Source organism: Waterburya sp. (genome assembly GCF_058530065.1).
Genome location: NZ_JBZNBU010000272.1, coordinates 1 through 48791 on the forward strand (window position 1 = coordinate 1; position 48791 = coordinate 48791).

The 48791-nt window shown below is 38.9% G+C and carries 47 protein-coding genes and 1 pseudogene; 23 read left to right on the top strand and 25 right to left on the bottom strand.

Going from position 1 to position 48791, the window contains the following annotated elements; genetic code table 11:
- Positions 1 to 239: 239 nt before the first annotated feature.
- Positions 240 to 1241, bottom strand: coding sequence for a UDP-glucose 4-epimerase GalE (gene galE, locus AC33VI_RS16195; protein ID WP_491783296.1), 1002 nt, complete (start codon positions 1239 to 1241; stop codon positions 240 to 242).
- A gap of 56 nt (positions 1242 to 1297) precedes the next feature.
- The gene (gene sds, locus AC33VI_RS16200) at positions 1298 to 2272 is read right to left on the bottom strand and encodes a solanesyl diphosphate synthase (RefSeq protein ID WP_491783297.1); all 975 of its coding nucleotides are present in this window, start codon (positions 2270 to 2272) and stop codon (positions 1298 to 1300) included.
- Between the two features lie 868 nt (positions 2273 to 3140).
- Here sds and AC33VI_RS16205 point away from each other — a divergent pair.
- A complete protein-coding gene (locus AC33VI_RS16205; protein ID WP_491783298.1) occupies positions 3141 to 3299 on the top strand; it encodes a hypothetical protein in 159 nt (52 codons plus the stop codon).
- A 39-nt stretch (positions 3300 to 3338) separates the two neighbouring features.
- Here the strand turns inward: AC33VI_RS16205 and murI are convergent, their stop codons facing one another.
- The 4 genes from murI to AC33VI_RS16225 all read right to left on the bottom strand — a co-directional run bounded on the left by murI (position 3339) and on the right by AC33VI_RS16225 (position 7958).
- Entirely contained in the window at positions 3339 to 4172 is an 834-nt protein-coding gene (gene murI, locus AC33VI_RS16210; protein WP_491783299.1) for a glutamate racemase, read from the bottom strand.
- A gap of 92 nt (positions 4173 to 4264) precedes the next feature.
- The gene (locus AC33VI_RS16215) at positions 4265 to 6112 is read right to left on the bottom strand and encodes an N-acetylmuramoyl-L-alanine amidase (protein ID WP_491783300.1); all 1848 of its coding nucleotides are present in this window, start codon (positions 6110 to 6112) and stop codon (positions 4265 to 4267) included.
- A 12-nt stretch (positions 6113 to 6124) separates the two neighbouring features.
- Positions 6125 to 6304 (bottom strand): hypothetical protein, encoded by a 180-nt coding sequence (locus AC33VI_RS16220; RefSeq protein WP_491783301.1) that lies wholly within the window; start codon positions 6302 to 6304, stop codon positions 6125 to 6127.
- Between the two features lie 250 nt (positions 6305 to 6554).
- Positions 6555 to 7958: a cation:proton antiporter gene (locus AC33VI_RS16225; RefSeq protein WP_491783302.1), complete on the bottom strand. Its 1404-nt coding sequence runs from the start codon at positions 7956 to 7958 to the stop codon at positions 6555 to 6557.
- 173 nt (positions 7959 to 8131) lie between these two features.
- Between AC33VI_RS16225 and AC33VI_RS16230 the strand changes: the two genes are divergently transcribed.
- Positions 8132 to 8653, top strand: a complete 522-nt coding sequence (locus tag AC33VI_RS16230) for a DUF937 domain-containing protein (protein ID WP_491783341.1) — start codon at positions 8132 to 8134, stop codon at positions 8651 to 8653.
- A gap of 93 nt (positions 8654 to 8746) precedes the next feature.
- Here AC33VI_RS16230 and AC33VI_RS16235 read toward each other — a convergent pair whose 3' ends face one another.
- Complete coding sequence (locus tag AC33VI_RS16235) at positions 8747 to 10147, bottom strand: cation:proton antiporter (protein ID WP_491783303.1); 1401 nt, start codon at positions 10145 to 10147, stop codon at positions 8747 to 8749.
- Positions 10148 to 11273: 1126 nt separating this feature from the next.
- Between AC33VI_RS16235 and AC33VI_RS16240 the strand changes: the two genes are divergently transcribed.
- From AC33VI_RS16240 to AC33VI_RS16255, 4 genes are all read left to right on the top strand, one after another.
- On the top strand, positions 11274 to 13007 hold the full coding sequence (locus AC33VI_RS16240; protein ID WP_491783304.1) for a diflavin flavoprotein: 1734 nt from the start codon (positions 11274 to 11276) through the stop codon (positions 13005 to 13007).
- 174 nt (positions 13008 to 13181) lie between these two features.
- Positions 13182 to 13691 (top strand): phosphate-starvation-inducible PsiE family protein, encoded by a 510-nt coding sequence (locus AC33VI_RS16245; protein WP_491783305.1) that lies wholly within the window; start codon positions 13182 to 13184, stop codon positions 13689 to 13691.
- 47 nt (positions 13692 to 13738) lie between these two features.
- On the top strand, positions 13739 to 15475 hold the full coding sequence (locus AC33VI_RS16250) for a diflavin flavoprotein (protein WP_491783306.1): 1737 nt from the start codon (positions 13739 to 13741) through the stop codon (positions 15473 to 15475).
- 403 nt (positions 15476 to 15878) lie between these two features.
- Positions 15879 to 16124, top strand: a complete 246-nt coding sequence (locus tag AC33VI_RS16255) for a MoaD/ThiS family protein (RefSeq protein WP_491783307.1) — start codon at positions 15879 to 15881, stop codon at positions 16122 to 16124.
- Positions 16125 to 16176: 52 nt separating this feature from the next.
- Here the strand turns inward: AC33VI_RS16255 and AC33VI_RS16260 are convergent, their stop codons facing one another.
- A complete protein-coding gene (locus AC33VI_RS16260) occupies positions 16177 to 17676 on the bottom strand; it encodes a serine/threonine protein kinase (protein ID WP_491783308.1) in 1500 nt (499 codons plus the stop codon).
- 139 nt (positions 17677 to 17815) lie between these two features.
- Positions 17816 to 17983: a methyltransferase domain-containing protein gene (locus tag AC33VI_RS16265; RefSeq protein WP_491783342.1), complete on the bottom strand. Its 168-nt coding sequence runs from the start codon at positions 17981 to 17983 to the stop codon at positions 17816 to 17818.
- 153 nt (positions 17984 to 18136) lie between these two features.
- Between AC33VI_RS16265 and AC33VI_RS16270 the strand changes: the two genes are divergently transcribed.
- Both AC33VI_RS16270 and AC33VI_RS16275 read left to right on the top strand, forming a co-directional pair.
- Positions 18137 to 18550 (top strand): phasin family protein, encoded by a 414-nt coding sequence (locus AC33VI_RS16270; protein ID WP_491783309.1) that lies wholly within the window; start codon positions 18137 to 18139, stop codon positions 18548 to 18550.
- Positions 18551 to 18600: 50 nt separating this feature from the next.
- Positions 18601 to 19059: a hypothetical protein gene (locus AC33VI_RS16275; RefSeq protein WP_491783310.1), complete on the top strand. Its 459-nt coding sequence runs from the start codon at positions 18601 to 18603 to the stop codon at positions 19057 to 19059.
- A gap of 106 nt (positions 19060 to 19165) precedes the next feature.
- Here the strand turns inward: AC33VI_RS16275 and AC33VI_RS16280 are convergent, their stop codons facing one another.
- A complete protein-coding gene (locus tag AC33VI_RS16280; RefSeq protein ID WP_491783311.1) occupies positions 19166 to 19315 on the bottom strand; it encodes a hypothetical protein in 150 nt (49 codons plus the stop codon).
- Between the two features lie 234 nt (positions 19316 to 19549).
- Between AC33VI_RS16280 and AC33VI_RS16285 the strand changes: the two genes are divergently transcribed.
- Positions 19550 to 20407 carry an alpha/beta fold hydrolase gene (locus AC33VI_RS16285; protein WP_491783312.1) on the top strand — a complete coding sequence of 286 codons (858 nt, stop codon included), beginning with the start codon at positions 19550 to 19552 and terminating at the stop codon, positions 20405 to 20407.
- Positions 20408 to 20412: 5 nt separating this feature from the next.
- On the opposite strand, the gene AC33VI_RS16290 is transcribed toward AC33VI_RS16285, so the two are convergent.
- Both AC33VI_RS16290 and AC33VI_RS16295 read right to left on the bottom strand, forming a co-directional pair.
- Positions 20413 to 20865: a hypothetical protein gene (locus tag AC33VI_RS16290; protein WP_491783313.1), complete on the bottom strand. Its 453-nt coding sequence runs from the start codon at positions 20863 to 20865 to the stop codon at positions 20413 to 20415.
- Positions 20866 to 20963: 98 nt separating this feature from the next.
- Positions 20964 to 21539 carry an alpha/beta hydrolase gene (locus AC33VI_RS16295; protein WP_491783314.1) on the bottom strand — a complete coding sequence of 192 codons (576 nt, stop codon included), beginning with the start codon at positions 21537 to 21539 and terminating at the stop codon, positions 20964 to 20966.
- 212 nt (positions 21540 to 21751) lie between these two features.
- On the opposite strand from AC33VI_RS16295, the gene AC33VI_RS16300 reads away from it, so the two are divergent.
- From AC33VI_RS16300 to AC33VI_RS16315, 4 genes are all read left to right on the top strand, one after another.
- The gene (locus AC33VI_RS16300) at positions 21752 to 22954 is read left to right on the top strand and encodes a class I SAM-dependent methyltransferase (protein WP_491783315.1); all 1203 of its coding nucleotides are present in this window, start codon (positions 21752 to 21754) and stop codon (positions 22952 to 22954) included.
- Positions 22955 to 23119: 165 nt separating this feature from the next.
- Positions 23120 to 24112, top strand: a complete 993-nt coding sequence (gene pheS / locus AC33VI_RS16305) for a phenylalanine--tRNA ligase subunit alpha (RefSeq protein WP_491783316.1) — start codon at positions 23120 to 23122, stop codon at positions 24110 to 24112.
- 89 nt (positions 24113 to 24201) lie between these two features.
- Positions 24202 to 25125, top strand: a complete 924-nt coding sequence (locus AC33VI_RS16310) for a bifunctional riboflavin kinase/FAD synthetase (protein ID WP_491783317.1) — start codon at positions 24202 to 24204, stop codon at positions 25123 to 25125.
- A gap of 42 nt (positions 25126 to 25167) precedes the next feature.
- On the top strand, positions 25168 to 26097 hold the full coding sequence (locus tag AC33VI_RS16315) for an ATP adenylyltransferase family protein (protein ID WP_491783318.1): 930 nt from the start codon (positions 25168 to 25170) through the stop codon (positions 26095 to 26097).
- A gap of 188 nt (positions 26098 to 26285) precedes the next feature.
- On the opposite strand, the gene AC33VI_RS16320 is transcribed toward AC33VI_RS16315, so the two are convergent.
- The 4 genes from AC33VI_RS16320 to surE all read right to left on the bottom strand — a co-directional run bounded on the left by AC33VI_RS16320 (position 26286) and on the right by surE (position 28402).
- Positions 26286 to 26489, bottom strand: coding sequence for a hypothetical protein (locus tag AC33VI_RS16320; protein ID WP_491783319.1), 204 nt, complete (start codon positions 26487 to 26489; stop codon positions 26286 to 26288).
- Between the two features lie 100 nt (positions 26490 to 26589).
- Positions 26590 to 26883, bottom strand: a complete 294-nt coding sequence (gene rbp / locus AC33VI_RS16325) for an RNA-binding regulator (RefSeq protein WP_491783320.1) — start codon at positions 26881 to 26883, stop codon at positions 26590 to 26592.
- A gap of 218 nt (positions 26884 to 27101) precedes the next feature.
- Positions 27102 to 27605 (bottom strand): methylmalonic aciduria and homocystinuria type D protein, encoded by a 504-nt coding sequence (locus AC33VI_RS16330; RefSeq protein ID WP_491783321.1) that lies wholly within the window; start codon positions 27603 to 27605, stop codon positions 27102 to 27104.
- A complete protein-coding gene (surE, locus tag AC33VI_RS16335) occupies positions 27602 to 28402 on the bottom strand; it encodes a 5'/3'-nucleotidase SurE (RefSeq protein WP_491783322.1) in 801 nt (266 codons plus the stop codon). Before surE ends, AC33VI_RS16330 begins: the two co-directional genes overlap by 4 nt.
- A gap of 178 nt (positions 28403 to 28580) precedes the next feature.
- Here surE and AC33VI_RS16340 point away from each other — a divergent pair, with 178 nt between their 5' ends.
- A complete protein-coding gene (locus AC33VI_RS16340) occupies positions 28581 to 30962 on the top strand; it encodes a ribonucleoside-diphosphate reductase subunit alpha (RefSeq protein WP_491783323.1) in 2382 nt (793 codons plus the stop codon).
- An 84-nt stretch (positions 30963 to 31046) separates the two neighbouring features.
- Here AC33VI_RS16340 and AC33VI_RS16345 read toward each other — a convergent pair whose 3' ends face one another.
- The 8 genes from AC33VI_RS16345 to AC33VI_RS16380 form a co-directional block, all read right to left on the bottom strand.
- Positions 31047 to 31889, bottom strand: a complete 843-nt coding sequence (locus AC33VI_RS16345; RefSeq protein ID WP_491783324.1) for a Tab2 family RNA-binding protein — start codon at positions 31887 to 31889, stop codon at positions 31047 to 31049.
- 224 nt (positions 31890 to 32113) lie between these two features.
- A complete protein-coding gene (locus AC33VI_RS16350; protein ID WP_491783325.1) occupies positions 32114 to 34180 on the bottom strand; it encodes a dynamin family protein in 2067 nt (688 codons plus the stop codon).
- Positions 34181 to 34482: 302 nt separating this feature from the next.
- Positions 34483 to 35610, bottom strand: coding sequence for a beta-ketoacyl-ACP synthase (locus AC33VI_RS16355; RefSeq protein ID WP_491783326.1), 1128 nt, complete (start codon positions 35608 to 35610; stop codon positions 34483 to 34485).
- A 28-nt stretch (positions 35611 to 35638) separates the two neighbouring features.
- Positions 35639 to 36400, bottom strand: a complete 762-nt coding sequence (locus AC33VI_RS16360) for a peptidylprolyl isomerase (RefSeq protein WP_491783327.1) — start codon at positions 36398 to 36400, stop codon at positions 35639 to 35641.
- A gap of 129 nt (positions 36401 to 36529) precedes the next feature.
- The gene (locus tag AC33VI_RS16365; protein ID WP_491783328.1) at positions 36530 to 37048 is read right to left on the bottom strand and encodes a hypothetical protein; all 519 of its coding nucleotides are present in this window, start codon (positions 37046 to 37048) and stop codon (positions 36530 to 36532) included.
- 74 nt (positions 37049 to 37122) lie between these two features.
- Positions 37123 to 38892 (bottom strand): ELWxxDGT repeat protein, encoded by a 1770-nt coding sequence (locus tag AC33VI_RS16370; RefSeq protein WP_491783329.1) that lies wholly within the window; start codon positions 38890 to 38892, stop codon positions 37123 to 37125.
- A 162-nt stretch (positions 38893 to 39054) separates the two neighbouring features.
- Positions 39055 to 40110 carry a magnesium-protoporphyrin IX monomethyl ester (oxidative) cyclase gene (gene acsF / locus AC33VI_RS16375; RefSeq protein ID WP_491783330.1) on the bottom strand — a complete coding sequence of 352 codons (1056 nt, stop codon included), beginning with the start codon at positions 40108 to 40110 and terminating at the stop codon, positions 39055 to 39057.
- Between the two features lie 233 nt (positions 40111 to 40343).
- On the bottom strand, positions 40344 to 40979 hold the full coding sequence (locus tag AC33VI_RS16380) for an HD domain-containing protein (RefSeq protein ID WP_491783331.1): 636 nt from the start codon (positions 40977 to 40979) through the stop codon (positions 40344 to 40346).
- A gap of 232 nt (positions 40980 to 41211) precedes the next feature.
- Between AC33VI_RS16380 and AC33VI_RS16385 the strand changes: the two genes are divergently transcribed.
- Positions 41212 to 42267: a serine/threonine protein kinase gene (locus AC33VI_RS16385; RefSeq protein ID WP_491783332.1), complete on the top strand. Its 1056-nt coding sequence runs from the start codon at positions 41212 to 41214 to the stop codon at positions 42265 to 42267.
- Here AC33VI_RS16385 and AC33VI_RS16390 read toward each other — a convergent pair.
- Positions 42245 to 42571: an FHA domain-containing protein gene (locus tag AC33VI_RS16390; protein ID WP_491783333.1), complete on the bottom strand. Its 327-nt coding sequence runs from the start codon at positions 42569 to 42571 to the stop codon at positions 42245 to 42247. The genes AC33VI_RS16385 and AC33VI_RS16390 overlap by 23 nt on opposite strands.
- 289 nt (positions 42572 to 42860) lie before the next feature.
- Here AC33VI_RS16390 and AC33VI_RS16395 point away from each other — a divergent pair, with 289 nt between their 5' ends.
- The 8 genes and pseudogenes from AC33VI_RS16395 to rsmI all read left to right on the top strand — a co-directional run.
- Positions 42861 to 43910: a ferritin-like domain-containing protein gene (locus AC33VI_RS16395; protein WP_491783334.1), complete on the top strand. Its 1050-nt coding sequence runs from the start codon at positions 42861 to 42863 to the stop codon at positions 43908 to 43910.
- Between the two features lie 59 nt (positions 43911 to 43969).
- On the top strand, positions 43970 to 44716 hold the full coding sequence (gene uppS, locus AC33VI_RS16400) for an undecaprenyl pyrophosphate synthase (protein WP_491783335.1): 747 nt from the start codon (positions 43970 to 43972) through the stop codon (positions 44714 to 44716).
- A 120-nt stretch (positions 44717 to 44836) separates the two neighbouring features.
- Entirely contained in the window at positions 44837 to 45877 is a 1041-nt protein-coding gene (gene rlmN, locus AC33VI_RS16405; RefSeq protein ID WP_491783336.1) for a dual-specificity RNA methyltransferase RlmN, read from the top strand.
- Positions 45878 to 45948: 71 nt separating this feature from the next.
- The gene (gene speD, locus AC33VI_RS16410) at positions 45949 to 46329 is read left to right on the top strand and encodes an adenosylmethionine decarboxylase (protein ID WP_491783337.1); all 381 of its coding nucleotides are present in this window, start codon (positions 45949 to 45951) and stop codon (positions 46327 to 46329) included.
- Between the two features lie 106 nt (positions 46330 to 46435).
- Positions 46436 to 46795 (top strand): DUF6464 family protein, encoded by a 360-nt coding sequence (locus AC33VI_RS16415; protein WP_491783338.1) that lies wholly within the window; start codon positions 46436 to 46438, stop codon positions 46793 to 46795.
- Positions 46796 to 46874: 79 nt separating this feature from the next.
- A complete protein-coding gene (locus AC33VI_RS16420; protein WP_491783339.1) occupies positions 46875 to 47729 on the top strand; it encodes a branched-chain amino acid ABC transporter permease in 855 nt (284 codons plus the stop codon).
- A 45-nt stretch (positions 47730 to 47774) separates the two neighbouring features.
- Positions 47775 to 48184 (top strand): annotated as a pseudogene (locus tag AC33VI_RS16425) (ExbD/TolR family protein).
- The coding region (gene rsmI / locus AC33VI_RS16430) for a 16S rRNA (cytidine(1402)-2'-O)-methyltransferase (protein WP_491783340.1) at positions 48177 to 48791 on the top strand (615 nt) is incomplete at its 3' end. The pseudogene AC33VI_RS16425 and the gene rsmI, both read left to right, overlap by 8 nt.

Here is a 48791-nt window from a genome sequence, read left to right on the forward strand (position 1 = left end):
ACGACTATAAGTTGTTTCCGACGAGGCTTTTTGGTGATTTTAGCATCTGTGATTAAGGGAATGCCTTTACCTAAAGGCAGCTTTATTCCCGATTTTTCTCCAGCCCCTGGATGAATCTTAAAAACATACCCTTGAAAGGTCACCTCGTCCCCCAGTCACCCCGTCACCCCGTCACCCTGTCTCCTAGTCTCCTAGTCTCCTAGTCTCCTAGTCACCCAGTCTCCTAATCTTCTAATCTCCTAATCCCCATGTCGCTTCTGATGCCATTGCCAGGCATGAGCAATAATCTGCTTAAGATCGTCATAATTAGGATTCCAGCCCAATTTGTCTTTTACTTTTTTACTACTACCGACTAAAGTTGGCGCATCTCCCGCACGGCGATCGCTTTCAATGGCAGGAATATCTAAACCTGTTACCTCGCGAGCTGTTTCGATGACCTCTCTAACAGAAAAACCATTGCCATTCCCCAAATTAAAAACATCAGATTCTCCACCTGCAAGTAAATACTCCAAGCCTAAAACATGAGCGTCTGCTAAATCATTAACGTGAATATAATCCCGCACGCAAGTACCATCGGGAGTATCATAGTCAGTACCAAAAATATATAACGATTCTCTTTTTTTCAGGGCAGTAAGCAAAGCCAAAGGAATTAAATGAGTTTCTGGTTGGTGATCTTCTCCCAACAAGCCTCCTGGATCTGCACCACAAGCATTAAAATAGCGGAAGGCTACTGATTTAAGACCGAATGCGCGATCGAAGTCCCTCAAAATTTGCTCTACCATATCTTTGCTAGCAGCATAAGGGCTAAGGGGATTATGGGGATGATTTTCTGTCATGGGAACTTCTTTAGGCATTCCATATACAGCACAAGTAGAAGAAAAAACAATTTTATTAACGCCGTGTGCCAACATTGCTTCCAGAAGATTTAAGGTGCTAGCAACATTATTGCGATAATATTTCCCAGGTTCTTTCACTGATTCTCCTACTGCTATATAAGCAGCGAAGTGCATAACCGCATCAATCTGATAAGTTGTCAATAATTCATCTAAGACAGTGCGATCGCTCGTATCTCCGACAATCAACTTTAGCTGCAAGACATTATCGACTATCTCTTGATGCCCGTAAGATAAATTATCTAAAATAATTACTTCATAACCAGCTTTCTTCAAAGCTAATGCGGCGTGAGAGCCAATATAACCAGCACCACCAGTAACCAGAATAGTCTGCTTTTTAGCTGACATCTATCCAAATTCCTCCAAATAACTATTAACTTCGAGCTATCTTGAGCTAACTGAACCTAATATAAACGACTAACTACGTAATTAGTTAATTCTTGAAGGGCATCTTTGGAATCTGAAGGAGGCAGACAATTCAAACTTTCGGCTGCCATTTGCGTATGCTCTGCTGCTAGTTGACGAGCGCGATCGATACCATTGCTATTCTGAACTAGCTCTAATGCTTTACTCAGATCGTCTGATTCGGTAAATTCCCGTTCGATTAAAATCTCTAAGAAAGGTTCTTCTTCTAAAGCATAAAGCACTGGGGCAGTTAAATTACCACTGGCTAAATCCGAACCTGCTGGCTTGCCCAAAACTTCGGTCGAGCCAGTAAAGTCTAAAATGTCATCGACAATTTGAAAAGCCAAACCCAAATTACGACCGTAATCGTAAAGATGCTGGCTAACATCAACACTAGTATCGCTCAAAACTGCTGCTGCTTTAGCACTGTTGGCAATCAAAGAAGCGGTTTTATAGTAGCTTTTATCGAGATAGTTTTCAATGGACGCACTGATATCAAAACGATTCAAGCCCTGTAAAATTTCTCCTTCTGCAAAATCTCTGATTACTTCTGATAGTAATTTGACTACTTGAAGGTTATCAAGATTGGCTAAATACCAAGATGATTGGGCAAATAAAAAATCACCAGCTAATACGGCAATTTTATTATTAAACAGACTGTTTACTGTTTCTACGTTACGGCGTAAATCTGCTTCGTCTACCACATCATCGTGTACCAGACTGGCAGTATGAATCATTTCAGTAATTTCTGCCAAACGACGATGACGGCTGGTTAAATCACGATCTGACATAGTAGCTCTAGAAACCAACAAAACGATTGCTGGTCTAATTCGCTTTCCTCCAGCTTCAAACAAATGTTCGGCAGCAGCCCCCAAAATCGGGTGACGAGCACCAATTAGTTGTTTGAGGTTATCTGTCAGTATTTGCAGATCTTTTTCAACGGGTGCTAATAAAGAAGTAGTAGAAGATGTCATTGTTAAGCCAATTCTGGCAATTATCTTATTTAAGAAACTTTACATATTATTGTACTTATTTTAAGGGAAGCTAACCCGTTCGCAAACTATTAACTCTCAACTATAGAGTTTTAAGTTAAGAAAATGTAATTTTAAAGAGAATAAATACCGAGTAAATAGTCCAAATTAATACTAAGTGTGTTATACTGAAACCTAAGATTTTTAAAATTAGTAGTTGCTTGTGCGACATCAAAAATAGGAAAAAGCCCAGTTGTGTTGGTCTCGATAAATTTATTATTTATTAGAGCAGATATAGCTGACTGAATTTTCTTAATTTGAGATCTAGTTCTTGTTAGAAAAGAATGGTGGCGATCGCTCTACTGTAATACTGCGATTATTATTGCGGTTGACTTAGAGTTCGGTTAAGCTAAGATCGCTCGAATCGATAGAGCTAGATTTTTGGTGTAAATATCAATTAAGGATATTCTACCCACTTAACTGGATAGTTGCTTTGATAACTACCATAATTTTAAAAAATAAATATTGAGTAACGTTCGATAATTTGTTTCGCTGGTTACTTTTGGATATAGATATACTTGATTATTCTGAACATTTAACCTGTTGAAAATTCAGACATAATAAAAGTATGCAAATTGGTGTAAGGAATAGTTAGTCGATGGTCGAGGCCATCGATCAAAACATAGATCGCGTCGGTCGCTTATTAAACTTGCTTTATGAGCGTTAACTGGCGTTGTTAAAACTCTATCTAACTAGACAGATGAGGCAGATTCTCCTGCTTTGAAATAAGTTAAATTTATTTGACAAAATAACCATCTTTGAGTTTTTTACTCAATAAAAAACCGTTTAATTCAGTCTATCCACCAAGAAAATGAATTTCGTCAATCTACCAGTCTTCATTCTATTATTTGCCGCCATTTACCTTGTTAGTATTTACGTACTGTTGGGTTGGGCTCAGATGTTCAAACAAGGAAATAATCCCATAGCCAATAACTCTGAAGAAACCAAAAATCGGGTTAAGATGCCATAAACCTTGGCTTGTGTGAATATTTTAAAGTTATTTTCCAAGTTATTCAACTGGATTTAAAGCCAACATTTCTGATGGTAACTCTTGCATTGGTACTCGTGTTACTTGAGGATAGTAACCAAGCCATTGTTGGGAAAGCTGGGCAAATTGCTGGCAAGAGCCACTAGTATAAAAAAGAGTAGGTAAAGCAAAATTAGTATTGCGCAGTCCTAGCAAAGACAGTTCTTTCTCTGCAGCCACGACAATATGTTCTGCAGGGTCAATCGTTACGACCGAAATCGGCAATAAAGAACAAATAGTCTTTTCTAAATGCCGATAGTGAGTGCAGCCATAAATCAGAGTGTCGATATTTTTCTTGAGTAAAGGCTGAAGATATTCGCGAGCTACTTGTTTGGTATGTTCCGTATAAAGTTGATTCTGCTCGATTAGCTCGACAAATTTGGGACAAGGGACTTCCCAAACTTCTGCTTGGGGGTCAATTTCTTGAATTGCTTGACGATAGGCATGACTGCGAGCAGTGGCAGAGGTAGAAATCACGCCGATTCTTCTACCGACTTTGACTGCTGCTTTCGCTCCTGGAAGAATTACCCCCAAAATAGGAATATCATATTCTTGACGAACTGTTTCTAAAGCTAGAGCAGAACTAGTATTGCAAGCCATAATAATCATCTTGACACCTTGCTCGCACATCCAGTCAAGAATTTCTCGGACAAAAACAAGGATTTCTTCGGGAGATCTCTTACCATAGGGCAGTCTGGCGGAGTCGGCAAAATAGAGTAGAGATTCTGTAGGCATTTGCCGATACATTTCTCTCAAGACTGTTAAACCACCTACACCACTATCAAACAAACCAATTGGTCGAGCGCAATTTTTCATTCTTAAACTTTAAATCTTAAACAGTTATATTTTGGGTAATACAATTACTAATTAGAATCTAACTAAAGATAGTTCGTTATCCGTAAAAATACCTATAATTTATTTTGTTTAATATACTCTATAATTCCTCTGGCGATCGCTTCTGCCATTTGACGACGATGGTTGGGATTTTTCAGACGGGATGAATCCACTGCACCAGTTAAAAAACCGACTTCGACTAATACGGCGGGAGCTATAGAATGTCTGAGAACGTAAAATCGAGCGCGACGAATACCTCGGTTATCAATATTGACTCCATTAAGAATACTCCAATGTATAATTTCTGCCAAACGGCGACCGCTTTTGTAGTAATAAGTTTCCAAACCATTGACATCGGGACGGCTGAGGCTAATCGCGTTGGCGTGAATGCTGACAAACAAGTCGGCATCTAGATCGTTAGAAAGATCTGTTCGACCCTGTAAAGGAATAAAGCGATCGGTTTCTCTGGTCATGATGACTTCGATTCCTTGTTTTCTTAAGATTTCCGCTACATCTAAAGAAATAGGTAACACCACATCTTTCTCGCGAAAACCACCAATACCAACCGTACCTGGGTCTTTGCCTCCATGCCCTGGGTCAATAATTATGCGTGGGCGATCGCTTTTGGGTGGTGGAGTTGGGTTGCTGGGAATTGGTCTAGTTTTAGGTACTTTACCCAAACTGGGAGGCAAAAGGGGGGTATTGCCTTGGGGAAGGGGAGCAACTCCGACTTTGACTGGTAAAGCTACGGCATTATCTTCTGCTTGAATTTGTCCTAAACTATAGCGCAAACGAGTGGTTACTTCTAAGATAACTCGCCGATCTTCTTGACGCACTTTGAGTTGGGAAATAGGACTTCCCGCAACTAATTTCGGCCCTTTAAAATTATCGGCTAATTCTGCATTATCAATAATGATGCTATAAATGCCATTACTACTTCTAGAAGCAACCGCTGCTAGTTCATTATCGGCATGGATTAAAATTCGCTCGTCGTCGTCGGTTAGTTCGATTTCATCAATTAAACCCAACTCATCGCGATCGCTAGTTTTTACTTCTCCCATAGATTCTGCTGGTTCGGAATCGTCAGAAATAGCAATATTACCAGAGTCGGGCAATTTACCTTTGGGTACGAGTAATAAACCTTTGATGCGACTAAAAGTAGCCAACCAATCGGGACTGTTATCGTCCACCTTCATACTCATCAAGGCTTCAGAATCGTTGACCTGTTGGAATTCAATTTCTGCAACTCCATAGCGGTTGACAGCAACAGAGCTATCTAACAAATCTGAAGGAAGACTAATGCCCTCTAAAATAAAGTCAATGCGATCGCCTTTTCTTGACGAATCGATCTTAATTTGACGGTTGCCATCAATATCTACAAAAAAGCCATTTTTTGTAACTCTGATGTGGGGCGAATCGTCAACGGAGACTGTATTTAAGCTGGCTCTATTGGTTTCAGGTAAAGATTCGGTCAGTTCTACTTGAGGCAGATCTAACTCTTGGCTTTCATTATCATCGGCAAAATCGATCCGAGATACTTTTGGTTCGGGAAATTCTACTTCCCACTCTGTAGGAGAAACACCTTTAAATTCAATACGGTCTGGGTCTAAAGTATAACCAGGGGCGAGTTCCACCACAATTCGAGCCACATCAGATTCTGGTTGCCCGATGCGAAAGCCCCGAATAGCACCGCTATAGGTTTCTTTGACAGTTTCTCTACCTAAAGTAGTTCCTGGCAAGTCAATGACCAAACGAGTTGGATTGCTTAATAACTGTGCTTCGGGTTGTACCCCCTCATCGGTCGCGAAAGTTAAATTATTATCTTCAGATTTCAATTCCCAATCAATAATTTTTCCTGCCTCAGCGGGGGAACAAAATAAAAAAACGCCTATAAAACCTGATAATAGCCAGTGAAATCTCACAATGATTGCTCCTTACATACAGTAGGTAACTGAGCCGTTAGATACGGTAAGCCAAGACTCGGCTCCTAGACTAAAACCTGGGGTGTAAAGTTGGTGGTGCAATCGAAATAATGGGGTAGAAAAGTCGTGGGGTAAGAGGGTCATTTTCGAGCCTGATTCAACCTGGACTTGACTTTGATTTTCCATATTCATAATGGTGTAATTCCCCAAACTTGAATACCAACAATAATTTAGCACCCAATGCCATTGTTCTAGAAGGAGCAGGATATAACTCAAAGAGTTCTGAGTCAATTCCATTAGAACTCTATAATACCCATTCTTGAATTTCGATCTATCGAGACGTAAAAAGAAGCAATTAGGTTTCATAAACTATTTTTTTCCGACGATCGCAAAGCTAGTTGAACTTTTGCGCCTTGGTTACGAGCTTCGCCTAATTATGTTGTCATTCTCCAACTTTGTCCACCGATTCTGTTAAGGTTTCCCGTTCCTTAAACACCAAGCGCAGTAAAGGAGGAGCGACAAATGTAGTCGAGATCACCATCACAATGATTGCTGCTTCCGTAGCTTCAGATAGCGCGCCACTAGCAGAACCTACTCCCGCAAAGACTAAACCTACTTCTCCTCTGGGAATCATTCCCACACCAATTGCTAATTTATTGAGTTCGGGATTGCCAAAAACCGTAAAGCCAGTAATAACTTTACCCAGGATAGCAACTAAAATTAAAAATGTGGCAATAATCAATCCTTCCTGATTGCTAGGAACGGCAGGATTGAGGACGCTGAGGTCGGTTTTTGCTCCCACACAGACAAAAAATATGGGAACTAAAATATCGGCGACGGGAATTACTTGTTCTTCTAGTTCTTTACGTTTTTCAGTTTCGGCTAAAATTAAACCCGCAGCAAATGCACCTAAAATTCCTTCGAGATGAATTACAGTAGCAATATAGGAAAGGGAAAAAGCAAAAACTAAACCTGTAATTAGGACTTCTCCTCTAGTTTTCATTTCATTAACTAAGCCGACTAGTAAAGGACTAACCAAGCGACCTAATAAAATCGAGCCAATTAAGAATACTGCTGCACTAATTACTAGATAAACAATGTTACTTATTTGAATTTCACCAGTTTTGACCAAGCTAGCAACCACTGCCAAAACAACGATCCCCAAGATATCGTCTAGTACTGCTGCACCAATAATAATTTGACCTTCTTCGGAACTTAATTCCCCTAATTCTGCTAAGACTTTGGCAGTAATCCCAATACTAGTAGCAGTTAAAGCAGCCCCTGCAAAAATAGCAGGTATCACAGGAGTACCAAAGATATAAACTAGACCCAAAGTACCACTAACAAAAGGAGCAACAACTCCTACAACAGCCACTACCGCAGCAATTGGCCCAACGCGAATCAATTCTTTGAGATCGGATTCTAAACCAATCTCAAATAGCAAGATAATTACTCCTAATTCCGATAGGAGAGAAATTACTTCGCTTTGAGCTTCAAATACCGACGATGCTGCTTCAGGAGGCAATCCTGCGGTACTTTGCAGCATACTGATAATTAAAGAGTCTTCTGGGGAACTGTTTTCGGGGAAAACTAACAAACGAAAAGCAGAAATTCCAATTAAAACACCGCCGACTAATTCTCCTAAAACTGGTGGTAAATTGATTCGAGAACAAATTTCTCCTCCCAGTTTGCTGGCAAAGTAAATAATGACTAAACTCAGCAAAACCCCAGCTAGGACTAGAGTTCCTTCTTCGGCATCGGATTCTGTCGCTGCTTCGGTAGCAGTAGCAATTAAAGACGAACTATCCAGCCAATTCCAAGTAAACGTATGCAAAAAATCGGTCATATTTTCGGTAAAAAAATTTTCTCTAATTTATTAGCTTATCGTCATACCTCCCCCTCTGATGTTCGTAAGGTCTATCTGAGGAAGAATTTGATGAATAAAATCACCATAAAAAGTCTTTAGAGATGATTTCGATCGATAATTTAGATCGATACAAAATTATGAACAAGAGCAAGATGAGTATTGTCAATCAAATTTTAGATGCGATCGATAATCCTGAAATGGAAGCAAGCGGCAGTCAATTGGGATCGATTGTCGATACCATACAACAATTGAGTCAAAATTATAATGCCAATCCCGATGCGATTCAATCGGCGATGTCTATAGTGGGTAACTATACAAAATCAGCCTTGCAAGAAAAACGCAATCATGGTGATATTTCTCAAGTCAATCAATTAGTCAATCAATTTGGCGGTACGAGGGCTAACTCGCAAATTTTATCTGCTTTATTTAATAGTTCTCAAGTGCAGCAGATGGTCGCTCAAATTAGTCGTCGTACGGGTTTGAATTCTCAAACTATCATGGCTTTGTTACCAATTTTAATTCCTTTGGTTTTAAATTTTCTCAAAACTGGCAATCGTAGGGGTAACGTCCAAGCTCAAAATCCAGTAGTCAACGATTTCCTAGATTCTGATGGAGATGGAGATGTAGATCTGAATGATGCTATTAGTTTGGCATATCGCTATCTACTGAGATAGCTAATTAAATGGTAATAAAAAGCGATCGCTTTTTAATAATGCGATCGCTTTTTTGGTTTTTAATTTCTCTATACAACTGCCAATCGTTATAGGTTAATTAGTAGCTGCTAAGTCGGCTGTTTTCTCGACTTCTGTTTCTGCCACTGTTTCTGTATCTTGGAAAGCAAAACGTAACAAAGGAGGAGCAATAAAGGTAGTGAGAATCACCATGATAATAATCGCTGCTTGTAAGGGTTTATCTAAAACACCACTAGCTGCACCAATACCTGCAAATACCAAGCCAACTTCTCCCCGAGGAATCATGCCGATGCCAATTGCCAAGCGATTGACTTTCTCCTTACCAATAGTTGCCCAGCCAGTAATCAATTTACCGATAATAGCAACCACGATTAGAAAAGCGGCAATTACCAATCCTTGACGGTTATCCGCGCTACTGGGGTTGAGAACGCTTAAATCTACTTTTGCACCTACCGATACAAAGAAAATTGGAACTAAAATATCAGCGATGGGAATGATTTGTTGGTCGAGTTCTTTACGTTTATCAGTTTCATCTAAGACCAAACCCGCTGCAAAAGCTCCAAGAATTGCTTCTAAATGAATGGCATGAGCCAAAAATGCCATCGAAAAAGCAAATACTAAAGCAGGAATAACCAACTTGCCTCTAGTCTGTAGTTTTTCAGCAACTGCTACAAAACTTTTGTTAAAGAATTTTCCTAAAAAGATCGAACCCAACAAGAATGTAGTCGCACTGATAATCAAGTAAATTAAATTAGCGACATCTACTTCCCCTGTTTTTGCCAAGCTTGCTACGACTGCCAAAACAATAATGCCCAACACATCATCAATCACCGCAGCCCCAACAATGATTTGACCTTCGGTAGATTTGAGTTGTCCTAGTTCTGATAGCACCTTGGAGGTAATACCGATACTAGTAGCAGTTAATGCTGCCCCAGCAAAGATGGCGGGGATGGTTGGCATATTGAAGATAGCAATCAAACCCACTGTACCAGCTACAAAAGGAGCAACAACACCCACTACGGCAACGATAGCTGCTGTAGCACCGACTTTTTGTAGTTCCCTGATATCTGACTCTAAACCAATTTCAAAGAGGAGAATAATTACCCCTAGTTCGGCTAAAACCGAAATTACTTCACTAGAAGAAGCAAATACTTCGCCAATATTTTCGGGATTTAAACCAGCAACTTTTTGCAAAATAGTAATGACTATCGAGTCGCTAGCTACTGCACCTGTTTCGGGAAAGACTAAAAGATGTAATGCGGAAATGCCTACTACAACCCCTGCCACTAATTCTCCTAATACAGGAGGTAAATCTACTAACTTGGAGAGTTCTCCACCCAATTTACTAGCTAGATAGATGAAAACCAAACTTAATAAAACACCTGCCAACACCATTGGCGCGTTTTCGACCGTGGTTTCGGTGGCTAAAAAAGGTGTTGAAAATAGCAAATCGATTCCTGATGCTAGATTGAACATATATTACTTGTTATGTGATTTTTTTAAAAAGCTTGCTTACCAAACTCAGCTAAGAGGGATTTGCTCCTAGCTGGAAAAATCAATCAATCGCTATTGTCGATCGTTGAACACCATAGTTTTTTTTCTATGTAGTTTATTTTTTGATAGCAAAAAGTCTATGATAAAGATATTACCAGTAACTTCCACAAAATCCAAGAGTTTGGGGATTAATTGTTCAAAAGTTTTACTTAAGAAAAACTAATATATCTTTAGCAACTCGATCTTACGGGTTTATGGGGAGTGGCAAGCAGTTAATTTCGAGACGTTACTTACTTGCACATAAGCTACGGTAGATTTTTATCTAAATTGTGGTGTTGATTGTTAGTTAATTACAACAGGCTATAAGTTAGTCTTATAACTTTATTAGTGTAAATATAGCAGTTTTCATTTTTAATGCAGTACAGTCAAGACCTCGGTTTTTGTTGATGGCTGTCCTCAAGGATACCGCGACCCATAGTGGTTGATTGTGTATACTTTACCAATTTAGAGAAACCCTATAGTTAGGACTTGCTAAATAAGTCAAAACTACAAAAATAGTGATAATTGAATTTAATAAAAAATTGCTATCAGACCAATAAAAGGCTCTTACCTATTTATCAAATAAATCATTCATATAATTCTGAAAAATATTTTAATTATTGGTTGATATGTGCATCTAAAAACAAAACTTATTCTAAAGTTAAAATATTTTTTTTGTTATTTAAAATACTGTTTATGGATAATAGAGTTAAAAATAAATCAAAGTTTTTTTGAGCAAAATAATTTTAATATTGAACTATATCTATAGTTATCTTCTCTTTAAAGGCATATCGGGTAAGTATAAAATCTATCAAAAATAGAAATGGTGCATATCATAAGCCAGACTGATATCTCAAGTAAAAAATAAGTATTTGGCAAAATCTATAGGATTAAGTCACCATAAAAAAAGAGAGCAAAAGCAATTATTGTTTTTTGAAAAGTAGATGAATTAGTTTTCAAATTTTGACGGTATTTAATAATAGAAACTAAAACTGAATCAGTTTCAATCTACTACAGCCTTTTAGCCAAAGAATTTTACTTAAAACTTTAAATTAGGAGTAATTGAACTATGGTTGCAATCATCGAAACCCCTAAAAAAAATATTCAATCCACAGCTAGATTAACCCTACAAACTATAGAAATCGCCGAAGAAACTAAAGCAATTCGCTGTCTTGATTGGGATCGCGATCGCTTTGATATTGAGTTTGGCTTACAAAATGGTACGACCTACAATTCTTTTATTATTCGAGGGGACAAGCTGGCTTTAGTCGATACTACTCACGCCAAGTTTCGCGCCTTATATCTGGATTTATTAACCAAAGAAATCGATCCAACTAAATTAGATTATTTAATTATCAGTCATACCGAACCCGATCATAGTGGATTGGTAAAGGATATTTTGGCACTCGCTCCTCAAGTTACGGTAGTGGGGGCAAAGGTAGCAATTAAATTTCTGGAAAATATGGTGCATCAGCCCTTTGAATCTCTGATTGTCAAGAATGGCGATCGCCTGGATTTGGGACAGGGACACGAATTAGAGTTTGTTTCCGCACCGAATTTACATTGGCCCGACACCATGTTTACCTATGACTATAAAACTCAATTACTCTATACTTGCGATGCCTTTGGTCTGCACTATTGTGACGAATTGACCTATGACGAAGATTTGGAACTCATCGAAGAAGACTTTGAATATTATTACGACTGCTTGATGAAACCCAATGCTCGTTCGGTATTGGGAGCGATTAAGCGGATGGGCAAACTAGAAGTAGCAACTATCGCTACAGGTCACGGACCTCTATTAAAACACCATCATAAAGAATTAGTCGATCGCTATCAAAGATGGAGTAAAGCACAGACTAAAACCGAAACTTTTGTGGCTCTATTTTATGGGGAAGACTACGGCTACAGCGAGGATCTGGCTAGAGCGATCGCTGAAGGGATTATGAAAACGGAAGTGACAGTAGAATTGGTTAACTGGAAAGACACCGAACCCCAAGAAGTTAGAGAACTGGTAGCCCAAGCAGCAGGTATAGTTGTGGGAATGCCATCCCAAGAAGATCGAGAAGCTAGTACTATCCTCAGTACAATTTTGGCAGCGGTCAACAATAAACAGGCAATTGGTTTATTTGAGTCGGGGGGAGGTGAAGACGAACCAATTTATCCCTTACGCAATGGATTTCAGGAGATTGGACTGGTAGAAGCCTTTCCCCCAATCTTAGTCAAACAAGCTGCCGAATCTGCCACCAAGTATCTCTGTGAAGAAGCAGGTACGGATTTGGGACAATGGCTAACCAGAGATCGTACCGTCAAACAAATCAAAGCGATCGATAATACTTTACAAAAAGCTTTGGGTAGAATCAGTAATGGCTTATATATCATTACTGCAACCAAAGAAGAAGTTTCTAGTGCCATGGTGGCATCTTGGGTGATTCAAGCCAGTCTGTCTCCTTTGGGTATTGCTATTGCCGTAGCTAAAGATCGGGCGATCGAATCTTTTTTACAAATCGGCGATCGCTTTGTCTTAAATGTCTTAGAAGAAGGCAAAGAACGTCATCTAGTCAAACACTTTCTCAAACGTTTTGCTCCTGGGGCAAATCGATTTGCAGGTATTAAAACCGTACCTGCTAGTAATGGTTCGCCAATTATTGCCGATTCTCTGGCATATATCGAATGTGAAGTTCAAAGCCGACTGGAATGTAGCGATCATTGGTTGATTTATAGTACCGCACAAATTGGCAGAGTTTCTAAGGTTGGTGCTTTAACTGCCGTTCATCATCGCAAAGTTGGGAATCATTATTAGTTTTTAGTTTTTAGTTTTTAGTGATCAGTTTTTAAGGTGGGGAAATTAGCAAAACTCATAACATTCGAGCAATCAAAAGCTATTTTTGCCCACCTTAAGATTTAGCCCTTAGTTCCCAAGGACAAAAACACTAAATCCTCACTTCTTCTCTACTCCTCTACACTGTTATTAATCATGCAAAAACTTGTCGATTCGTCACCGATTCCCTGGCACAAATTACTCAACAGTGGTGGAGTCATTAATGTTTTGGAATTTGTTCAAGACTCTATCATTATCTCTCTTTGCATTGGTTTATTTGGTTTTATGACACTTCAGTTACGAGAAATGTTTGTGTCTTTATTGCCACCGTTAAATTTTACGCGAGTTACGGCTGACATTTTGTTTGTGCTGATTTTGGTGGAATTATTCCGCTTACTAATCATTTATCTACAAGAACGCCGAGTATCTATTGGCGTCGCCGTTGAAGTTTCCATAGTATCGGTTTTAAGAGAAATTATCGTCAAAGGGATTTTAGATATCCCCTGGAGTCAAGTATTAGCCACCTGTTCTTTTTTATTAGTTCTAGCAGTTTTATTAATTGTCAGAGTTTGGCTACCTCCCACTTTTGAAGGTGTCGATCCAGAACAAAAAATATCCCTCCGACACAGACAAAGGGTAACCAATGAAAAAGTCACTAGTAATTAATCACGAAAGACAAAACACAATCAACCATTAACCATTAATCATTAATCATGTCACAAACCAAAAATCAATTAAAACCCATCAAAAATAGAGACGTTCAAATAGCTGAGATTGCTACCGATACTCAAATATTGCGATCGCGTACTTGGGATCGATTAAAGTTTGAAGTAGAATATTCTCGCCAAAAAGGTACGACTTCTAATTCTTATTTAATTCAGGGGGATAAAACCGCATTAATCGATCCTCCAGGAAAATCTTTTACCAAGGTTTATTTAGAAACTCTGGCTCACAACCAGTTACAGGGATTGGACTACATAATTCTCCAGCACGTTAACCCCAACCGTCTGGCAACGGTACAAACTTTGGCAGGATATGCTCCCCATGCCCAAATCATTTGTACTAAATTAGCAGCAAGATCTCTTAAGGGGGCATTAATATTTCCTCAATGGAAGTCGCGAGTGCGTATTGTTCGGGATGGAGATATTTTAGACTTGGGCAAAGGGCATCAACTACAGTTTATTGGTGCGACTACTCCCCGTTGGGTTGATGGTTTGTGTACCTACGATCCTCAAACCAAAATTCTTTATACCGATAAGTTGTTTGGCTCTCATTTATGTAATGATGATGTCTTCGATCGCAACAGTCAAAAGTTAGATGTCGAACGTCGTTTTTATTTTGATTGTCTCCACGCAGCCCAAACTAAACAAGTCAAAGATATTTTAGATAAGTTTGATTCTTTATCGAGCAAAATTTATGCACCAGCCCACGGTTCTTTAGTTAAATACAGTCTCAGTCGCTTTAGCTACGATTATCGTCAGTGGTGCGAACAACAAAACCGCCAAGAATTTAAAGTTGCTTTGCTTTATGCTTCGGCATACGGTAACACGGCAATTTTAGCTAATGCGATCGCTCAAGGGCTAATTCAAACTGAAGTAGAAGTAGAATTAATTAACTGCGAATTAGCCTCAACCGAAGAAATCACCCAATCGATTCAAACTTGTGATGGCTTCATTATTGGTTCGCCCACATTAGGCGGTCATGCCCCTACCCAAATCCAAACTGCTTTGGGAATTATTTTAGCCAATGCAGCTAAAACCAAGTTAGCTGGAGTATTTGGTTCTTATGGCTGGAGTGGAGAAGCAGTCGCTATGTTGGAAAATAAATTAACAGAAGCCCATTATGACTTCGGTTTTGAGCCGATTCGCGTCCGCTTTAGTCCCAACATCAATACTTTAAAAGAATGTATCCAAGCAGGAAAAAAATTCACTTCCAAACTAAAAAAAGCCAAGAGGTTGCGTATTCCTCGTCAAGCAATAACTGAAACTCAAATCAATCGTACCGAACAAGCAGTCGGTAGAGTTGTGGGTTCGCTATGCGTTCTAACTACCCATAAAAACAACGTTCATCGTGGGGTACTAACTTCTTGGGTATCTCAAGCTACTTTTAATCCCCCTGGGGTGATGATTGCTTTGGCTGAAGAAGATAATCTCAATTTAATTGGCGAACTAGGGGATAAATTTGTACTTAATATCTTGAAAGAAGGCAGAAGCGTAAGAAGAAATTTTAGCAATCGCAGTACCGATTCCTTTGGTAATTTGATTACTAAGCCTGCCGACAATGGTTGCCTAATTATTGAAGAAGCTTTAGCTTATATCGAATGTCGGGTTCAAGGACATTTACCTTCGGGCGATCGCACTTTAATTTATGCGATCGTCGAAAAAGGTGAAGTATTACAAGATCGAGGAGTTACCGCCATACAACATCGCAAGTCTGGGAGATATTATTAGTTCCTCCTTGTAGTTGGTAATGGGCATTATGGCGATATCGCTTTAAGTATTTCTACTTAAGCAAAAAGTAGGATGCTCCCTGTTCTATGTGCAAGTATTGTAATTATTGTCATTACAATAATGTGCTTAATTCCTGTTTGCATCTTTGTTCAAAACACGACTTGGAAGGTTTCTAAATTAGAGAATATTTAACTAAGAACAAAAATACTTATGAAGGCTCGCTCGCCTCCAGAATTTGTGCGGTAGATTTTCCCTGAAGAATTAAGCTTTGAGTTAATTCAAGTAAGTTATGTAAAGTTCCAAGTCGTGTTCTATACTAAATATTTTCCCATTTTGATGAAATATTTTATTTTTTCCCAGGGGATTTTCTTCAGTTCCAGAGTTACACAGGGTGTAAAAGGTTATGAAAGTAAAGATTAAATTATTTGCAATCTATCAAGAGGTTTTCGATCGCTCGGAATTGGATTTAACTTTGAATCAAAATACTACTGTAGGAGATGTATTGAGGTCTTTAATCGAACAAAAACCAGAGTTAAAAAAATGGCAGGAAGTTACTCGATTTGGAGTTAATTTACAGTTTGTCGAATCCAATACCCTACTTCAGGATGGTGATGAATTGGTTTTGATTCCTCCTGTTAGTGGGGGCTGATTTTTCTACTCAAGATTCCACAAGAGAAGTTATTCTAAATTGTAAATACTCATTACTTTTGGTGAAAACCAGTTTTCCAAACGGCTAAATAGATTTGATTTTGAGGGTTGCGTTGAATGACTCCTTCTAAATTGTTAGCGCGAAATTTTTGTTTGTCGCTTTGTTGATTGATTACTTTTTCTACTTGACGATCTATTTCCGTTGAATAGTCAGTCATTAATAATTGTTTTAAAGTATGTTCTATTTCTATGGCTTTTACTGATTCATCAAAAGAAACTTCCGTCTGATAGATCGTTCCTGTCTCAACATCGGATAAGTAACCAAGATCGACTTTGGGAATAAAATCCTGATATAAAAATGCTTTACTATTAGCCCAATAACCTTTACTGGTATGGGTAGGTTTGCCTAAAGAACTTTTGATTTTTGCTATAGGAACGCCAACTCTAAATGCAGGTATATTTAATTGAGGTTGGGGTTCGGAGTTGGAGGTTGCTTCTAGATTCTTAGTAAGATGTTCGAGATCGAGACTGGTTAAAGATTGACTATCGCCTTGGTTTTCAGTGAGGAAAGAGAAATCGAAATTAAGAGTAGCAAAAGCTGCGCCCAATACACCCAATCCTAAAGAGAAGAGAATTGAGACTATTTTCATTTCTGCTGTTAGCCAAAACTTCTTTTTAAAAGGAGAAAATGCTGTTGCAGAAATATCGATCGATTGAGGGAACAAGGCTTGTAACATGGCTTCTGCCTCTATAAAACGATCGCCTGGATGGGGAGAAATGGCTCGATTTATGATTCTAGTCAGATTAGTCGATATGGGAGAAGATTCTTTTTCCCATAAAATTTTGTTGTTATAAGGATTGGTATCTAATTCTGCTGGAGTTTTAGCGGTTAATAAATATACCGCGATTAATCCCAAACTATAAAGATCGTCGGCGCAAGAAGATATTTCTAATTCTGACTCTGGAGGAATGTATCGCTCGCGATTTGCCACAGCTAAATTATAGCCATTTGACCTTTTAGTTTTTGTTGCTAATTTTTGGACTTTGCCAAAATAAATAGGTACGGGTAAATATTTTGATTTTGCCGAGGGATCGAGCTTAGTTTGCTGGCGTAAAACAACACTACTAGGGCTTAATTCTCGATAGACAATACCATATTGATGAATATATTGAAGCACCGACAAAATGCTGCTTAAAATCTCTTTGACTTCCGATTCTGGCAATTTGCCTTCTTGTTGGACTTTTTGTTTGAGGGTTATTCCTTCAATCCACTCCCGAACTAAATAAAATTCTTCTCCATCCTTAAAATATTCATAGAGTTGGGGGATCTGCCGATTATTACCGCTCAAAAGCTTCAAGATACTAGCTTCTCTCTCGAAAATAGTTCTCCAGGTTCTGGCTTGAGGATCGCCTAAAATCGGTCTAAATTTTTTGATAATATAACGACAAAAAAAAGACGAACCTTTACCTCTAGCTAAATATGTTTCGCTAAAAAGATTCTTACCGAGAATCTTGAGAATTGTGTATTTATTATTGATTGTTTCGCCCTTCATCCAAGTAATTGAAGTAATTAAAAATATAACTGATGCTAGCTAGCACGAGCGGGCGGGAAAACCGCTTTATTTCGTGTTCGACTCCACTCTAATATTAACCTCAGTTCGGGATAAGAGTATTAACTAGTTAGGGTAGCTATTAGTTTTTAGTCTTTAGTTCCTCACCAGCAGTAATCCAGCTAACGTTACTATGGAATCGAGCTTGCGATCGCATTATGGTTGAAGGTTCGATCGCCATTACTTTATATCCTCGTTCGGCGATCGCATTACTATAATTTCCCTTACCCGCACCAACATCGGCAATGATTTTTCCTGGGCTAAGATCTAAGAATTATATAAAGTCATAAATATTTACTGCAAGATTATCGTAAATTCCGAACTTTTACTGTAATTTATTCAATTTGCGATTGATATAAACTAAAAATAAATTGTAAAGCGATCGAAAGGAAGGTGAAAGAATATGTCTGGTTTTGAAGATCTTGCCAAAAAAGCTTTTTATATGGGTGTTGGCTTTGCATCCTACGCTCAAGAAAAAGCCAACGACAATTTTAAAGAATTGAGAACTCAAGCACAAAGTCTCGCCGATGAAATGGTGGAAAGGGGTAAAATTAATACTGAAGAAGCTCGTAAGTTTGTTGACGAACTGGTAGAACAAGCTCAAAAACAAGTAGTTACAGGTACTGATAATAATAATTCAGAATCGAGAGAACCTCGTCGGATTGAAATTATTGATGAAGAAGAACCTCAACCCAAAGCTAAATCCACAGCAACACCTCAGCCAGAAACATCTACTAACAGCCCAGAAAATGACGATTTGCGCCAACAAGTAGAATCTTTGAAGGAAGAATTACGTCGTTTGAAATCAGAAATGTGATAATAGGTAAGGCATGGATAATGAAATAAAATCTACTATTAGAATTAATCATGGATGATTGGCAGGAACAATTGTGGAAGCAAGTAGAAAAAGCTGCAACCGACATGGAAGAATTATTTGTCGATGTAGAAAAAGCTACAGAAACAGTTGTGGAAGAGGTAGGTGAAAGTATTGGTTCGTTTTTAGAACAATTTGGGTTTAATTTAGTTGAAGAAGTAGATAGTTTTATTGAAAATATTGTTGAGATAATTGTCACTACTAGCGATGAAATAGATGCTGCATTTGGTGAAGATTTCGATCGCTCTGTAGACGATTTTGTAGACGATTTCTATACCAATAATGACTATAGTAATGTTGGCTTTCACTCTCCTTCTGCCGAAAATAATCCCGCTTGCATTAACTGTATCAATTATCACGGACAAAGTTATAACGGTATTTTATTAGTGTGTGGTATGCACCCCCAAGGATGGGATGACGATAGTTGTCCCGATTGGGAAGCCGAGAATTAGAGCTTGTTACTAACTGAAAAGTTTTTTAAGATTTATTTAAGTAAAAATACCTTGACCTATTAATAGATCGAGGTATTTTTATTTACTGGTTTATTTATCGATCTGCCTATTCATCGTAAGCATTATGAGGATTAATTGTTCCCTCGTAGGGTTGGACTCCAGTTGCTGGATAATTGTCTTTAGCTGGACTAAAAATCGCCATAAAACCTTCGGTAACATATCGAACAATGTTCTTTACTGTTTTCGATCCAATCATCTCTCAATCTCCTAGGTAATCTATGTTATCGGCAACAATGGTCTAGAGCAGCGTTCCTTAATATATTCATGATTGTCCTCTAAAAACTGAGATGGAGCTTAGAAAAAGTAATAATTTTTGAGCAAAAGTTAAATTAAACAATTTTTGTTTGTCAATCTTTAAAGAAACAGTTCTGGTAAATTCAAAATTGTAATTTATTATTCTGATTCTAAAATAATATTATTTGCATCAGAAATGACAGTAAATTTACCAGAATTACACCACGGTTTCATCAAAAGTAATGGTATTAACCTCCATTACGCGAGTCAGGGAGAAGGAAAACTGATGTTAATGTTGCATGGTTTTCCTGAATTTTGGTATTCTTGGCGATATCAAATTGCTGAATTTGCCAGAGACTATCATGTTGTAGCTGTAGATATGCGGGGCTACAATGATAGCGATAAACCAGAAGCCCTGTCGGCATATAAAATGTCGGAACTAATTGCCGATGTCAAAGGGATAATTAATGGTTTAGGCTATGAAGATTGTATTTTAGTAGCTCATGACTGGGGTGGAGCGATCGCCTGGAATTTCGCCTACGAACATCCAGAAATGGTCGAAAAACTAATCGTGATGAATCTTCCCCATCCAGTTAAATTTAAGGAAGGATTAAAAACTTGGCAGCAATTACAAAAAAGTTGGTATATCTTTTTGTTTCAAATACCTTGGTTGCCCGAACTTATTTTCCAAACAAACAACTATCAAGCGATCGCATCTGCTTTTGTAGATCTGGCGATTGACAAGTCGGCATTTAAGGAATCAGATTTGACAGCCTATCGCCATGCTGCTGCCAAGCCAGGGGCAATGACAGCAATGATTAACTATTATCGAGCTAACTTTACTTTTCTGGCAGATAATCGCGACTACGGTATCTTAGAAATTCCTACCTTAATGATTTGGGGCGAAGAAGATACTGCTCTTGGTAAGGAGTTAACTTATGGTACGGATGCTTATGTCAGAAATCTGCAACTAAAATATATTCCTAATTGCAGTCATTGGGTACAACAAGAGCAACCACAGCTAGTCAATCAATATATGCGAGATTTTTTATAAATTATTTATTCAAAAGATTCTTTGAAGGGAGCAGCTTCAATACTGCTAATTGGTGCTGTTTCAGGGTTCGAGTTGGGAACGGTTTCTAGTTTGCCAGTGACGGCTTCATCTTCGCTAATTGGTACTGGTTCAAAGGATACTTTTCCTTCTAACCAAGCCGTCAACAAGTCGGGAAGATTTTTTTTCAACCAACCTAATGCAACTATTCTCGCCACAGGTTTAATATAACCTACCAAGACTTTCATCATCTTATTTAAAGGTGGGTTAGATAATTTGGCATTGGCATAGTTGATCGAACCAACATCAATTAAGCAATCAATAATCAATTTAAGGGATGTTTCTTCACGTTCGACTATCTGCTGTAATAGAAGAGTGACATCGCGCATCCTTTCTTTTTTTTTAAGCTCCTCAGGGGATATGGTCTCAACCTTTAGGGATTCCTCTTTATAGGTAATCATTAAAATTTTAGATAAAAAATATTACTCCCATTATCTTATGGTTCTTTGAGAGCAAACACTATATGTAATTAGACACGATTGCTTAATTTTACAAACAATTAATTAGATTCGGTTGCTGAATTAAAAGTATCTTGATATATCTTGTTAGTTTCGCTAATAAAATTAGCTAAATTCTGCTGCACTTTAGCTAAAGCTTTGCCATCTATATAAACTTCTTTGGTAGGATACTTCTCCAATAACTCTAAAGACGAAATTAAATTATCATCGCTAGCAGAAGCTACTAATGTTCCTCTCAAGGCTTTGACGTTGGCTCGTTTTGATTTGGCACTAACAACATCCCCTGTTTGACTTAAAGCGTGTTCTCCAGGAGCAGTATTGAGCAGATCGTAAATTAGCTTGGTATTGGCAGGAAATTGCTGTTTGAGTATCCAGCGCACAATAAATGGGTTTTGATTGCCGAATTTGAGTATGGTATTAATTGAGGGAGATGTTTCCCCAGTAGAAGCAAAAGTTTGTAATTCTGCTACAGAAACAGACTGACTCGCACCTCCATGAGTAAAAACAACCGTTTCTGCTGCCTGAGCTTGGCGATCGCATTTTAAGATTGCAGCAGTCAGCACCAATATTACGATGCTAGTTTTCCTTAACCATTGGGACATATTTGTTATTTCCATTTAATTGTTAACCTCATATATAATTTATGCTTCAAGTATAAAGTACGACCCATTTAGATTAATAATGCCTTTGTTAATTATTTACAGAAATGATAAAAGAAAGAAAGCTAAATATCTTTTAGATTTAGAACTTTGCTTTTAGATAAGGTATTGCTGCGAGCGAGGTATGATTTTAAAACTTCAGTAACTCTATTAAAAACTTATTTCCTAAAATGTCCGATTCCCAAGCTATTAATCAAGCCGTCGCCAAGCTATACAACACCTATCCTTTTCCTCCCGATCCTCTTTCCGATCTCGAACCTCCTGGATATAACTGGCGTTGGAGTTGGACTGCGGCTTATAGCTTTTGTACGGGCATGAAACCTGCTACCCAAGATATTCGTATTCTAGATGCGGGTTGCGGTACTGGTTCGGGTACTGATTATTTAATCCATCAAAATCCAGCAGCAGAAATTACGGCGATCGATCTGAGTGAAAAGGCTTTAGAAGTAGCCCAAGAAAGGTGTCGTCGTTCGGGAGTTATTGCTAACCACGATAAACCCGTGAATTTCTATAATCTCAAGTTAGAAGAGGCTACCAGCCTGGAAGGAGAATTCGATTTTATCAATTGTGTGGGGGTTTTGCACCATTTACCCGAACCAGAGAAAGGCATTCAAGCTTTAGCTAAGAAATTAAAACCAGGGGGGATTTTGCATATCTTTGTTTATGCAGAATTAGGGCGTTGGGAAATTAGTCTGATGCAAAAAGCGATCGCTTTACTCCAAGGAGAAAAACGAGGTGACTATCGGGATGGGGTCAAAGTAGGTCGAGATATTTTTGCCAACCTGCCAGAAAACAATCGCATTCTTCAGCAAGAACAAAAGCTTTGGTCTTTAGAAAATTTCCGCGATGAGGCTTTTGCCGATATGTACGTTCATCCCCAAGAAATTGATTATAATGTCGAAACTTTGTTTCAATTGATCGATGCTTCGGGGTTAGATTTTGTCGGTTTTTCTAATCCTAAATATTGGCAACTCGAAAAATCGATTGGTAAGTCGGAAGAACTAATGGCAAGGGCAAAAAAATTAAGCGATCGCGATTATTATCGTCTGATCGAACTCCTCGATCCCAGCTTAACTCATTACGAATTCTTCTTAGCTAAATCTCCCTTACCCAAACAAGATTGGTCGGAAGATGAAATGCTAAATAAAGCCATTCCCGAACTTCATCCCTGTATGCAAGGTTTTCCCAGTAAAAGTTTTTTAAATTTTGAATTCCAAATGGAAAATCTCTCTGATGATGAATACGAATTTATGCAAGCTTGCGATCGCGAAAAAGGTTCTAAAACAGTGGCAGAACTATTATCAGACTGCTCTTTTGATCTTTCAGGAGTGCGATCGCTCTTCTGTCGGCAACTTATTGTCTTGAGCAATTAAGATGAGGTGACTGGGTGACTAAGTTGTTTAGCGACCGAAAAAAAGTATTTAAGAACCTTTACCCTTTTACCTTTACCCTTTACCCAACCTTGATTGAGTCTCTATCGAAACTCACGTCTTAAGAGGATTTCGTTATATGATTATCTAGGCTAAATATTAAGTAAAATGACTTCTATCCAAGAACAACTAAAAGAATTAAATAAAGAAGCTATAGATGCGATCGCAGCTACTGATAACCTAGAAGAACTAGATAAACTTCGAGTTAAATATCTCGGCAAAAAAGGCGCGCTTTCTCAAATTTTACGAGGTATGGGCAAGCTTTCGGCAGAAGAAAGACCTGCAGTTGGTTCTCTTGCTAACGTAGTTAAAGAAGAAGTTCAGCATGGTTTAGAACAACGCAAACAAGCTCTACAACAAGCCCAGATTGCCGCCCAGATCGCCGCAGAAACATTAGATGTAACTATGCCTGGGGTCAATCGTCCTTTGGGTCGAATTCATCCTTTAAATGGTGTCGTAGATCGAGTCTTGGATATTTTTGTAGGCTTGGGTTATACCGTTGCCACGGGACCTCAAATTGAAACTGACTACTATAATTTTGAAGCTTTAAATACTCCCCCCGATCACCCTGCTAGAGATATGCAGGATACCTTCTATTTGCCAGGAGGTAATTTGTTACGTACCCATACTTCTTCGGTGCAAATCCGCTACATGGAAAATAACCAACCTCCCATTAGAATTATTGCTCCTGGTCGGGTATATCGTCGAGATACGGTAGATGCAACTCACTCCGCAGTATTTAATCAGGTAGAGATTCTAGCGATCGATAAAGGTTTAAAATTTACCGATCTCAAGGGAACAATTAAAGAGTTTTTACAAAGAATGTTTGGGAACGAACTACCAGTACAATTCCGCACTAGTTATTTTCCTTTTACCGAACCATCGGCAGAAGTAGACGTACAGTGGAAAGGTAAATGGCTCGAAGTCATGGGATGTGGCATGGTAGACCCTAACGTCCTCAAAGCCGTAGGTTACGATCCCGAAATCTATACTGGATTTGCTGCGGGTTTTGGTGTGGAGAGATTTGCCATGGTTTTACATCAAATTGACGATATTCGTCGTTTATATAATAGCGACTTGCGCTTTTTAAATCAGTTTTAAAATAATCTTTCATTATCGATTTATCGGTAGGGTGTGCAATACCCACTCTATTGATAAATGCTAAATGGATAAATGCTAAATGAAATGACGTGATAATAGTATCTTCTCCCGATCGAGTAAAAACTCCTACGGCGATCGCTTTGGGTAATTTTGATGGCATTCATCGAGGGCATCAAATAGTTTTGCAACCGATTATTGAATCTGCAATTCAAACAGAATTACAACCTTCTGTGGTTAGTTTTACTCCCCATCCTAGAGAATTTTTTTCTGGGGGAAAATTGCAGCTACTAACTCCCATTCCTGAAAAAGCAGAGCAACTATCAAATTTGGGTCTAAAACAATTAGTTCTCTTGGCTTTCGATCGCACTATGGCTTCTTTGAGTCCTCAAGAGTTTGTCGAAGAAATTATTGTCAAGCAATTACAAGCCAAAATAGTTAGCGTTGGTGAAGATTTTCGGTTTGGTTACCAGCGACAAGGAACGGCAAAAGATTTAAACAATCTCGCTCGCCAACATAACATTAAAGTACATCTCAATTCTTTACATAAATATCGAGACAATAGCGATCGCTCGGTAAGAATCAGTAGCTCTCTAATTCGTCAGGCTCTATTAAATGGCGAAATTAAAGCAGCCAACCATATGTTAGGCAGACCCTATCGGCTAAGGGGTAAAGTAGTTAAAGGACGGCAGTTAGGCAGGACAATCGGTTTCCCTACGGCTAATCTGGAACTACCTCCAGAAAAGTTTCTGCCCAGCTATGGAGTCTATGCTGTCGATGTTTTGTTAGATGACTCTACTGTTAAAGGAGTAATGAATATTGGTTGTCGACCTACAGTAGATGGCGAAAATCCTACTATTGAAGTACACTTGCTCGATTGGTCTGGAGATATCTACGGTCGAGAACTAAAAGTGAATTTAAAACAGTTTTTGCGTTCCGAACAAAAGTTTGATTCTCTAGAAGCCTTGAAACAACAAATTGTTAAAGATTGTCAAGCAGCAGCCGAAAACTTCTAATCTAGGATAGATAATCGATCCCTATCGAGCGCATCGTCAATTATGTCAGAAGCAATCACCAACCCCCCAGCTAGCTTTCTTCTCAAACCAGGTACATTATGGTCGAGAACTAAAGAACAAACTAAATTTGCCCGCGAATCTGGTGCGTTAAAGTCAATTGAAACCCAATATCAATTGATCGAACAAGAAGATATTTTATTTGTGGTGCGTACTAAGGGTAATTTGAAAGGCAAAGAACGAGCCAAAAAAAAACAAAAGCAGCTTGAAAAAAAAACAGGCAAAAGATGCGATCCGTTTTTACCTTACGAACCAGATATGTTTGTAGGAGATATTTCTTCCAGTCATCTTTGTTTGCTCAATAAATTTAACGTTGTAGACCATCATCTTTTAATTGTGACTCGTGCTTTTGAAGAACAAACCGACCTTTTGAACCTCAAAGATTTTGCTGCTTTGTGGTCTTGTTTGCAAGAAATAGATGGTTTGGCTTTTTATAATGGTGGAGAAATAGCAGGAGCATCCCAAAGACACAAACATCTCCAGTTAATCCCTTTACCTTTTATGGCAGATGTAGTTCATCTCCCCATTGCTAAGGCAGTCGCTAATATTAATTGGCAAAATTCTTTTGGTACAATTGCCAGTTTCCCTTTTCGTCATGCAATAGCTAAATTAAACATCAACCCTACAGATGCTTTTACAGCAGCCAAACAAATGTGGCAACAATACCAGCGACTGCTAAATAAAGTTGGCTTTGAGTTAGACCCCGACAGCAAAACCCAACCAGGGGCTTATAATCTATTAACTACTAGAAATTGGATGCTAATTGTACCGCGATCGCAAGATTCTTTTGCTAATATTCCCATCAATTCTCTAGGCTTTGCTGGCTCTTTGTTCGTGCGCGATCGCAATTCTTTAGAACTCCTCAAACAAACAACTCCTCTAAAACTTTTAGAAAAAGTAGCTATTAGAAATTAATAATTGTTTACTACCTACTACCCATCTCGATCCCGCTTTATTATCACCCTTTAGGGAAGACGGGACTACCTAAAAACGATAACTCAGAAAACACGAAAATTAATTAGATAACACAAAAAAAAGCCCTTGGATTGAAAGATAAAGAAAATCCCTTTCAATCAAGAGCTAATTACACTAATATTTCTCGTTTAGTTATTACCAGCAACTGTAGAAGTTCCAGACTTAGAAGATTGGTTCTCTTCTGTAGTCTCCTGTTTCTCATTATTGTTACTATTATTGTTGTAGTTGCGTTTGCCACGATTTCCATAACGACTAGTTGTTTTACGGAATTTACGAGCGTTAATTTTATTTCTAGCTGCTTTTTCTTTTTTTGCGTTACGACGTTTAGCCATTTATATAGAATTCCTCATTACACAGTAAAACGCTTCTGAGAGTCCTTAGTATCATAAACTAGTTACTCCCCAGAAGCGCAATTCAATTTATTGTTGAAGCTTAAAAGCGATCGTTACGACGACCACCGCCGCCGCCGAAAGAACTTCTGTTTTCGCGGGGTCTGGCTTTATTAACCTTTAATTCACGACCCATCCATTCTGCGCCATCGAGGGTTTCGATCGCTTTTTCTTCTTGCTCGTCTGTTTCCATTTCGACAAAGCCGAAACCACGTTTCCGACCAGTTTCGCGATCAGTAGGAAGATGAACGCGCTTTACATTTCCATATTCTGCAAATACTTCGTTTAAATCTTCCTGGTTAACCTCGTAGCTAAGGTTACCGATGTAAATTGACATGAATTGTAATGTCTCCTCAATGCTGTTGTGATGTAGAGAGTTAAATCTTCGGAAAAAAGCTAATCAATACTTTACGGGAAAACCTATCAATATCGAATACAAACTGGATTGCCGATTTTTATCTCAATATGAATCCTAACACTTTATGCTATAAATGCTAGAAAAAAAAGTAATATAATTAGAAAAATAATTATTTATGCCCTAGCAATTAGTTACAATTACATACTTACCAAAAACTTTTCTACTAACAATTCTACAACAGGAATAGAAGCAGAAGTAGCAATAGTGGAGGGATAAACCAGATCGCCCCAATCTGGATGTTGGATTAAAGAACAGTTTTGATAGGCAATTGTCGGATAATCTAGCAAAGTAGCAACGGTAGCATTGTCATCGATTCTAGACTTTCCCTGTTGTGACAGTAATGGATAGCCATTGCGAGGATCGAAAATGTCGCTAAGATAGCCGCGATCGCGCAATGCAAAACTCAATTCCCAACCAAAACGAATAAATTTAACTCTCAGGCGGTCTTTTTCTCGAACAACCGACTCATCTGACTTGCGGAGCGAAACGCGAGATTTTTGTAACACTAAAATCAACAAATTGACAGAAACATTCCAATCTGGCAAAAGCTGTCCTTGATTTTTCTTAACAAACAAGTGGGGAGTGACGATCCAGATCTGAACTTCTTGAGTTTTTGTGGCAAATTGCTTCTTTATTTTCATTCGTTAAATAATTTTGCATCATAAAGATGTTTGACGATCGCAGCATCGGTTAAGTTGTATTGCAAGGGAGTAATCGTAATATAGCGATCGCGAATTGCTTGTACGTCAGTCAAGATATGAGGCGGTAAATTAATATCTTCTGGCTGTTCTATATCTTCAATAATTTCTCCTTCCAGCCAATAATAACTTTTACCCCTAGGATCGAATCTTTTGGCAAATTTCTCAATGTAGCGACGCAAACCTTGACGAGTCACTGCCACTCCCACAATCTCTGTAGCGGATATTGGAGGCACGTTAATGCTGAGTAACGGAGGTTTAGGATAATCTGCCCCTGATAGTTGTTGCAATAGCTTTAAAGCGAAATCTGCTGCGGGTTGAAATTCAAAATGAGAAAAACTAGCCAAACTAAAGGCAACGCTAGGAATTCCTTCTAAAACTCCCTCCATTGCTGCCGATACAGTCCCTGAATATAAAACATCAGTACCCAGGTTTGGACCATGATTGATGCCCGAAAACACAAAATCTGGACGTTCTTTTAGAACCGCACTCAGAGCAAATTTAACGCAGTCGGCGGGAGTCCCCGAACAAGACCAAGCTATAACATCTTCATCAAATACCGAGTCTACTTCCTTGGCTCTAATGGGTTGATGTAAAGTTAAACCGTGTCCCGTAGCAGAACGTTCGCGATCTGGACATACAACCGTTACTTTATGTCCTGCTTGAGCTAAGGTATTGGCTAAAGTTCTTACTCCTAAAGCAAAAATTCCATCGTCGTTACTAATTAAAATATTGCTCATCGATCGACAATTGAGGAAATTAGATAAGGTTTAAAATCTAACATGATATTTAGATAGATATAGATTCGGATTTCAAACCACATATAGAGTAATATAAGCTTAATTTTATCAATGAAACGCTATATGCAGTAAAAGTTGAGTTATAGTAGAAGACCAGAATAATTAATTTTGCCTTAGTATGCAGCCAGTTTCATCGCCAACCAGTAGTAGTTCCTACCTTACAGCCAATTCAGTTTCTGAATCTTTAACTACACAAGTCGAACAAACAACGGGAAATGCTACATTTAGCAAGCTAGTAGCCACAGAAAATAAAGCGATCGAGACAGTCGAGTCTCATCCAAATATTCAGGTCGTTAGAAGAGATGGTTCTCTAACGCCTCTAGATATTACCAAAATTCGCGCTGTGGTTGAGTGGGCTTGCGACGGATATAGCGTCAATACGATCGCCCTCGAAGCAGGTTTGACCGCTAGATTGCGTAATGGTGTAACCACTAGAGATATTCAGGACAATTTAATCGATTGTGCTTTAGGAATGTGCAGCCCAGACGAACCAGAATGGCGTTATGTAGCTGGTAGATTGCACGTTTGGAATCTGTGGAAAGATACTCAAGTGGCTCGTGGTTTTGGTTATGGAGACTACGAGAAGGTAGTTAGATTGCAAGTAGATGCCGAACGCTACGATCGCGGGATCTTAAAATATTCCACCGAAGAGTTACAAGAAGCAGGAACTTGGATTAATTCAAACTGGGATAAAGATTATGATTATGCAGGGGCGGTATTGTTGAGCAAACGATATTTGCTCGATCGCGAACTTCCTCAAGAGGCTTTTCTCACTTGCGCTTTGTTGTTAGCTTCCAACGAAGACAAGAGCATCAGATTGACTATAGCTAGAAAATTTTATCAAGCGATCGCCAAACGTAAGATTTCTTTAGCCACACCGATTTTAGCCAATTTAAGAGTTCCCAATGGTTCTTTGAGTAGCTGCTTTATTATCGCCATGGACGATAATTTAGAAAGCATTTTTGAAGAAATTACTAACGCCGCCCGCATCTCGAAAAACGGCGGTGGTGTGGGAGTCAATGTCAGTCGCATTCGCGCCACTGGTAGTTGGGTAATGGGTAAAGAAAATGCTTCTGGAGGTGTAATTCCTTGGATCAAGCTTCTCAACGATACGGCGATCGCTGTCAATCAGGGCGGTAGAAGGGCTGGTGCGGTAACCATTGGTTTGGATATTTGGCATCTAGACGTACCCGAATTTTTGGAAATGCAAGCGGAAAATGGCGATCGCCGTCGCAAGGCTTATGATGTATTTCCTCAATTAGTCATCGTCGATGAATTTATGCGTCGGGTGCAAAACAAGCAACAATGGACGCTAGTAGATCCCTATGAAGTGAAAGAGCAATTGGGTATCGATCTGGCAGCTACTTGGGGGGAAAGTTTTGAAGCGGCTTACCAACAAATTGAAGCAGAATTAGGCAAGAAAATTAATCTTTATAAAACTGTAGACGCTCGCGAATTGTTCAAGCACATGATGCGTAGTCAGGTAGAGACGGGAATGCCCTATATGGCGTTTAAAGACACCATTAACAGGGCAAACCCCAACAAGCACGAAGGCTATATTCCTGGGGTGAATTTGTGTTGTGAAAGCTTCAGTAACGTTAAGGCTGGAGTTGAAGCTCACTGTTGTAACTTAGTTTCTCTCAATCTAGCTAATTTAGAAAAATCCGAAATCGCTGAAATCTCTCAACTAGCAGTGAGAATTCTCGACAACACCATCGATATTACCAAACCTCCCTTTGCCGACAGTAAAACCCATAACGACAAATACCGCACTATTGGTGTAGGTTGTATGGGCTTGGCTGACTGGCTGGCTAAAAATCATTTGACCTACACTCACCTCACCGAAATCAGTAGTCTATTTGAAGAAGTAGCCTATTGGTGTACTTTTGCTTCCATGGAATTAGCTAAAGAGCGGGGTGCTTATGGTGCTTTTCCTGATAGCGAATGGAGTAAAGGTAAATTACTCGGTGCTAAAACTATAGACGAAATTACTGCCATTGCCGAAGATAGCGATCGCTGGATACAACTAGCAGAAGACATTCAAACCTATGGCATTCGCAACTCCCATATAACTGCGATCGCCCCTAATACTTCTTCCTCTTTAGTGCAAGGTTGCACTGCCAGCATTCTTCCCGTATATAGTAAATTCTTCTACGATAAGTGGGCAAAAGGTACAGTACCCATCGCACCACCTTTTATTCAAGAATGTTTCTGGTTTTATCGCGAAAACAAAAGTCTCGATCAAAAAACTGTAGTTAAAGCCGTAGCTACCATGCAGCAATGGATCGATACAGGTATTTCGATGGAATTATTATTTAACCTCAATCAAGGTGTCTATTTCCCTGAAGAACCAGAAAGAGCGGTTAAAGCTAAAGATATTTTTGACACCCTAATGATGGCATGGCGTGAGGGTTGCAAAGCCGTTTACTATATTCGCACCGTACAAAAAGACGACTTTAAAGAAAAAGCAGATGAAGCCTGTGCGGCTTGTGCCAATTAACCACTATTTTCAATGGATGATTTTAAAAAACGTTAAATACACTGTGAAATAGATATTTTGGTTAGTTATTAATTAATTATTAAATTAACTATCTTGTTTTAACAACCAAAAAGCAGTGTAAGTCATCCCCGATTCGTCTGGTTGAATTAAAATAAAATGCAATCCTTTGGCAGCTTGTTTTTTCCGTTCGTAGTTTCTGGCAATTTCCGCTGCCGATTCCGATTCAAAAGTATTAAATACCCAGCGATCGATTAAGCCCGTTTCTAAAACAAAGCCACCCGATTTACCAATTTCAGTGGGAATATAATTTAAAAAAGCAGGATTTTGCTGTTCTATCCAACGAGCAATTTGCATTGACTTTTTACCGCCATAAACTACGATGCCAGGAATGGGAAGCTCGGAAGCAAGGTTTAACTTGACTGGATATAAAGCTTCTGGCAAATGACAAATTGGAATCGGGCGATCGCGAAATAAATCGACAATTTGATTGGCTTTAATATTAGCAATTTGCCATTTATCTCCCCAAAGATTTTCTGGTAAAGCTTGAGGTACTGTTTTTTCTAGTTTAGTTGGATTGTAATTGGGATATTTAGTTTTATATTTTTCAATCAATACTTGTTTTAAAGTGGGAGTGTTTCTTGTAGCTTCAACTTGTATATTTAATTGGGATGCAGCAGCAGTGATTAAACCTAATGCTTGAGGGCGAAATACTTGTATTTTGTCTGGTAATTGACCTACTGCTATTTGCTTAAATTGGTCTGCCAGCCAAGAACCGTTAGCATCGGCAGCAGAACATCGAACGCCATAAACTTTAGAAGTATTTTTTTCAGCAGTAGCATTAACCAGAGTGCAAATTGTTAACTCCCACAATCTTTCTGTTGCCGTTTGTTCGGGAAGATAATAAAAGTCCGCTTGCCAAATAATCATAAGTCATAGGGAGTAATATTTTAAGTCGCTCCATTTTATTAAACATTAAATATTCTCAATCTTCACCAGCAAATTAATAAGTAGCCAAGCAGAATTATTTGTATATTTCTGCTTGGCTACTTAAAATCGATCGCACTAAAGTAATTCCTTCTTTCTGAGATTCGGAGGGATCGTTTTTTGATAACTTGTAACTACCCAGGTAGAAGTAGAGCGGTAGGAACTACTTAGCTTTCAGCAAATTTTTGATATAAATGTTCGATCTTATTAGTTTCTGAGGCAACGTCTTCTTCTAATTTTTCTAGTCTGGCAATTTCGACACCGCGATCGATTTCGACGTTTTGTTTTTGTTCTACGAGGTTATCTAATTCTGCCTTACGAGAAGTAATATCTTCGTTCATGCGATTGCTAATTTCTGCTTCGTAAGCCTTAAAACATTCTGCGATCGCTTCAGCTACTCTAGGAGATTGTTCTTGAGCTACTTGGGGCAAGTATTTAACTAATTCTTTTTGGGCTGCTTTAACGAGTTCTTTTCTGGCTCGATCTGCCTGAAATACTCCAATACCCAAACCCAATAAAGCAAAACCAATTGGTCCTAATACCACTCCCGTGATGGTGGTAATAATAGTTCCCACCCCATATACGGTAATAAAGTTGAGCATGATATTTTTCCAATCAAATCCCGCCCCAGCCATAGCTACTCCCGCTAGATTGCCTCTAGCTAGAGAAAAAATACCCGCTGCCCATTTTGCCCAGCCAGGAGCGTCATCTTCTGAATTTAATTTACTAATTCGAGGAATTTTTTGTCCTGTCAGTTTTTCGGTAATTTTATTAGTTACTTCGGTATAGTCTACGCCGTAACTAGTAGCAATACTCGATAGTTGGACGAATGCCGCTTCCATATCTTTTTCAGCCCCACGACTCCATTCTGCTAGCTTGTCATTAACATAGTTTTCAAAAGCCTTAGTCAGTTCTCTTTCAAATACTTCTCGTTTGCCCGAAGACAAAAAATCGAGAAAATTTAAACTTGGTTGGTAGCGAACAAAATCTGTTTCAAAAGTATCTCCCAAGCCAATGACAAAATTATTAAAAGATTGAGCAATAGTTTGAGACTTTTTATCACCTATGTTTCTGATTTCTTGTTTGAAGTCTTCACAAATTTCATTTAATAATTCAAACTCTGGAGCGACGGAGGCAATTTTTTCTTTTAATTCGTTAATATCTGATTCTAATAAAGGAATTCTTCTCGCTACTGCTTCTTTAACTTTATTATGTGTTTGCTTGCTTAAAATTCTAGCTTGACGTAATTCTGCGATCGCTCTTTCTTGGGTAAGAAAAGTATTTAAAGAACCTAAAAATTCGGGAAATCCCGTACCTGATAGATCGGCATTACTATCTTTAATTCGTTTGCGGAGTGCTATCAAAGAACAAAGAGGAAATACCCTTTCATCATAAAGATCTCGCGATTCTGTTTGACAGTATTCTGCTAGGTTTGCTTTAAAGACTCGCTTGAGTTTGAATTCTGCTTCTTCTAGTTCTTCAGGATCGTCTGGGTCAATTAAACTTTCTTTAACTTGATCCCAAGCATTAATCAAGAAAAATACTGTTAGACCCCGATCTTTAAGATAGTTTTCTAGATAGCGACGTTCTCCTAAAGTGCAGGGTTGAGTTGCTCTTAGAACAAATAAAATTACGTGACAGTTATTAATATATCCAAGAGATAATTCATTCCGAGCTTCCGTATCGTTCAACCCAGGACTATCGACAATTTCTACTCCTTTTTCTAATAAAGCTAAGGGATACTCGACGATCGCATGGGAAACATTAGGAAAAGCCAATTTCTTTTCTTGTTCCAAACGTTTGGCTTCGGCTGGATCGATCGTATATTTATATTTAAATATTTTAAAATCTATCGATTCTGGTTCGCTACCATCATTAAAATAAACTGTAACTTTTTTTTCTTCTCCATAGCGCAATACCGTTAAAATTGCCGTACAGGGATTCACATCGCTAGGTAAAATATTCTCACCAATTAAAGCATTTAAAAAGGTACTTTTTCCCCGTTTCATATCTCCTAAGACTAAAAGACGAAACACCCCTTCCCTAAGATTAGTACCAGATTTTTTAATATCTTCAATATCTCTTTCTAACTCTAGCTTCCCCGATTTGCTTTGACCGATCTTTTCCGCATCTTCTATGGTATGGGCTATGACTGCCATTGAATTGGCAATTTCACTTCGGGCGCGGGCGACTTTTCCCAGATCGTTGAGAAAGCTTTGAGTTTCGATTTTCATTTTTTTGCTTAGTGGTCAGTTGTTCTATTTTATTCAAGGATCTCGATGACCTGCAAAAGATTTCGATCGCTAAATTATATTGTCTATTGTTTAACAAGATTATGGTTGACATTCATTGAAAATAGCGAGAGTTTATTTACTAACTTCTTTGCCTATTTTTGGGTTAATTACTAGGTAAAGCCCATTATTAAGTAAATATAACTAATGCAAAATTATTAAATGTCTTAAAAGATATTAATCCTAATGGTTCGAGTAATCCTCGAATATTTATTACTTTAAATGATACCGTTCTCTTTACTGCGTTAGGATAGAGGATCGCAACTCAGACTAAGTACTGCATTTTGCCCGCCAAAGCCAAAGCTAAAGCACATTGCTTTATTTATATTTACCCTCTCGGTTTTGGTGATTATATTAAGCTCGAAATCCGATTGTTTCAAACCCACACAAGGAGGTAAATAGCCCTGTTTTAATGCCATCAGAGTTAAAGCAGTGCCGATCGCTCCTGAAGCTCCTAGGGTATGTCCTGTTGCACCTTTGGTAGAACTGACGGCTACTTGAGGAGCAAAGATATGTTTGATTAGATCTGCTTCGTGACCATCGTTTAACATCGTACTCGTACCGTGAGCGTGAATATAGTCAATCTCTTGGGGTATAAAGTTACTGCGTTCTAAAGCTTGTTTAATGGCGATCGCAGCACTACCATTGATGGTTTGAGGCGCGCTGATATGATGGGCATCGCAGGTTAAACCAAAGCCCGTTATTTTGCCGTAAATTTTAGCTTGGCGTTGTTTGGCTAATCGATCTGTTTCTAGAACAAAAATTGCTCCTCCTTCCCCTAAAACCAAACCTTCACGACGGCGATCGAAAGGATAGCAACCAGTTTTAGCTAATGCTCCCATGCGATCAAAGGCAGCTAAAGTGAGAGGAGTAATCGGTGTTTCTAACGCCCCTGCAATAACGCGATCGCACCTACCAGTTTGAATCAATTCGTAACCCCTAGCCAATGCCCAAATTCCCGTAGCACAGGCAGCCATGGGTGCTAAAACTGGCGCGCTAGTCTGGATGTATCGAGCGCAAGCGATCGCAGGGCGATCGGGTAAAGTCTGCAACCAGTTAGGAATACTAGGGGGTTTGTGGCTGGCTAATTCTTCCCAATTTGCCTGACAACCACGACTTGAGCCGATTACTACCCCACAGTCGTTTAAAGGTACTTTTAATCCAGCATCTTTTAAAGTATCTAATAACAGTTGCTTAATAATGGCTTCAATCTTACTCGGCTGAGAATTAATTAATCCCAAAGGATAAAGAGGAAGTTCGGGTAAAAGATGCTGCGAACTAATTCCCGACTTCCCTTGTAAAATATTCGACCAAGTTGGCTGTAAAGATCCGAGACAAGAAATCAATCCTATCCCAGTAACTACAACTTCCATATAAATAAGGTTTGCTTAAAATTCAGGTCTATTTTTTCAGATTATCCAAACCTTCAATTACTTTCACCGTACCAATGCGATCGCCTTGCTGAATTTGAGTTACCACATCCATACCTTCCACTACCTTACCAAAAACGGCATAGTCTCCATCCAAAGAAGGCAAATCTTCCAAAGCAATATAAAATTGACTGGATGCGCTGTCAGGCATAGCAGAACGAGCCATGGCAATTACCCCGCGATTGTGTTTTAGGGCTACATTTCCCCCCAGTCTAGCTTTGCTATAGGTAGGCTCTTCATCTCCTTGTAGCTTAATTTCAAGAGGAATACGACGCTCCATACCAGTTTGAGGATCTTTGTAACCACCAGTACCCAATGTTCCTGCGAAATTGGGATCTTTCCCTTGAGGATCTCCCCCTTGTGCCACAAAACCAGGAATTACACGGTGGAACACTAGTCCATCGTAAACTCCTTGAGCTACCAAATCTACAAAGTTACCAGCAGTTAGGGGTGCATCTGTACCGTTGATTTCAATGATTATCGGCGAGCCATTAACCTCTAATTCTACTTTCGCCATTCCTTCTAATTGAGGCAAATTATTACTCATATTTTTATTACTATTTTTGTTTTCGGCGATCGCCACTTGTGATTGACCATTTCTCACATTATCAGAAGATGAAGATGATTGAGAAGCATCATTGGCTGATGTGGTGGCGCAGCCACCTAGGAGTAAAGTACTAGCTAGCAGCAACGAGCAAATTTTAATTAACCAAATGTTAGTTCTGGTTTTCATTTGAATCTTCCACCACGCAATATAAATTTCAAGTTCACAAAACCAGAATAATCGATTTACGATTGTTCTGGTGCTACTTTTTCTTCTATTCAAAACATTGGTAGTATTGGATTGAGAAAAAAGATAAATCTATTCGGCTACTCGATATAGCTTGCCAATCAGATTTATGTGAAGACTGTCGCCATTTCGGACATCAAACACCATTTTAGGCTTGCCAGTTCCATAGTCAGCTTCTATTCCTCCCAAGAAATCAAAATAATAGGCACTATCTCCTAAAGCAGTGCTATATTGTTGTGACTTGTCGCGAGGAATTTCAATCTCTACTAAAACTCGATCTTTAAGAGATTCTAAAGGACGCAGCCAAACTTCAACAGGCAAATTAATTTCTTCAGAATCATTAAGCCTCACCTTAAGATTGCCCTTGATATCATGATTATTTTGGACATCGAGTTTATCTAAGACAATCTTACCCAAGATTCGACTACCACTAAGATCGATATTATTAGAATTACCATCGATCGCTTGACTAGAAACTACAGGAGCATCATAATCATCATCAAAATCAACTTCTGAAACCAGTCTAAACTCATTGTCAGTCGCCTTTGTCAGATCGCTTCCCTGGGTAGGAAAAGTTAGTTCTGCTGTCATATGAGGAGAAGAATTGCAAATCAGTTTGAGTTTTGACTCTTCAGTTTAGGTTTGTGCTACCCCAATAGTCGTGATTACAACCCCAACAATTCCCCTGTTTCTAGAGGTAAAGCATAATAGGCAATACCCTCAAAATTGTAGTTGGGTAGATCTGCTTGCACCACATCTCTTTCTACTTCACTGGGTGTATATAAATGAACGCCGATGGTTGGCTCATAGAAACGATAGATAGGAATCGAACCTTCTACCTCAGTTTCATAAGCACTAAATCTTGCTCCTTGAAAAGTAAAGTCGGGTAGAGTATCGATAATCACATCCCTTTCTAGTTCGTTGGTGGTGTATAAATGCACTCCTGTAGTTTCATTAAAGAAGCGGAACACTTCTTCTGCACCTTCTGCACTAGATTCTACCGAACGATAAGATGCTCCTTCAGAATCATAATTCCCTGTAGCAATAAACTCATCTCTTTCAGAAGCATCAGTAGTGTAAAAATGCACCCCTGCGCTGGGATTAAACAGACGATAGACAGTAGTGTTGTCCACATCTCCCAAAGTTAACAATGCTGGTTGATAATTACCTTCATCCAAAGAAAATGCTTCTCCAGTAAAATACAGTTGGTCATTAAATTCCAATAACTCACCAGGCTGTCTGAATGCGTCAGTGACTCGATCTCCCCCAAGAGAAATTTCTTCTGGCGCAATGGGAAAAGTGTTTACGTCCGTACCATCACTCTGCCATAGCTGGTTATCGTAGGTAAAATACAAAATCCCATCAACACTAGTAGGTTGACTGAGAGTTATCCCCCTAGGGAAGTCTGGGTTGGTATCTTCTGCTATGTTGTCAACCAATACAGTACCTTCGGCAGTACCATCGCTTTTCCATAGTTCCCTGCCATTTTCTCCATCATCTGCAGTAAAAAACAGAGTGCCATCAACATCAATCAGATTTTGAGGAGCAGAACCAAAATTTTGAGCGACACCATTAACTCTTTCTTCAGGGCGAATATCTTTAACTAAAACAGTACCTTCAGCAGTACCATCGCTTTTCCACAATTCTTCGCCAATATCTAAATCCCGTTGAACAAAGAAAAGCGTATCACCTACACTAGTTAATTTGGTTTGATTAGGATTAGTTTGATTAGATAGTTCTGAAACTAAGCTCGTACCTGTTTCTGTTCCATCACTTATCCACAATTGTTGGTTTACAAGAAAATATAAGGTGTCATTGACTACAGTAGGTTGCCATAAGGTTGAGTCAAAACTTCTGATTAATTCTGTTCCTTCATCGGTGCCATCACTTCTCCATAAACGATGATCTCCAACACCAGGAGCTGTGAAAAAGATCAAAGTTCCATTAAAGTCAGTAAAATTCGGAGGAAGACCTTGAAAATTTCTTTCAATATTGGAGATTGATTCAGTTCCCTCGGTTGTACCATCAGTTACCCATAATCTTCTGCCATTTTCTCCATCATCCGCAGTAAAGTAAAAAGTATCATCAAGGTATAAAAAGTTTTGGGGGTTACTCGAACCGTTGGTATTAATATCTTCTAGAATTCTCGTCCCTTCGGGAGTGCCATCGCTAATCCAAGGTTCTCCGCCAAATTCATTTTCTGAAGCAGAAAATAAAAGATTTCCATTACCACCTACTGCACCATTAAGAGAGAAACTAAAGTTTTCCAATTCTTCCGATTCAGATTCAGAAAAAACTAGAGATATGCTAGTTTCCGTTTCGTCTCCTTCGGTTTGCCAAATTCCTTGAGGAGAAGTGAAGTATATAGAGGTGTCCGCATCAATTAAGTTGGAAGTTATACCACCTTCAACAAATCCAACAACATTAGCAGTCATGATTTCACCTATTTGGTTTTGGGTTATTTGGCGTTGCTCGATTGGGTATGATTTTGTCTAGTCCTAAATTAAAAAACTACGATGAGGTTGTTTTTTAGTTTCACACTGGCAATCTGTAACGTCATTTTTTCTTTAGGTTTGAGTTTACTTTTTCATGCACTTTTAACGCACTGTTCCTCTAAGAGATTCGGCATCAATTGGCTTAATTAAATATAAACGCAATATATCAGTTAAAGTTCCCGCAATTAAGGGCAATTTACGTAGTAATTTAACTATTTTGACCGTATTACTAGAGTCGATCGCTTTCATCTTGTCATTGCGATCCGCGCATTTTTCTAACCGTTTAAAGAACTGAGGATGTTCTACATTAAGATTGACGGGAAAGGCTCTAGCTGCGGTTTCGTTGGTTTGGCGAATTACCTCGCGATCGTATTCTTGGGCATCTAAACCTATTGCTTCGTAGAAATCTGCCCGTTCGTGGACGGTTAAGGTATGGGTAGCAAAGACAGTAAGCAGGAAGAAACGCGCCCATAATCTCGCTTGCCAATTGTTCCACATTTTAGGTTGCGATCGCAATAAAGCATTGAAGATATCGCCGTGACGGTTTTCATCCTGACACCAGCTTTCAAACATCCGAAATATGGGATAAAACTGATATTGGAGATTATCCTCTAGGTGACGATACATCAAAATATAACGCCAATAGCCAATTTTCTCGGAAAGATATACAGCATAAATTACCCACTCTGGTTTAAAGAAGGTATAGGTGCGATGTTTGGTTAAATAGCCGAGATCGAGGGAAATATTAAAGTCACTCATGGCTTTATTGAGAAAACCTGCATGGCGTGCTTCATCCCGTGCCATTAGATGAAAGATTTCTGCCAAAATTGGGTTACGTCCTTTGAGTTTGCGGGATAGTTCTTTGAATAATAAGAAACCTGAAAACTCCGAAGTACAGGAACGCTCTAAGAAATCCACAAAGATAGCGCGGGTTTTCTCGTCAATATGATCCCAAGACTGCTTAAACTCCTCATCGCGGACGAAATGGTAGCGGTTATAGTCCGTCTTCATTTCTGCAATCATCGCTTTTAATTCTTCTTCCTGAGAAGAAATATCCATTTCTGCGATCGCATCAAAATCTGTAGTGTAAAAGCGAGGAGAAATAAGAGTTTCTTCAGTAGAAGTTTTTATAGTAGGCTGAGGCGTAGTTGCAACCATGATTTATATTTATATAATTTAATGGCCATATAAAATCTTATAGGTAAGAATGGCTATTATAATTCCAAGTTATTATTTTGCAATATATAGTTTTTTCCCTTTACAAATAGCTTCAAGGTTTAATAGATTAAACTTTCAGCATTAGTTGCGGTAAACTACGGGCATTACTGCCCGCTGAAAACTAAAAACTAAAAACTATTCTCTTAGAGCAATTCTTTTATCCCGAACTCAGGTTAGTTAAGTAAATCTATTTCTGCGGTTAAATTTATTCTTGCCTGTCGTTCCAACCGTCGATAAAAGAGATCGCTATAATAAATTCTATTTCGTTGCAAAAAACCAGTCAAAATCAGTTGGCGACCCGAAAAATAATCGCGATCGCTTAAATGCTGATATTCTTTTCTAATAGCACGAGCATATTCAGAATAGCGACTGGGAGAACTACCCAAAATAGCTAAATCTGCATCTAAAAAAAATAAGTTATCAATACTATCTATCAATGGTTGATGCTTTTGGGTGCTGAGAATAATCTGGGTGACTGGTTGAATAATTTCACCCTCGATACCCAATTTCTTTAAAATCTCTTCGGCACATATAGCACTTTTAACCTCATTATCCTTGGCTTGAGGATCGTAAATATAATCGTGAAACCAGGCAGCAAATTGTAAAACCAGGGAATTGTGGTTACTACTTGCGATCGCTTTGAATGAATCTAAGATATCGTTGATATGTCTAAGATTGTGATAGTGTCTGGCAGAATCTCCATAAGCATTAACCAGATTATTAAAAATCTCTTCTTTCAATTGCAAATCGACTTCTAGATGTTGCAATAATTCCAACCAACTAGCTTTTAATATAGCAGTATTCATCATTAGTTAAAATCATAGCTGAGTAATTGCGATCGCAGACGATGCTAATTCAGACTTAGAGCCTACAGAAACTGCCCAAGACTAATTTGCTAATAATGCGATCGCCTGTCAGACAAATTCCCGTTAAGTATTTTTATAGTTTTGCTTCAGCTTATTTTTGGTAGCATCAAAATAACATAACTAAAGCGATGCCTACGGCTAGCTTCGCAATCGCAATAAAACATAACTGTTACCGATGCAGCAATGGCTAACTGGATACAAACTCAAAAATCGTCCCTATGAAATTCTACAAATACTAGGTGAAGGTGGGTTTGGTATTACTTATAAAGCCAAAAGTCTCGCCTTAGATATACCCGTAGTTATCAAAACTCCCAATAGCAGACTGCAACGAGATAAGAACTATTCTAAATATTTAGCCAATTTCACTAAGGAAGCAAAACAATTAGCAAAACTGGGAATGAATCCCCATCCTAATATAGTTCGAGTCTTTGATTTCTTTGAAGAAGATGGTCTGCCCTGCATAGTTATGGACTACATACCAGGAAATAGTCTATATGACATAGTGCAGATGAATGGAGCATTACCAGAAAAACAAGCTTTAAGATACATCAAACAGATAGGTTCGGCACTATTGGTCTGCCACCAGCAGGGGATTATTCATCGTGACGTACATCCCAACAATATTTTGATTCATGCTGATAGTGGCAAGGCGATTTTAATTGATTTTGGCATATCGGGTTCTACTCAAACCAGTCGTAGTAACAGATCTGGGAATCAAGCCTTTGCTCTTTGGGAACAGCTAATAAGTTTTGGTGAAGAAAGCAGTAAAACACCACAGGTAGATATCTACACCTTAGCTGCCAGTTTTTATTATTTAGTCACTGGGGATACTCCTACTCCTAGCTTGGCTAGGAAATTTAATAATGATGAATTAAATGAACCAAAGCAGTATAACTCCCAAATGAGCGATCGCATTAATGAGGCAATACTCAAAGGCATGACAATTGAACCAAGCGATCGTCCTCAAACAATAATGCAGTGGTTAAAGTTGTTGGCTGTCGTTCGAGCTAAAACTATAGGTGAAAATAAAGTTATAGCAAACACTAAAATAACTAAAATAATTCAAGATCCCAAAAAAATTAACAGTACCGCCGACTTAGAAGAAAAACATTCTTTCGAGAGGGGAAAAATAAAATCAGTTGACAAAAAAGTATCAATAATCGAAAAGCTTCAACAATATAAAATAAGTCTATTATTAATAGCTTTTTCTAGTTTAGATTTCCATCCCTAAGATCTCTTTCCAATAATCTTAATTGTCTGCCCTCTTCGGCAGTTTGATCTATCTCTCTTTTGCCAATACATTCCCCATTCACATAAGTACCGTGTAGACTACCCAAGTCTCTAATGCGAATATCAGGAGGATTGATATCGAGGAAGCAATGATAGCGGGATATCATTGAATGATCTTCATCATTAGGAATTTGAATAGTGCAGTCAGGATGTCTGCCAATGAAACAGGTACTAAGAGAATCAAAAGAGAATTCTTGATCCTTTAACTTGCCTTCAGTGACAGTTAGGATGACTTTGGCTGGCATGGATTACAGTTAACAATTAATCAAATCAGATTCCTTAAATCATACCTACTCTAGAAAGTTGAGAAGACTAGCTTCAAAGAAATTATAGTATCTCTCAAAATCTCTTGTTTGATAGTGTCATGGACATTTATCTATAATTTTGATTTACTAACCACTACCTAATTAATCTTCCGACTTTTTCCGACTAAATTCCGAGGTTAAACTCCCGACTTTCCCCGACAGACAAAGCAAAATAATTTCCTTAAGCTGTTTTGTAATCAAACAAAACACAATTGAAAGAACGAGCATTATGTATCGACCTACAACAGATTTAGCGGGAGAAGTTTGTTTTCGTCCTAACTTTTGGCAAACCAAAACCAGAATTAATTACTTAATTGCAGAATATCTGAGTCTGGAACAATTATGCGATCGCTTGTCCGATTTGCCAAGACAATTTGAAGATCCCCAACCCCGTCAGTGGTCGAAAATTAATTGGCAAGATATAAATCCAGATTGTGTAGTAGGGATCGATCTGGATATTTTTTTATCTATCATTAAAGGTGCGTTGGATACGGAAGCACCAATTAGAGACTATACCCAAGCTAGCAGAAAGTATTTAGAACCAATTCATCCCAATATGGCAAACTTTGTCGGAGGTAGGGTTACAGAAGATGGCACAATCTTAGAAATTGGTTTGTGGGAAAAAGAAGAGCGCAACGACGGGAGTGGAACAAGCCGAAACAAGTTCGGCGTTTCCTCCCGTCAACATACCCCAGCCCTACTCAAAATTTATCAGAAACTCAGCCAATCAAAAATTATTCCCCAGCCTAAAACAGCCAAAACCTACAAACAAGGAGCTAATCCCTACCAAGATCTCTATCAACATGGATTGCACCGCATAGCTACAGAATATGGTGCGGCGTGCTTGTATATTTGGTTGATGGCTCACAGCACGGGAACAATTCAACAAGTATTAGGAGAATTGTTGCAGGATGAAATCAATCATCTAACTAAATTTTGGGGAATGGGAATGTGGTTGTATCCCGATAGCAAAGAGCAGTTAATTCCCTATCTTCTTAGCCAAATTAACACTATTTTACCTGTATCCTCTAAGTCGGATTTGAAATCGAATTCTAATTTGCAGTTTACTTTTCAACATATGATGTCAGTTTTAAATTGGCAATCCTGGTCAATTCTATCTAAAGGCGAGTTAATTTACACTTTTATTGGGACTCTCAAGGGTATGTGGTATTGGAGCAGTCAATTAACTCCAGAATATTTACACTCTTGCTGTGCGACTTCAGAGTTTTTTGGGAATAATACTTCTAACTGCGATCGACCTAAAATTGCTATTCTCTAAACCGCAAGTAATAATATTCTTCGTCTATTTCACCTTCTTTCTGATTTTTAATAATTCCCATGACAGCCCAACTATTAAAAACATTATCCACTACAACGAATTTAACGAAACTACCCCAACACGTTGCTGTAATTATGGATGGCAATGGTCGCTGGGCGAAGGAAAGAGGTTTGCCTCGCATTGAAGGACACCGTAAAGGAGCAAATACTCTGAAAGAAATGCTGCGCTACTGCAAAGATTTAGGCATCAAAACCCTAACTGCCTATGCTTTCTCTACAGAAAATTGGGGTCGTCCAATGGCAGAAGTCAATTTCTTAATGGGCTTATTTGAAAAACTGCTACAAAAAGAATTAAAAGAAATGGAGGAGGAAGAAGTTTGCATTAATTTTATCGGCGACTTAACTCCTTTACCTGCTTCTCTACAGTCAGAAATGCGTCGTTCGATGGAACGCACTAAAGACAATCAAGGAGTCTTTTTTAACGTAGCCATTAACTACGGCAGTCGTCACGAAATGATTAAAGCCTGTCAAACCATTGCTGAAAAAGTGCAACAAGGAGAACTATCGGCAACAGATATTGACGAGACGACTATTGCACGGCATTTGTATACTTCAGCTAGCCCAGATCCTGATTTACTGATTCGCACTAGTGGAGAAATGCGCTTGAGTAACTTTTTGCTATGGCAGCTAGCCTATACAGAAATCTATGTTACCGATACATTATGGCCCGATTTCGATACCGAACAATTCGATCGCGCCCTAGAATCTTTTCAACAACGAGATCGCCGTTTTGGTAAAGTAAAGTAGTATCGGCTTGGCTGGGTAATCGATCGGCTAGGGTAGCTCTTAGCTCTTACTTGTTAGCTCATAGCCTTGTATATATTTGTTGAGGTGAGTTCGATAATGACGATCGATAATTCGACCCTAATGACTACAAAGCAAACTAGTGATTCTGAGGTTTTACTCGGCAAGTCCCTAGAAGAATTAACTACATGGGTACAACAACAAGGACAGCCAGCCTATAGAGGCAAGCAACTCTATCAATATCTATATCAAAAAGGGGCGCGATCGCTTTTAGATATTTCCGTGTTTCCCAAACAGTGGCGACAGTCAATGGCAGACTATCCCATCGGACGCTCTACTATCCATTATCGTAGCCTTGCTTCCGATGAAACCTGCAAATACCTATTGCGTCTGGCAGATGGTTTAATTATCGAAACAGTGGGCATACCTACCGCCAAACGCTTAACTGTCTGCGTTTCTTCCCAGGTGGGTTGTCCGATGGACTGCGATTTTTGTGCGACGGGAAAAGGGGGGTTTACTCGCAATTTAACAGCCAGTGAAATTGTCGATCAAGTACTCACAGTCCAAGAAGATTTTGGACGTAGGGTTAGTAACGTCGTCTTTATGGGTATGGGCGAACCGATGGCTAATTTAGATAATGTAGTCGCTGCGGTAAAATCTCTCAATCAAGACGTGGGTATTGGAGCGCGATCGCTTACCGTATCTACTGTAGGCATCCCAGGTCGCATTCATCAACTAGCCCAACACAAGTTACAAATTGTCTTAGCCGTTAGTCTCCACGCCTCCAATCAACACCTACGCCAACAGTTAATTCCCAGTGCCAAAAAATATACGATCGACAATCTACTAGATGAATGTCGAGAATATGTAGAAATAACTGGGAGAAGAATAACTTTTGAATATGTTTTGCTCTCGGGGATTAACGACTTACCAGAAAATGCCCAAGAGTTAGCCCAAAAACTGAGAGGCTTCCAAACTCATGTTAATTTGATTCCTTACAATCCTATTTCCGAAGTAGATTACCAAAGACCCAAGCCACACCGCATCAAAGACTTTACCGATATTTTAGAACGAGCCAATATCGCCGTCAGCGTGCGCTATTCTCGCGGTTTGGAAGCAGATGCAGCTTGCGGACAACTGAGAGCTTCTAAAGTCGATTTATGATAAATAATCGATTGGCTAGAGGTTTTGGTTAAAATAGTTGAGCTAATTCAATTTCACACACGAGTAGGCGAATGGAACAAATGGGAACTCATCTGGTTGTAGATGCTTGGCAAGCACCAGCTGAATTACTCAACGATCCCGAAGCAATACGGGAAGCATTAATCGAAGCTATTAAAATCGGTCAAGCCACCTTAATCGATTTGTGCGTTCATCAATTTAGCCCTCATGGAGTAACCGCTACAGCTACTTTAGCAGAGTCCCATATTGCGATTCATACTTGGCCCGAACATGGTTATTTTGCAGCAGATTTATTCTTTTGTGGTGCTGGACAACCCCAACTAGCTATGAAAATTTTACAAACTGCCCTCCAAGCCAAGCAAATTAAAATTAGAGAACTGGATCGAGGAATATTTGAAGAAGGAGAAAAAATCACTTATAGGCGATCGCCATGAAATAATAAAAATATCTATCAATAAATCGCCTCAATCAAGTTTATGCTGACATAATAAATCTAAGTTGCTCAATACTTCCTCACAACAAATATTTCTCTAGCCAGCCATGACTAATAATTTATCTGCTTTTGTCATCAAGCTAGCTCTTATCCTTATCTTTAGCATTTTACCTTCCTTAGTTTATTTACTTATCTTTCGCCAAGCTAAGAAGCGTTGGCAAATGAGGTTAAGACGCGCTCAAACTGCCACCAATTATCAAGCTGAAAGGTTGCCTAGTAATATTTATGATTACGAGCGAGATGCTTATCTAGAAAATAGCGATCGTCGCAGATCCATAAATAAATATTTTATTGGAGATACCAGTTGTGCTAATAATGCTCAATCTCCTTATCTTCGTTGTGCAATCAACCCAGAAGGACCTTGTGAAGAATGTTCTCATTACGAACAGCGTTACCCCCAGAATTAGATTAATGTTGCTGCTTTGAAGGATAAAACGGATAATAACACTGTTTTGCATCCTATTTTCTTAGCTTCAATCCTATAAAATGCTCGATTTCCAGCTTGTTTTTAATGGTATTGCTATCGGTAGTATCTTAGCTTTGGCTGCCATTGGTTTGACTCTTAGTTATGGCATCCTTAATTTATCTAATTTTGCTCATGGAGATTTCATGACTTTGGGAGCTTATTTAACCTGGTCGATTAACGAGCGCGGTTTAAATATTTGGCTGTCAATGATTGTCGGGGCAGTCGGTACTATTGTTGCCATGCTGATTTCTGAGTATCTGCTATGGAGACCAATGCGCGATCGCCGTGCTACCGATACCACTCTAATTATTATTTCTATCGGACTGGCATTGTTTATCCGCAACGGAATTCTGCTGGGTTATGGTGGCAGCAATAAACTGTATGATTTACCTGTAGTTAGAGCCATAGAATTTGGCGATCTGCGCCTTGCCTACTATCGTTTGATAGTTATCGCAGTTGCGATCGCAGCTATAATTGCCCTACATCTAATTTTACAAAAAACTAAAATTGGCAAAGCCATGCGGGCAGTAGCCGACAACATCGAACTAGCTAGAGTTTCGGGGATTAATGTCGATATCGTTGTCTTGTGGACTTGGGTAATTACAGGTCTTCTCGTCGCTTTTGCTGGAGGAATGTATGGCTTAATTGCAGTGGTGCGTCCTAATATGGGGTGGTTTTTGATTTTACCGATGTTTGCTTCAGTCATTCTGGGGGGTATTGGCAATCCCTATGGTGCGATCGCTGGTGCATTTATTATCGGTCTGGCTCAAGAATTAAGCGTACCCCTATTAGGGCCAGAATATAAACTAGGTGTAGCTTTAGCTATTATGGTACTTATTCTTTTGGTACGTCCCCAAGGGCTTTTTAATAAGTAGGTAGTGGGTAAATATTTTTATAATGAGTAAAAAGTCAAGATAACTATGCGTTTGCAAGAAGAACCAGATCTACCCCCCAGAATCAATATTTTACCCATGATTGACGTTATTTTCGCAATTTTGGTTTTTTTTATTGTTTCTAGCTTATATTTAACCCGCTCGGAAGGTTTGCCAGTCAATTTACCCCGCGCCAGCACTACAGAGGTGCAAAAACCCAACAAATTACCGTTACCCTAGATAGTGAAGGAAAGTTAACCCTCAACTCTCAGGCTTCGACCATAGAAAACTTAAAATCCGATCTAGAAAAACTAATCGCCCAAGAAGATAGCACTACTGTAATTATTAACGCCGATAAAACCGTAGAACATGGTTTAGTCGTTGAGGCGATGGATAAAATAAGAGAGATTCCCGACGTGCAACTAGCGATCGCAGCCAAGCAGAAAAGTAATGAGTAATGAATTAGGCAAGCTGTATTTAGTAGGTACGCCCATTGGTAACCTCGAAGATATTACCTTAAGGGCGATTCGCATCCTCACCGAAGTCGATCTAATTGCGGCAGAAGATACTCGCCATACAGGAAAGTTATTAAAACACCTCCAAATCAATACCCCCCAAATTAGCTATCACGAACACAGTCCTAATTTTCGCCTAGAAGAATTAACCGCTAAGTTACAACAAGGACAAAATATTGCTTTGGTCACCGATGCGGGAATGCCCAGTATTTCCGATCCTGGAGTAAAATTAGTCCGTGGGGCGATCGCTCGATCAATAGAAGTAATTCCCATTCCTGGCGGAACTGCTGCGATTAGTGCCTTAGCTGCTTCTGGCATGGCAACGGATAAGTTTATCTTTGAAGGCTTTTTACCCCCCAAAGAAAAAGCTCGTCAAGTAAGACTAGAATTATTAAAATCTGAATCTCGCACAATTTTAATTTACGAAGCACCCCATCGTCTATTGAAAACTTTAACCGATTTAGCCACAGTAGTTGGCAGCGAGCGCAAAATTGTCTTAGCTAGGGAATTAACTAAAATCCACGAAGAATTCTGGCGAGGAAATCTGGAG

Bases quoted from the DNA above. Each gene is read 5' to 3' on its own strand.
- galE (WP_491783296.1), bottom strand. From the start codon at position 1,241: ATGTCAGCTAAAAAGCAGACTATTCTGGTTACTGGTGGTGCTGGTTAT.
- sds (WP_491783297.1), bottom strand. From the start codon at position 2,272: ATGACATCTTCTACTACTTCTTTATTAGCACCCGTTGAAAAAGATCTG.
- AC33VI_RS16205 (WP_491783298.1), top strand. From the start codon at position 3,141: ATGAATTTCGTCAATCTACCAGTCTTCATTCTATTATTTGCCGCCATT.
- murI (WP_491783299.1), bottom strand. From the start codon at position 4,172: ATGAAAAATTGCGCTCGACCAATTGGTTTGTTTGATAGTGGTGTAGGT.
- AC33VI_RS16220 (WP_491783301.1), bottom strand. From the start codon at position 6,304: ATGAATATGGAAAATCAAAGTCAAGTCCAGGTTGAATCAGGCTCGAAA.
- AC33VI_RS16225 (WP_491783302.1), bottom strand. From the start codon at position 7,958: ATGACCGATTTTTTGCATACGTTTACTTGGAATTGGCTGGATAGTTCG.
- AC33VI_RS16230 (WP_491783341.1), top strand. From the start codon at position 8,132: ATGAGTATTGTCAATCAAATTTTAGATGCGATCGATAATCCTGAAATG.
- AC33VI_RS16235 (WP_491783303.1), bottom strand. From the start codon at position 10,147: ATGTTCAATCTAGCATCAGGAATCGATTTGCTATTTTCAACACCTTTT.
- AC33VI_RS16240 (WP_491783304.1), top strand. From the start codon at position 11,274: ATGGTTGCAATCATCGAAACCCCTAAAAAAAATATTCAATCCACAGCT.
- AC33VI_RS16245 (WP_491783305.1), top strand. From the start codon at position 13,182: ATGCAAAAACTTGTCGATTCGTCACCGATTCCCTGGCACAAATTACTC.
- AC33VI_RS16250 (WP_491783306.1), top strand. From the start codon at position 13,739: ATGTCACAAACCAAAAATCAATTAAAACCCATCAAAAATAGAGACGTT.
- AC33VI_RS16255 (WP_491783307.1), top strand. From the start codon at position 15,879: ATGAAAGTAAAGATTAAATTATTTGCAATCTATCAAGAGGTTTTCGAT.
- AC33VI_RS16260 (WP_491783308.1), bottom strand. From the start codon at position 17,676: ATGAAGGGCGAAACAATCAATAATAAATACACAATTCTCAAGATTCTC.
- AC33VI_RS16270 (WP_491783309.1), top strand. From the start codon at position 18,137: ATGTCTGGTTTTGAAGATCTTGCCAAAAAAGCTTTTTATATGGGTGTT.
- AC33VI_RS16275 (WP_491783310.1), top strand. From the start codon at position 18,601: ATGGATGATTGGCAGGAACAATTGTGGAAGCAAGTAGAAAAAGCTGCA.
- AC33VI_RS16280 (WP_491783311.1), bottom strand. From the start codon at position 19,315: ATGATTGGATCGAAAACAGTAAAGAACATTGTTCGATATGTTACCGAA.
- AC33VI_RS16285 (WP_491783312.1), top strand. From the start codon at position 19,550: ATGACAGTAAATTTACCAGAATTACACCACGGTTTCATCAAAAGTAAT.
- AC33VI_RS16290 (WP_491783313.1), bottom strand. From the start codon at position 20,865: ATGATTACCTATAAAGAGGAATCCCTAAAGGTTGAGACCATATCCCCT.
- AC33VI_RS16295 (WP_491783314.1), bottom strand. From the start codon at position 21,539: ATGGAAATAACAAATATGTCCCAATGGTTAAGGAAAACTAGCATCGTA.
- AC33VI_RS16300 (WP_491783315.1), top strand. From the start codon at position 21,752: ATGTCCGATTCCCAAGCTATTAATCAAGCCGTCGCCAAGCTATACAAC.
- pheS (WP_491783316.1), top strand. From the start codon at position 23,120: ATGACTTCTATCCAAGAACAACTAAAAGAATTAAATAAAGAAGCTATA.
- AC33VI_RS16315 (WP_491783318.1), top strand. From the start codon at position 25,168: ATGTCAGAAGCAATCACCAACCCCCCAGCTAGCTTTCTTCTCAAACCA.
- AC33VI_RS16320 (WP_491783319.1), bottom strand. From the start codon at position 26,489: ATGGCTAAACGTCGTAACGCAAAAAAAGAAAAAGCAGCTAGAAATAAA.
- rbp (WP_491783320.1), bottom strand. From the start codon at position 26,883: ATGTCAATTTACATCGGTAACCTTAGCTACGAGGTTAACCAGGAAGAT.
- AC33VI_RS16330 (WP_491783321.1), bottom strand. From the start codon at position 27,605: ATGAAAATAAAGAAGCAATTTGCCACAAAAACTCAAGAAGTTCAGATC.
- surE (WP_491783322.1), bottom strand. From the start codon at position 28,402: ATGAGCAATATTTTAATTAGTAACGACGATGGAATTTTTGCTTTAGGA.
- AC33VI_RS16340 (WP_491783323.1), top strand. From the start codon at position 28,581: ATGCAGCCAGTTTCATCGCCAACCAGTAGTAGTTCCTACCTTACAGCC.
- AC33VI_RS16345 (WP_491783324.1), bottom strand. From the start codon at position 31,889: ATGATTATTTGGCAAGCGGACTTTTATTATCTTCCCGAACAAACGGCA.
- AC33VI_RS16350 (WP_491783325.1), bottom strand. From the start codon at position 34,180: ATGAAAATCGAAACTCAAAGCTTTCTCAACGATCTGGGAAAAGTCGCC.
- AC33VI_RS16355 (WP_491783326.1), bottom strand. From the start codon at position 35,610: ATGGAAGTTGTAGTTACTGGGATAGGATTGATTTCTTGTCTCGGATCT.
- AC33VI_RS16360 (WP_491783327.1), bottom strand. From the start codon at position 36,400: ATGAAAACCAGAACTAACATTTGGTTAATTAAAATTTGCTCGTTGCTG.
- AC33VI_RS16365 (WP_491783328.1), bottom strand. From the start codon at position 37,048: ATGACAGCAGAACTAACTTTTCCTACCCAGGGAAGCGATCTGACAAAG.
- AC33VI_RS16370 (WP_491783329.1), bottom strand. From the start codon at position 38,892: ATGACTGCTAATGTTGTTGGATTTGTTGAAGGTGGTATAACTTCCAAC.
- acsF (WP_491783330.1), bottom strand. From the start codon at position 40,110: ATGGTTGCAACTACGCCTCAGCCTACTATAAAAACTTCTACTGAAGAA.
- AC33VI_RS16380 (WP_491783331.1), bottom strand. From the start codon at position 40,979: ATGATGAATACTGCTATATTAAAAGCTAGTTGGTTGGAATTATTGCAA.
- AC33VI_RS16385 (WP_491783332.1), top strand. From the start codon at position 41,212: ATGCAGCAATGGCTAACTGGATACAAACTCAAAAATCGTCCCTATGAA.
- AC33VI_RS16390 (WP_491783333.1), bottom strand. From the start codon at position 42,571: ATGCCAGCCAAAGTCATCCTAACTGTCACTGAAGGCAAGTTAAAGGAT.
- AC33VI_RS16395 (WP_491783334.1), top strand. From the start codon at position 42,861: ATGTATCGACCTACAACAGATTTAGCGGGAGAAGTTTGTTTTCGTCCT.
- uppS (WP_491783335.1), top strand. From the start codon at position 43,970: ATGACAGCCCAACTATTAAAAACATTATCCACTACAACGAATTTAACG.
- rlmN (WP_491783336.1), top strand. From the start codon at position 44,837: ATGACTACAAAGCAAACTAGTGATTCTGAGGTTTTACTCGGCAAGTCC.
- speD (WP_491783337.1), top strand. From the start codon at position 45,949: ATGGAACAAATGGGAACTCATCTGGTTGTAGATGCTTGGCAAGCACCA.
- AC33VI_RS16415 (WP_491783338.1), top strand. From the start codon at position 46,436: ATGACTAATAATTTATCTGCTTTTGTCATCAAGCTAGCTCTTATCCTT.
- AC33VI_RS16420 (WP_491783339.1), top strand. From the start codon at position 46,875: ATGCTCGATTTCCAGCTTGTTTTTAATGGTATTGCTATCGGTAGTATC.